General features: G+C 34.3%; 39 protein-coding genes and 2 tRNA genes (1 of these 41 only partly in view). 15 read left to right on the top strand and 26 right to left on the bottom strand.

All coding sequences use genetic code 11. The annotated features are described in order from the left end of the window. From B0A75_RS20785 to B0A75_RS02500, 12 genes are all read right to left on the bottom strand, one after another. Nucleotides 1-5,030, bottom strand: a 5,030-nt coding sequence (locus B0A75_RS20785; RefSeq protein WP_089052717.1) for a beta strand repeat-containing protein, incomplete at its 3' end; no start/stop codon positions are given. Between the two features lie 552 nt (nt 5,031-5,582). Beyond that, nucleotides 5,583-6,509, bottom strand: coding sequence for a tRNA epoxyqueuosine(34) reductase QueG (gene queG / locus B0A75_RS02550; RefSeq protein ID WP_165765075.1), 927 nt, complete (start codon nt 6,507-6,509; stop codon nt 5,583-5,585). Beyond that, a complete protein-coding gene (locus tag B0A75_RS02545; protein ID WP_089052716.1) occupies nt 6,503-7,852 on the bottom strand; it encodes a cytochrome P450 in 1,350 nt (449 codons plus the stop codon). Before B0A75_RS02545 ends, queG begins: the two co-directional genes overlap by 7 nt. A 5-nt stretch (nt 7,853-7,857) precedes the next feature. Beyond that, nucleotides 7,858-8,880, bottom strand: a complete 1,023-nt coding sequence (gene ruvB / locus B0A75_RS02540) for a Holliday junction branch migration DNA helicase RuvB (RefSeq protein WP_089052715.1) — start codon at nt 8,878-8,880, stop codon at nt 7,858-7,860. A gap of 106 nt (nt 8,881-8,986) precedes the next feature. After that, nucleotides 8,987-10,789: a cytochrome c oxidase subunit I gene (locus B0A75_RS02535; protein WP_089052714.1), complete on the bottom strand. Its 1,803-nt coding sequence runs from the start codon at nt 10,787-10,789 to the stop codon at nt 8,987-8,989. A gap of 30 nt (nt 10,790-10,819) precedes the next feature. Further along, complete coding sequence (locus B0A75_RS02530; protein WP_089052713.1) at nt 10,820-12,010, bottom strand: cytochrome c oxidase subunit II; 1,191 nt, start codon at nt 12,008-12,010, stop codon at nt 10,820-10,822. A 19-nt stretch (nt 12,011-12,029) separates the two neighbouring features. Then, nucleotides 12,030-13,424, bottom strand: coding sequence for a cation-translocating P-type ATPase (locus tag B0A75_RS02525; RefSeq protein ID WP_089052712.1), 1,395 nt, complete (start codon nt 13,422-13,424; stop codon nt 12,030-12,032). A gap of 27 nt (nt 13,425-13,451) precedes the next feature. Continuing rightward, on the bottom strand, nt 13,452-13,997 hold the full coding sequence (locus B0A75_RS02520) for a c-type cytochrome (protein WP_089052711.1): 546 nt from the start codon (nt 13,995-13,997) through the stop codon (nt 13,452-13,454). A gap of 8 nt (nt 13,998-14,005) precedes the next feature. Beyond that, nucleotides 14,006-14,530, bottom strand: a complete 525-nt coding sequence (locus B0A75_RS02515; protein WP_089052710.1) for a DUF3341 domain-containing protein — start codon at nt 14,528-14,530, stop codon at nt 14,006-14,008. After that, nucleotides 14,523-15,926 (bottom strand): NrfD/PsrC family molybdoenzyme membrane anchor subunit, encoded by a 1,404-nt coding sequence (nrfD, locus tag B0A75_RS02510; RefSeq protein ID WP_089052709.1) that lies wholly within the window; start codon nt 15,924-15,926, stop codon nt 14,523-14,525. The genes B0A75_RS02515 and nrfD overlap by 8 nt, the downstream gene beginning before the upstream one ends. Nucleotides 15,927-15,960: 34 nt before the next feature. Further along, the gene (locus B0A75_RS02505; protein WP_089052708.1) at nt 15,961-19,014 is read right to left on the bottom strand and encodes a TAT-variant-translocated molybdopterin oxidoreductase; all 3,054 of its coding nucleotides are present in this window, start codon (nt 19,012-19,014) and stop codon (nt 15,961-15,963) included. 32 nt (nt 19,015-19,046) lie between these two features. Further along, nucleotides 19,047-20,375, bottom strand: coding sequence for a c-type cytochrome (locus B0A75_RS02500; RefSeq protein WP_089052707.1), 1,329 nt, complete (start codon nt 20,373-20,375; stop codon nt 19,047-19,049). A 219-nt stretch (nt 20,376-20,594) separates the two neighbouring features. On the opposite strand from B0A75_RS02500, the gene B0A75_RS02495 reads away from it, so the two are divergent. Further along, nucleotides 20,595-20,984, top strand: a complete 390-nt coding sequence (locus tag B0A75_RS02495) for an SPOR domain-containing protein (protein ID WP_089052706.1) — start codon at nt 20,595-20,597, stop codon at nt 20,982-20,984. A 591-nt stretch (nt 20,985-21,575) separates the two neighbouring features. On the opposite strand, the gene infB is transcribed toward B0A75_RS02495, so the two are convergent. Genes infB through rimP form a run of 3 tightly spaced genes read right to left on the bottom strand, consistent with a single transcriptional unit; the run spans nt 21,576 to nt 26,246 of the window. Beyond that, nucleotides 21,576-24,455: a translation initiation factor IF-2 gene (gene infB / locus B0A75_RS02490; RefSeq protein WP_089052705.1), complete on the bottom strand. Its 2,880-nt coding sequence runs from the start codon at nt 24,453-24,455 to the stop codon at nt 21,576-21,578. Nucleotides 24,456-24,514: 59 nt separating this feature from the next. Then, nucleotides 24,515-25,768, bottom strand: coding sequence for a transcription termination factor NusA (gene nusA, locus B0A75_RS02485; RefSeq protein WP_089052704.1), 1,254 nt, complete (start codon nt 25,766-25,768; stop codon nt 24,515-24,517). A gap of 13 nt (nt 25,769-25,781) precedes the next feature. Continuing rightward, the gene (gene rimP / locus B0A75_RS02480; protein WP_164973666.1) at nt 25,782-26,246 is read right to left on the bottom strand and encodes a ribosome assembly cofactor RimP; all 465 of its coding nucleotides are present in this window, start codon (nt 26,244-26,246) and stop codon (nt 25,782-25,784) included. Nucleotides 26,247-26,420: 174 nt separating this feature from the next. On the opposite strand from rimP, the gene B0A75_RS02475 reads away from it, so the two are divergent. Continuing rightward, nucleotides 26,421-27,245, top strand: coding sequence for a universal stress protein (locus B0A75_RS02475; RefSeq protein WP_089052702.1), 825 nt, complete (start codon nt 26,421-26,423; stop codon nt 27,243-27,245). A 74-nt stretch (nt 27,246-27,319) separates the two neighbouring features. Here B0A75_RS02475 and B0A75_RS02470 read toward each other — a convergent pair. Together B0A75_RS02470 and B0A75_RS02465 are read right to left on the bottom strand one after the other, a co-directional pair. Beyond that, a tRNA-Gln gene (locus B0A75_RS02470) sits at nt 27,320-27,390 on the bottom strand. A gap of 109 nt (nt 27,391-27,499) precedes the next feature. After that, nucleotides 27,500-27,570: transfer RNA gene (locus B0A75_RS02465), tRNA-Gln, on the bottom strand. A gap of 245 nt (nt 27,571-27,815) precedes the next feature. On the opposite strand from B0A75_RS02465, the gene B0A75_RS02460 reads away from it, so the two are divergent. Together B0A75_RS02460 and B0A75_RS02455 are read left to right on the top strand one after the other, a co-directional pair. After that, on the top strand, nt 27,816-31,097 hold the full coding sequence (locus B0A75_RS02460; RefSeq protein ID WP_089052701.1) for a glycosyltransferase family 117 protein: 3,282 nt from the start codon (nt 27,816-27,818) through the stop codon (nt 31,095-31,097). A 93-nt stretch (nt 31,098-31,190) separates the two neighbouring features. Further along, entirely contained in the window at nt 31,191-31,826 is a 636-nt protein-coding gene (locus B0A75_RS02455) for a polysaccharide deacetylase family protein (RefSeq protein ID WP_089052700.1), read from the top strand. 22 nt (nt 31,827-31,848) lie between these two features. On the opposite strand, the gene B0A75_RS02450 is transcribed toward B0A75_RS02455, so the two are convergent. From B0A75_RS02450 to B0A75_RS02420, 7 genes are all read right to left on the bottom strand, one after another. Beyond that, entirely contained in the window at nt 31,849-32,151 is a 303-nt protein-coding gene (locus B0A75_RS02450; RefSeq protein WP_089052699.1) for a thioredoxin family protein, read from the bottom strand. Between the two features lie 71 nt (nt 32,152-32,222). Beyond that, a complete protein-coding gene (locus B0A75_RS02445; protein WP_089052698.1) occupies nt 32,223-33,458 on the bottom strand; it encodes a metallophosphoesterase in 1,236 nt (411 codons plus the stop codon). 167 nt (nt 33,459-33,625) lie between these two features. Continuing rightward, complete coding sequence (locus tag B0A75_RS02440; RefSeq protein WP_089052697.1) at nt 33,626-33,811, bottom strand: hypothetical protein; 186 nt, start codon at nt 33,809-33,811, stop codon at nt 33,626-33,628. Nucleotides 33,812-33,917: 106 nt separating this feature from the next. Next, on the bottom strand, nt 33,918-35,252 hold the full coding sequence (locus B0A75_RS02435; RefSeq protein ID WP_244284332.1) for a sensor histidine kinase: 1,335 nt from the start codon (nt 35,250-35,252) through the stop codon (nt 33,918-33,920). Nucleotides 35,253-35,261: 9 nt separating this feature from the next. Further along, a complete protein-coding gene (locus tag B0A75_RS02430) occupies nt 35,262-35,936 on the bottom strand; it encodes a response regulator transcription factor (RefSeq protein ID WP_089052695.1) in 675 nt (224 codons plus the stop codon). A gap of 185 nt (nt 35,937-36,121) precedes the next feature. Then, nucleotides 36,122-36,304 carry a hypothetical protein gene (locus tag B0A75_RS02425; RefSeq protein ID WP_089052694.1) on the bottom strand — a complete coding sequence of 61 codons (183 nt, stop codon included), beginning with the start codon at nt 36,302-36,304 and terminating at the stop codon, nt 36,122-36,124. Between the two features lie 59 nt (nt 36,305-36,363). Beyond that, nucleotides 36,364-36,579, bottom strand: a complete 216-nt coding sequence (locus B0A75_RS02420; protein WP_165765073.1) for a hypothetical protein — start codon at nt 36,577-36,579, stop codon at nt 36,364-36,366. 298 nt (nt 36,580-36,877) lie between these two features. Between B0A75_RS02420 and polA the strand changes: the two genes are divergently transcribed. Genes polA through B0A75_RS02405 form a run of 3 tightly spaced genes read left to right on the top strand, consistent with a single transcriptional unit; the run spans nt 36,878 to nt 41,999 of the window. Then, a complete protein-coding gene (gene polA / locus B0A75_RS02415; protein ID WP_089052693.1) occupies nt 36,878-39,718 on the top strand; it encodes a DNA polymerase I in 2,841 nt (946 codons plus the stop codon). Nucleotides 39,719-39,728: 10 nt separating this feature from the next. Next, nucleotides 39,729-40,856: a hypothetical protein gene (locus tag B0A75_RS02410; protein WP_089052692.1), complete on the top strand. Its 1,128-nt coding sequence runs from the start codon at nt 39,729-39,731 to the stop codon at nt 40,854-40,856. 24 nt (nt 40,857-40,880) lie between these two features. Then, nucleotides 40,881-41,999: a hypothetical protein gene (locus B0A75_RS02405; protein ID WP_089052691.1), complete on the top strand. Its 1,119-nt coding sequence runs from the start codon at nt 40,881-40,883 to the stop codon at nt 41,997-41,999. 34 nt (nt 42,000-42,033) lie between these two features. On the opposite strand, the gene B0A75_RS02400 is transcribed toward B0A75_RS02405, so the two are convergent. Further along, on the bottom strand, nt 42,034-43,059 hold the full coding sequence (locus B0A75_RS02400; RefSeq protein WP_089052690.1) for a LacI family DNA-binding transcriptional regulator: 1,026 nt from the start codon (nt 43,057-43,059) through the stop codon (nt 42,034-42,036). Nucleotides 43,060-43,253: 194 nt separating this feature from the next. Between B0A75_RS02400 and B0A75_RS02395 the strand changes: the two genes are divergently transcribed. The 6 genes from B0A75_RS02395 (at nt 43,254) to tsf (ending at nt 47,932) form a co-directional block, all read left to right on the top strand. After that, nucleotides 43,254-44,000 carry a ferritin-like domain-containing protein gene (locus B0A75_RS02395; RefSeq protein ID WP_089052689.1) on the top strand — a complete coding sequence of 249 codons (747 nt, stop codon included), beginning with the start codon at nt 43,254-43,256 and terminating at the stop codon, nt 43,998-44,000. Nucleotides 44,001-44,026: 26 nt separating this feature from the next. Beyond that, a complete protein-coding gene (locus B0A75_RS02390) occupies nt 44,027-44,839 on the top strand; it encodes a ferritin-like domain-containing protein (RefSeq protein WP_089052688.1) in 813 nt (270 codons plus the stop codon). 194 nt (nt 44,840-45,033) lie between these two features. Further along, the gene (rplM, locus tag B0A75_RS02385) at nt 45,034-45,489 is read left to right on the top strand and encodes a 50S ribosomal protein L13 (protein WP_026983738.1); all 456 of its coding nucleotides are present in this window, start codon (nt 45,034-45,036) and stop codon (nt 45,487-45,489) included. After that, a complete protein-coding gene (rpsI, locus tag B0A75_RS02380; protein ID WP_017497947.1) occupies nt 45,489-45,875 on the top strand; it encodes a 30S ribosomal protein S9 in 387 nt (128 codons plus the stop codon). The genes rplM and rpsI overlap by 1 nt, the downstream gene beginning before the upstream one ends. Nucleotides 45,876-46,051: 176 nt before the next feature. Beyond that, entirely contained in the window at nt 46,052-46,831 is a 780-nt protein-coding gene (gene rpsB, locus B0A75_RS02375) for a 30S ribosomal protein S2 (RefSeq protein WP_089052687.1), read from the top strand. Nucleotides 46,832-46,969: 138 nt separating this feature from the next. Next, nucleotides 46,970-47,932, top strand: a complete 963-nt coding sequence (tsf, locus tag B0A75_RS02370) for a translation elongation factor Ts (protein ID WP_089052686.1) — start codon at nt 46,970-46,972, stop codon at nt 47,930-47,932. A 108-nt stretch (nt 47,933-48,040) separates the two neighbouring features. On the opposite strand, the gene B0A75_RS02365 is transcribed toward tsf, so the two are convergent. After that, nucleotides 48,041-50,161: a M3 family metallopeptidase gene (locus tag B0A75_RS02365; protein ID WP_089052685.1), complete on the bottom strand. Its 2,121-nt coding sequence runs from the start codon at nt 50,159-50,161 to the stop codon at nt 48,041-48,043. A gap of 171 nt (nt 50,162-50,332) precedes the next feature. Between B0A75_RS02365 and B0A75_RS02360 the strand changes: the two genes are divergently transcribed. Both B0A75_RS02360 and B0A75_RS02355 read left to right on the top strand, forming a co-directional pair. After that, nucleotides 50,333-50,998 carry a queuosine precursor transporter gene (locus B0A75_RS02360; protein WP_089052684.1) on the top strand — a complete coding sequence of 222 codons (666 nt, stop codon included), beginning with the start codon at nt 50,333-50,335 and terminating at the stop codon, nt 50,996-50,998. Nucleotides 50,999-51,012: 14 nt separating this feature from the next. After that, nucleotides 51,013-51,309, top strand: the start of a protein-coding gene (locus B0A75_RS02355) for a hypothetical protein (protein ID WP_089052683.1). The gene runs 384 nt beyond the window's last position; the window shows 297 of its 681 coding nt (coding positions 1-297); it begins with the start codon at nt 51,013-51,015; its stop codon lies off the right edge, out of view.

Here is a 51,309-nt window from a genome sequence, read left to right as displayed (position 1 = left end):
AAGCCTGAAATAGTTGTAGAAGTTGTACTTCCTGTAATATTTCCTGGATTGATCGTCCAATTTCCTGATGGAAGACCATTCAATACAACACTTCCTGTAGCAACTGTACATGTCGGCTGTGTTGTGATTCCAACTGCTGGTGCAGCTGGTGTGGCTGGTTGTGCATTGAACACAACATTACCTGATGCAGGTGAAGTACAGCCTGCAGCGTTTGTTACTGTAAAGTTATAGGTAGTTCCTGCTGTTAAGCCTGAAATAGTTGTAGAAGTTGTACTTCCTGTAATATTTCCTGGATTGATCGTCCAATTTCCTGATGGAAGACCATTCAATACAACACTTCCTGTAGCAACTGTACATGTCGGCTGTGTTGTGATTCCAACCGTTGGTGCAGCTGGTGTCACAGGTTGTGCATTGAACACAACATTACCTGATGCAGGTGAAGTACAGCCCGCAGCGTTTGTTACTGTAAAGTTATAGGTAGTTCCTGCTGTTAAGCCTGAAATAGTTGTAGAAGTTGTACTTCCTGTAATATTTCCTGGGTTGATCGTCCAATTTCCTGATGGAAGACCATTCAATACAACACTTCCTGTAGCAACTGTACATGTCGGCTGTGTTGTGGTTCCAACTGCTGGTGCAGCTGGTGTGGCTGGTTGTGCATTGAACACAACATTACCTGATGCAGGTGAAGTACAGCCCGCAGCATTTGTTACTGTAAAGTTATAGGTAGTTCCTGCTGTTAATCCTGAAATAGTTCTAGAAGCAGTACTTCCTGTAATATTTCCTGGGTTGATCGTCCAATTTCCTGATGGAAGACCATTCAATACAACACTTCCTGTAGCAACTGTACATGTCGGCTGTGTTGTGATTCCAACTGTCGGCGCTGCTGGATTTGGGGTAGTCGCTACATTAACTGTATTACTATTTGTTGAACAGTTTGATGCATTAGTAGCCGTTACATAATATCCATTTCCTGCAATAAGATTTGACCATGTTAAACCTGATCCAGTTCCAGGTATTGATCCTTGAACTGGTGTATTGCTTGAATTATATAATTGATAATTTACTCCGCTTACTGAAGTTGAAGAGGTAATTGTACCGTTTCCTCCAGGTGAAACACAAATAGTACTTCCTGTTAATGTTAATGCAGCTGGAAAAGTACTTATAGTAATAACAGCATTTCCTGTCATTGTAGCAGTACAAGATGTTCCCGAATTAGTATTAGTCGCAACAACAGTATAAGTTCCTGCTGCTGTTTTTGTTCCAAAACTGATCGCAGTACCCGTTCCTATAACAGGAGTTCCATTATTCGCTCCTCCCAATTGTAATTGATAGCTTACTCCACTATCTGAATTGCTTAATCCAACTGCAAATCCTGTTCCTCCTGTACAATATGTTCCACCACCTGTAACCGCATATGCTGTTGGAAGCGGATATACTGTAGCTGCTACTGCAACTCTAGATCCGGTCGTACAATTATTACTAGTAGCATCTACATAATAAGTAGTAGTTGCAGATAAATTCGGTGTAGTAAAATTTGTACCTGTTCCTAACGAGATTCCGCCTGTCACGTTGCTATACCAGTTGATTGTCCCTGCCGAGGCTGATGCAGACAAAATAACTGTTTCTCCTGCACATCCTGACCTAGGAGTTGTACTAGTAATTGTTGGTGTCGTATTTACTGTTGCTGTCACTTTAGTTCTAGCTGCAGAAGTACATCCGTTAGCTGCAGCCTCTACATAATAATCTGTAGTTGCAGATAAACTTGGTGTTTTATAACTTGTTCCTGTCGCTACTATAGATCCTCCTGTCGATACAGTATACCAATTGATTGTTCCTGACGAGGCCGTTGCTCCCAAAGTTACTTCTCCTAAATCACATCGTGATCCACCAGCGACTGCTGTTATGGTAGGTTTTGCATTAATGACAAAATTCGTTGCTGTTCTACAACCCGGATTATTAGAACATTCCGCATAAAAAATAGTTGATATAGGTGTTGTTCTATTTGCTACACCTGAATTTGGAGCTCCTACAGGATCAAAAGAATTTCCAGAACCTATTGATGATCCTCCAGATGCTGCTTTGTACCAATTTATTGTTCCGGGAGTCTGCAACATGATCTCACCTCCGTTTGGTGGGGTTATTGTCCAAGAAAAATTCCCTGTATATGTATCTTCACTTCCATAAGTAGTAGATATTAATTTGTATGTGATTCCAGTATTTAGATACATAGCACCAGATCCTTCACTGCCTCCTAATCGAGGTTCCTTACCGTTACTACCAGCAGTCCCACTATCATCATCGCCTCTGACCCATCCAGCAGAACAAGTTCCTGGTACAAAATCTTCAGTAACAATATAGCCCATACCATCATAATTGTTACTATTATTCATTGCAAATATATAGTTCCCAGCAACGCTTACTTGAAAAGAAGTTGTAACATAGTTTCTTTTAATCGAACTAAAACTACCAACACAACTATTAGAATTAATTATGACATTAGTGCGATTAGCTTTTAGATCAGTAGCTCCATTCCATGCTCCTGATATTGTAGTTCCAGAATTTACAAAATTACTAGAACAAGAAGTAGCCGTTAATGATCCCGAGTCCCCAACACACATTGAAACTCCAGTGGTTGTAGGGGCTCCCGGAACAGTCGTAATCTGTATTCCTGTAGTTGGAAGCGAAGTACATCCCTGTGCATTGGTTGTGGTTACTTGATAAGTTCCTGATACCAAGCCAGGAAAAACACCAGTTGCATTACTTGTTGAAGCAGTTACTGGATTTGTTCCTGTTAAAGTATAGCTTACGTTCGGACCATTCGCAGGTGCTGTAACCGTTATAGTTCCAGTTGGAGTTGTACAATTTCCCTGAGTTCTGTTAACTGTTGGAGCTGCTGGCAGTGCCAAAATTGTAATATCATCATCTGTTATTGTTGGACCAGCGCCATTAAAATTTGCTCCTGGAACATCTGCTTGGTTCGCTCCTTCATATTTTTTATTTACTGTACCATATCCATTTAAAGCAGCAGTTATTTTTCTAGTGCCATCTAGCCTGCGAGTTGGATCTAAGTATTGAGCTTGCGCACTAGAACTATGTTTCCCTGCAGCAATTGTACCTGATATTCTTCCAACTAAAGTTATAGTGACAACTCCGTTTTGTGCAATATTAAAATTTCCAATTAAAGGATTATTAGCCGAACCTGTACTAGACAAAGCCCCAGAAGGACCTGAAGCCTCCGTTGAATAAGATGCTGTTGCAGCATCAAATTCAATATTTGTTGGAAAAGAGAAATCTAATAAAACTCCAGCTGCATTTCCTGCTCCAGTATTCTTTATTTGAATCTCATATGTAACTTTCTCACCAATCGAACCACATACGTCACTTGTTGTTAATGCCTTTACTGTTGTCTCTAAAATAGGAAAACAACTTGCATTTACTTGTAAATTAGGCGGTACATCAGAAGAAATAAATGATTTTACAAATCCAGCTTCACCTGGTTGCGCACCATGATCTACTCCATTAAGACTGCCGTTATCTGTTTTACCAAAGGCACCAGCAGTAACAGAAGGATTTATCGTTACTCCTGTTCCTGGAACATTATATCTAATAATTCCACCACCACCACCACCACCTGGTCCATGTGAATTTCCTAAATCATTAAGTGTATTACCTCCCTTTCCTCCATTCGCCTCAATAGTAACATTTGTAGCTATAGCATTAGTATTCGAAATATTTAAAAAAACACTCCCTCCAGCTCCACCACCACCAGCTCCATCCGGAGATCCTGCGAAAGAACCTGGGGCACCAGGCCCTCCATTTGCTTTAATAAATCCATTTCCTTGAATATTACCCGCATTAATAAGAATTATAGCTCCACCAACTCCTCCTTTAACTCCATCTACAGCGTTATTGGCATCACCGGCTCCACCACCACCTCCCATAATTAGTCGAGTCAGTTCTGGTTCTGGTGTCTTAAAAGAAGTAAAACCTGGTCTTCCTCCTCCCGTACTAGGACTTGTAGCACCGCTGCCGCCTTGCCAACCTTTACCTCCTAAACCTCCGTATCCACCATTTCCACCACCGCCACCGCCGGAATTATGATCATTTCCTCCACCACCTGCATTTGCAGGAGCTCCTCTACCTGAAGATCCTCCCGGTAATCCTTCATTAGCGGCCCCATTGTCAACTTGACTAAAACCATCCCACATGTATCTTGGTGTACCAGCAATTCCTTCTCCTTTTCCTGAAATTGCTGTATTACTTGAGGGACCGACATAAGTTGTAGCATTGTTTTCACCAGTATATGCTACTGGACTGTAGCCTCCTCTAAATCCTCTTGCAGACCCTTCAATTATATTGCCGTTAAAATTAAAAGTCCCAGAAACATTAAAAGCAATTACCCCTCCTGCAACACCATTAAAAGGCGGAGTTGTAATAATAGAATTTAAAGTTAGATTAGAATATTGTGGTACTCTAACGATTTGAAATGTTCTCTGTCCTCTAGTTGGCGTTGCTTTTGCATTAAAAAAACTATTTCGAACACCGCCATTAGAACCTGTTCCTTTAAAAGTCAGATTTCCTCCTCCCAGGGGAACATTATTTGTCGCAATAACGTACTCAAAAATCCCCGTATTATTAATATTTAGAAACCCAGTACCCCCTAAAACGTCTTTACCACTATTTGTTGTTCCAGATCCATACGCTGAATTGTTACTATAATCAATTGTTGCATCTTGCATCTGAATAATCAAAATCAGATCTCCTGCTGAAATCGGAATAGTACCAAAGTTGTTTCCTTTACCATCTGATCCCGGTGATGCCGCCAATAAAATTGCCTGTGCTCCAGCATTTAAATTAATATCACCGCTAATTGGGAAATAAGTATTTACAGAACCTGTTATCGCTATAGGGCCATCACCTCCTGGTGTTCCACAAACCTGAGCAACAGAACTTAATGATACTAATAGAAATAATAAAAGAAAAAAACTTGACCTAACAAAACTAGATACATTAAAAGTAAAGTTACGCATAGACAAACAGGGTACTAGTTGGGAGTATAGAAAATTTGGAAGCTGAAAACCAAAATTTGGCTTTCAGATTATAATATAAATACGAAAAAATAATGTAAACAGATTTTGGATAATTGAAAAAGGACTTTTCAAAATCGCACAAAAGATAGTTAAGCGTTTGGACCATAATGCATTTAGGTTCAAGACACAATGTCTTTGGGGGTTAGTTAAGTAAATTTGGTGCTGCGAAAGTATACAAAGACCTCAATACTAACTACATTAGTCGATAAACTACATGAAAAAACGTTGAAATGCACAATCCTTAAAAACAAATTAACCTTTAAACCTTAAAAACATAACAATCTGATAACAAAATAGCAGAAATTTCTTAAAATTTTACAGAAAAAACAGCATGACGAGATTTGAATGATTAATCCGTAAATTTATCCTACAAAACATATGGTACAAAAACAAACAAAACACACATAACTAATTAAAAATCAATATTGTGTGTTTTTATTTTATAAGAAGAAAAGTTTCTTTAAATATGAATGTAAAACAGAAAGAGTAAATTTATTCTAGGAAATTAATATTTCGCCTAAGTCCATCAAATTTGGTTCTTTTAATAGGCGAATTTTTGAAAACTAACCGAAAAGTTTCTTCGGTAATTTCGAGCCAATCTTTTTTAGAAAAAGAAAGTAATTCGGGGTTCGGATTAAACAATGGTTCTGAATGTGGTTTAGAAAATCGATTCCAAGGACAAACATCTTGGCAAGTGTCGCATCCAAACATCCATTCGTCAAACTTCCCCTTCATTTCATGTGGCAAATTTTCTTTCAATTCAATAGTATAATACGATATACATTTGCTGCCGTCGACCACATATGGCGCAACTATTGCTTGTGTAGGACAAGCATCAATACAAGCGGTGCAAGAACCGCAATGATCTGTTACCGCATGATCATATTCTAGCTCTAAATCTAAAATAAGTTCTGCTATAAAGTAGAAAGAGCCTACTTTTTGGGTAATTAAATTACTGTTTTTTCCAATCCATCCTAAACCACTTTTTGCTGCCCAGGCTTTATCCAAAACTGGCGCAGAATCAACAAAAGCGCGACCAGAAACTTCTCCAATATTCTCTTGAATCGAATGAAGAAATTCTTTTAGTTTTTCTTTTATAACAAAATGATAATCCTGACCGTATGCATATTTGGAAATCTTAAAACTTTCCTCATTTTGAACTTCCGAAGGATAATAATTAAGCAAAAGAGAAACAACGCTTTTTGCATCATCAACCAATAAAGTTGGGTCAAGTCTCTTATCAAAATGATTCTCCATATAGGTCATTTGACCATTGTAATTGTTTTTCAGATATTTCTCAAGCCGTGGAGCTTCTTGTTCTAAAAAACCAGCTTTCGATATTCCACACGAAATAAAGCCAAGTCGTTTGGCTTCTGATTTTATAAATTTTGAATATGTCTCTTTAGAATTAATCAGCATCTTTTAGAGAATGAAACTTTAACGTTAACAGGTTTTAAAGTAATTAATGGATTAAACAGAATTAAACTATCATTAGATTTAATCACATATTTTTTTACAATTTGAGATATTGTAAGACACATTTCATAAATCGCAAAGCCAGTTCCAATACACATCCTTGGTCCTGCACCAAAGGGATAAAAATATTGCATTGACTCTTTCTTTTGCTCGCCCAAAAATCGCTCAGGAATAAATTCATCTGGATTCTTCCAATACTTAGGATTACGGTGCAATTCATAAAAAGAAATACCGATAAGAGTATCTTTCTTTATTTTAAACTGCCCAAAAGAATCATCTTCAAGATTCTGCCTGTCTGTAATCCAAGCTGGTGGATACAAACGCATAGATTCGTTCAAAACGGCATTCAAATACGTCATTTTTTGAAGTTTTTCAATAACATTTTGAGTTTCCGACTCAATTTGACAAATTTCTTCAAAAACTTTTTCTTGTACTTCTGGATTACTGCCTAACAAATGAAGTGTAAATGTTAAAGCATTTGCAGTTGTTTCATGTCCTGCAATAAACAAAACTTTAATTTCATCAATCAATTGCTCTACCGACATGCTTTCACCAGTATCTTCGTATCTGGTTTCTAAAAGCATATTCAATAAATCATTTATTACTTCCTTTGAAGCTTTTCGTTCATTGATAATTTCACGAATAATACTATTATTCTCTTCTGCTAACTTAAGATGCTTTTTTACTTGACCACTTAATGAGAACCACCAAGCTTTATGCGGAAGCCGAATTTCTTTAATTAAAAAATGCTGCACTTCTTCAATAATAAATTTAATTCGTTCAAATTTATTTTCTGCAGTTTCAAGCTGAAACAAAGATTTTGCCACAACATTAAATGCCAGATTACTCATTATTGGAAAAAGATCTATCGGCTTTTCTTCACCGAGATTATCCAATTCTGCACTAATAGTTATATTCATATTATCAACCAACTGATTCATTTTTTGTTTATGAAATGCGGGTTGGATAAGGCGTCTCTGCTTTAACCAAAAATCACCATCGCTGGTTAAAAGACCTTTCCCTAAATACTTAGAAAGATATACAGATTGAAATTTAGATTTATGATAATTCTTTTGATTTTTAACTAAAATATATTGCGCAATTTCATTATCTCTCGACAAAATGATATGCTTTGAGAAACCAATTCTAATGGAGAAAGAATCTCCAAATTTCTCAAAATATCTATTATGAAAAGGAATCGGATTTTTTCTAACCCCTTCAGCATCTTTAAAAAATCGAACTATTGATAATTTATTTGGGTACTTATATTTTACATTATTAGACATAACTGCTAAAACAAACCTCCTTGAATATTTGTATTTAACTTACCTAAATGTTTATATGCTTTGTCTGTAACTTCACGACCACGAGGCGTACGCATAATAAATCCTTCTTGAATCAAGAAAGGTTCGTACACTTCCTCAATAGTTTCGCTGCTTTCAGATACGGCTGTAGCCAAAGTAGAAAGACCTACGGGCCCACCCTTAAACTTATTTATAATAGTTAATAGTATTTTATTATCCATTTCATCTAAGCCATGCGCATCAACATTTAAAGCTTTTAATGCGTAACGAGAAATCTCAATATCAATAGTACCATTACCTTTTATCTGTGCAAAATCACGAACTCGTCGCAGTAGTGCATTTGCTATACGAGGAGTTCCGCGGCTGCGGCCTGCAATTTCAATTGCAGCTTCAAGATCTATAGGCATTTTTAATATCCCTGCACTTCTTTCTACAATTGTTGTCAAAAGTTCAGTAGAATAATATTGTAATCGAGATGAGATACCAAAACGTGCTCTCATTGGAGCCGTTAATAATCCTGATCGAGTTGTTGCACCAATCAAAGTAAACGGATTCAAATTAATCTGCACTGTCCTAGCATTTGGGCCAGATTCAATCATAATATCAATTTTGAAATCTTCCATTGCCGAATATAAATACTCTTCAACAATTGGACTCAAACGATGAATTTCATCAATAAATAAAACATCTCTCTCATCAAGATTTGTTAACAAACCAGCTAAATCACCAGGTTTATCTAAAACTGGTCCAGAAGTAATTTTTATTCCAACCTCTAATTCATTTGCCAGAATATTAGCCAAAGTCGTTTTTCCAAGCCCTGGAGGTCCATGGAATAACGCATGATCAAGCGCCTCGCCACGTTGATTTGCAGCAGCAACAAAAACTTTTAAGTTTTCTAAAACCTGATCTTGTCCAGCAAAGTCATCAAATGACAATGGGCGTAATCTCTTTTCAAGATCTAATTCTTCTGGGTTATATCCTTTGGTTGTTGGATCTAAATTCTCATTCATTTTACAAAGATATACAAAGTAAATCAGTATGTAAACAGTAACAATTTAACTATTTAAAATAACACATAAAAAAAAGACTGTCATCTCTGACAGTCTTTCTATTATTTTAGTGGTGTAAAACTTCTTCACCTTCCTTCATTGGTACATTTTGAGGAACAAAATCTACATCATGATTTGGGTTACTGTAGTCATACGGCCAACGATATACGTGAGGAATTTCACCTGGCCAGTTTCCATGAATATGTTCAACTGGAGTTGTCCATTCTAATGTCGTAGATCTCCAAGGATTTTGAACCGCTTTCTTACCGTAGAAAATACTACTAAAGAAGTTGTACAAGAATACTAATTGGAAAGCTCCTCCTACAAGAGCAAATGTTGTAATTAAAACATTCACATTTTGTAAATCATCAAATAATGGGAAGTTAGTATTTGTATAATAACGTCTTGGTAAACCTGCTAATCCGATAAAGTGCATTGGGAAGAAAACACCATAAGCACAAACTGCTGTAATCCAGAAGTGAATATAACCTAAGTTTTTATTTAACATTCTTCCATACATTTTAGGAAACCAGTGGTAAATACCAGCAAACATTCCATAAAGTGCAGAGATACCCATTACTAAGTGAAAGTGAGCAATTACGAAGTAAGTATCGTGAACGTTAATGTCTAAAGTACTATCTCCTAAAATGATTCCAGTTAAACCTCCAGTGATGAAAGTAGAAACCATTCCAATAGAAAACAACATTGCAGGGTTAAATTGTAAGTTACCTTTCCATAAAGTTGTAATCCAGTTGAATGCTTTTACAGCAGATGGAATTGCAATTAATAAAGTTGTAAAAGTAAATACAGATCCTAAGAAAGGATTCATTCCAGAAATAAACATATGGTGACCCCATACGATAGTTGATAAAAATGCAATTGCAAGAACTGACATAATCATCGCTCTGTATCCAAAAATTGGTTTACGAGAGTTCGTAGCCATAATTTCAGAAACAAGACCCATTGCTGGTAAGATTACAATGTAAACCTCAGGGTGACCTAAGAACCAGAATAAGTGTTCAAACAATACTGGAGAACCACCTTGGTAATGTAAAACCTCTCCTGCAATATAGATATCAGATAAGAAGAATGAAGTACCAAAACTTCTATCGAAAATCAATAATAATGCTGCAGATAATAATACTGGGAAAGAGATAACACCAATAATAGCTGTTACGAAAAATGTCCAGATTGTAAGTGGAAGTCTAGTCATAGACATTCCTTTTGTTCTTAAGTTAATAACAGTTACGATGTAGTTTAATGATCCCATTAAAGAAGATGCAATAAAGATAGCCATCGAAACTAACCATAAAGTCATACCAGTTCCAGATCCAGGGATCGCTTGTGGTAAAGCACTTAATGGTGGATAAATTGTCCAACCTGCAGAAGCTGGTCCAGCTTCAACAAATAAAGAACATAACATAACTACAGCAGATAAAAAGAACAACCAGTATGAAATCATGTTCATAAATCCAGAAGCCATATCTCGCGCTCCAATTTGAAGCGGAATAAGTAAGTTACTAAAAGTTCCACTCAAACCAGCTGTCAGTACAAAGAATACCATAATGGTACCGTGAATTGTAACTAAAGCTAGATAAATATCATTTGCCATTACACCATCAGGTGCAAATTTGTCTCCTAATAAAACATTAAAGATTTTAAAAGACTCTTCTGGCCAAGCCAATTGCATTCTGAAAAGCAAAGACATAGCAATACCAATAATCCCCATGATAATACCTGTAATCAAGTATTGCTTAGCGATCATTTTGTGATCAATACTAAAAATATATTTAGTAATGAATGTGTCTTTATGATGATGTTCGTGCTCGTGATCGTGTCCGTGATCGTGACCGTGCGCTTCTGCTGACATATATGTGTACTTTAAATTTTCTTAATAATATTATTTCATCGCAACTTTAGCTACAGCTGCTTTAACTGTATCTACAACTGCTTTTACAGTATCGATAACTTTTGCAGTAGTATCACTTGGTGCAGCACCTTCTGCTTCAGGTTTTTTAGCAGCTGCTGCCGCTTTAATATCCTGAGCTAAAGTAGTTTTCTCGCTTAACCATTTTTTATATTCTTCTGGAGTATCCACAACAACTTTCATTTGCATGTTATAGTGTGAAGCTCCACAAATTTTATTACATAATAATAAATAATCAAATGTATAAGGATCTAAAGCTGTACCTCCTTTTGCAACTAACTCAATACTTTTTTCAGCTCTTAACTTGTTGATGTTTGCAACTTTCTCAACCATAAATGGTAACTCTCTGTATTCAGCAGTAGTATAAGTAGGTACAAAAGCAAATTCAGTTACCATACCTGGAACACAGTTCATCTGTGCTCTAAAGTGAGGAAAATAAGCTGAATGCAGTACGTCTTGAGAACGCATTTTGAAATGTACTTTTTTACCTTTAGGAATATGAAGTTCAGAAACTACAATATCATCTTGAGAATTAGGATCAGACATATCAACTCCTAATGTATTAATTCCTTCAATTAAACGAACGTTTGCTTTTCCTAAAACATTATCTTGACCTGCATATCTTGCAGTCCATTTAAACTGTTGAGCATATAATTCGATCTCTACAACATCCTCATCTTTGTCAACAAACATGATGTTATTCCAAGCATATAATCCATAAAGAATTAAACAAGCTAGAACTACAGATGGAATGATACTCCAAATTGCTTCTAATTTATTACTATCTGCAAAGAATAAAGCTTTTTTATCTTTATGTCCTCTATTTTTAAAAGAAAACCAGTGCAGTAAGCCTTGAGTAATAACTTGAACTGTAAAGATTAATACCCAGGTAATATTCATCAAACTATCTACTAAAAGCCCATGCTCTGAAGCTGGTGTATGAAGCACTAAATTACCCCATTTTAGTAAACCATAAATAGTAAATATATAAATGAAAGCTAAAAAGCCAAACATAATATATCCCTGAATATTATTATCATTATCTGATGCAACCTGAGAATCGTCCGAAGAAGATCCTACTTGAGTAAGATCAAATATCTTGGTCAATTGCCATAATGCAACTGCTAATAAAACTAAAACTACAATTACCAACAAACTTGTCATCTGTTTATTTCTTTAAATATTAATAATGAAAATGTTTACTTTCTTCTATGAAAGGATTTCTTTTTGCAAGCAAAGGAGATTTAGTTAATGCAGTAAACACTGTAAAAATAAACAATCCTAAAAAGAAAAGAATAGACGCAATTTCAGAAACTCCAATAAACCATTTATCTCCTACTGTACCAGGCATAATCATATTAAAGAAATCAATATAATGTCCTAATAAAATAACAATACCAGCCATTACTATAATCCAGCTTAGACGTTTGAAATCAGTATTGATTAAGATTAACAATGGGAAAACAAAATTCATAACCACAGCACCAAAGAATGGCAAGTTATACAATTGAATTCTTGTAATGAAATAAGTAACCTCCTCAGGAATATTTGCATACCAGATTAACATAAACTGAGAGAACCATAAGTATGTCCAGAAAATACTAATACCAAACATGAATTTAGCTAAATCATGAATGTGGCTTGTATTAACAAACTCTAAATATCCTTTAGATTTTAAATAAATAGTCACTAAAGCAATAGTAGTAATTCCGCTTACAAAGAAAGAGGCAAAAACATACCATCCGAATAATGTACTAAACCAGTGTGGGTCAAATGACATAATCCAATCCCAAGACATAATAGATTCAGATACAATAAAGAATACTAAAAATCCAGCTGATGCCTTAAAGTTCTTTTTATAGTACAAATCATCATTCGCTTCATCTTGAGCTAAACAATTTTTTCTAGAAAAATAATTATATAAATTCCATCCTAATAAAAAGATACCTGCTCTAACAATCCAAAATGGGAAGTTTAAATATCCTGATTTACCAGCGATAATTGCATCATAATTAGGGCTTTTTGGATCCGTAACACCTTCACCCAACCATACAAAAATATGATTAAAATGAAGTCCGCAAAGAACCAAAATAATAAAGAAAATTACAGAACCAACTGGCAAATAAGCCGTAATACCTTGCATTACTCTAAACAAAACTGGAGACCAACCTGCCTGAGCAACTTGTTGAATAGCATAAAATGCTAAAACTCCCATTGCAAGCAATAAAAAGAAAATACAAGCTACATATAATGCAGACCAAGGTTTGTTTTGTAATTGGTGCAGTACATGGTTTAAATGTTCTGTATGTTCATCAGCGGCATTAACTTTTGCATGTTCACCACCTTTATGTGAATCATGAGATGCCTCAGCAGTTTCGTGATGCCCAGCTTCTGTATGAGAAGCTTCTGCTGTTGCTTCATGTGCAGCACCATGAGAACCATGCGCATCTGCAGCAAGAATTTTTTCAACTTCTTGAATATCTTTAGGAGCAGTTAAAAAACCATATCCTATTCCTAATATACCAACGATCATTAGGATGAAAGAGAAAGTTTTTAATTTACTTGAAAATGTATACATATCTATTACGATCAGTTTGTTCAACAATTATAATTGGCTTTTTAGTTTTAGAACATAGTCAGCAACTAACCAACGTTCGTGGGCACTTAATTGATTTGCATGCGAACCCATTGCATTTAAACCATAAGTCTCAACATGAAAGATACTACCTTCAGTGATCTCTCTGTCTTTATAACTAGGTACTCCAAGAAATTTCTCTCTTTCAACTAATTTACCTTTACCATTTCCAGTTGCACCATGGCAGCTAATACAGTAAATATCGAAAAGTTCTTTTCCTTTTTCAGAACTTTTTTCTGCTTCAGTCAAAGGCGATTTTAAATTAGCTTTCGCCAATTCATAACCTGCAGTTGAATTTTCATACTCATAAGGCTCAAAACCTCTATTAATAGTTCCTTCTACAGGAAGCTGTCCTTCTTTACCACCCTTAAATACTTTTGCCTCCGCATATGGCTCATATGCCAAAGACTCATACATATTAGGGAAATACTGATAGTTTGGTGCCGAATTATTGTGGCAAGATGAAACTAAAATAGTTATACCAACTAAAAGTGTTATTTTATATATCCTTTTCATAGCTACAATTAATTCTTTTCAATTACTTTAACTTCAACAGCTCCAGTCCCTTCGAAAAAAGTAACTAGTTCTGCCTCATTATTATTCACAGCAACTTCCATTAAAAAATGGTCATCTGTTGTTCTTACATCTGGATTCTCAGCTTCTTTAAATGGCCACAATCTACTTCTCATATAAAAAGTAATAACCATTAAGTGGGCAGCAAAAAATACAGTCATCTCAAACATAATAGGCACAAAAGAAGGCATATTTTGAATGAAGCTGAAACTAGGCTTACCTCCAATATCTTGCGGCCAATCGTGAATCATGATATAACTCATCATAAATGTAGCAAATGAAATACCAACACATCCGTAAAGAAAAGAACAAATTGCTAATCTTGTTGGTGCTAAACCCATTGCTTTATCCAATCCGTGAACAGGAAATGGAGTAAAAACCTCTTCAATATGATGATGTGCAGCTCTAGTTTTCTTTACTGCATCCATCAAAATATCATCGTCATTATAAATGGCGTATATTACTTTATTACTCATGATGTGAATCTTTATTTTTTGCTCTTTCTCTAATGTAATTATCTCCTGTTCCTTTTAGAATTGTTTTAACCTCTGCCTGTGCAATTACAGGGAATGTTCTAGAGTATAATAAAAACAATACAAAGAAGAAACCAATTGTTCCGATGAAAATTCCAATATCAACAAATGTTGGTGAGAACATTGTCCAAGAAGATGGAAGATAATCTCTATGTAAAGAAGTAACAATAATTACGAATCTTTCAAACCACATTCCGATGTTTACCACAATCGAAATAATAAATGAGAACATGATACTTGTTCTTAGTTTCTTGAACCACATAAACTGTGGAGAGAAAACATTACAAGTCATCATTGACCAATATGCCCACCAGTAAGGTCCAGTAGCTCTGTTTAAGAATGCATATTGCTCGTATTCTACTCCAGAATACCAAGCTACGAATAACTCAGTGATATAAGCAACACCTACAATCGAACCTGTAATCATAATAATGATATTCATCAATTCGATATGTTGTAATGTGATATACGCTTCAAGATTAGAAACTTTTCTCATAACGATCAACAATGTATTTACCATCGCAAATCCTGAGAATACCGCTCCAGCAACGAAGTATGGAGGGAAAATAGTTGTATGCCATCCTGGAATTACAGAAGTAGCAAAGTCCATAGATACAATTGTGTGTACAGAAAGTACAAGAGGAGTTGCTAAACCAGCTAATACCAATGATACCTCTTCAAAACGCTGCCAATCTTTAGCTCTACCACTCCATCCAAAACTTAAGATAGAATAAACTCTTTTATTAAACGGAGTTATAGCTCTATCACGAAGCATTGCAAAATCAGGTAATAAACCAGTCCACCAGAAAACTAATGATACTGAAAGATAAGTAGAAATCGCAAATACGTCCCAAAGTAATGGTGAGTTAAAGTTTACCCATAAAGATCCAAACTGGTTTGGAATAGGTAAAACCCAGTATGCTAACCATGGACGTCCCATGTGAATAATTGGAAATAAACCTGCTTGAACTACTGAGAAAATAGTCATTGCTTCTGCAGAACGGTTAATAGCCATTCTCCAACGTTGACGGAAAAGTAATAGTACTGCAGAAATCAAAGTTCCAGCGTGACCAATACCAACCCACCAAACGAAGTTAGTAATATCCCAAGCCCAACCAACTGTTTTATTTAATCCCCATGTTCCAATACCGGTAGATACGGTGTAAATTATACAACCTAACCCCCAAAGGAAGGCTATTAATGCGATTGAAAATACAATCCACCATTGTTTATTTGCAGGACCTTCAACAGGTGCTGCCACATCTACAGTTACATCGTGATATGATTTATCACCTATAACTAAAGGTTTTCTAATGGGTGCTTCGTAGTGAGACGACATAATCCTTTATATTGTTTCTTATTAATAATTTATTCTAAGTATTTCTAACTTTAACATGGTAAACCACATTAGGTTTTGTTCCTACATGCTCTAATAAATGATATGATCTATCATCAGCTGCTAATTTAGCAACTTTACTTTCGGCATCATTAACATCACCAAATATCATTGCTCCAGAAGAACAAGCACTTGAACAAGCTGTTTGGAATTCTCCATCAACAATTGAACGGCCTTCTTTTTTAGCATTTAATATAGTAGCTTGTGTCATTTGAATACACATAGAACATTTTTCCATAACACCACGTGAACGTACATTTACGTCTGGATTCAATACCATACGACCTAAATCATCATTCATATGATAATCGAATTCACTGTTTTTATTGTATAAGAACCAGTTAAAACGACGAACTTTATAAGGACAGTTATTAGCACAGTAACGAGTACCAACACATCTGTTGTATGCCATGTGGTTTTGACCTTGACGACCATGAGAAGTCGCAGCAACCGGGCAAACTGTTTCACAAGGTGCGTGATTACAGTGCTGACACATTACAGGTTGGAATGCTACCTGTGGATTATCTCCAGGTTTTTCCATTTCATTGAATGTAGACAATGAGCTAGATAAGCCAGCAATACCTTCTTTTCTTTCGTTATCTCCAGCAAAAGTACTTTCAGAAGAATAATATCTATCAATACGCAGCCAGTGCATATCACGACTTCTTCTAACCTCAGATTTACCTACTACAGGAACGTTATTTTCTGCATGACAAGCAATAACACATGCTCCACATCCAGTACAAGCATTCAAGTCGATTGATAAGTTAAAGTGATGTCCAGTAGAACGATCAAATGATTCCCATAAATCAACAGTAGTAGCTTCAACTTCTTGGTGATCTAAAGATACCATTGGTTGTTCGTTCCAATGTTTAGCATCTTCAGTATTAAATATTTTCAAAGTTGTTTCTTTGATAATATCCCCTCTGCCCATTAATGTTTTTTGCCCTTGAACACAAGCAAACTCATGCTCTCCATTAGCTTTTACAATAGAAACGGCTTGAACATTATTGAAGTTTTTATATAAAGCGTAAGCATTAATACCTACTTGCATTTCTTCTTTTAAAGCCGCTTTACGACCATAACCTACAGCTAAACCAACTGTACCAACTGCTTGTCCAGGCTGAACAATTACCGGTACATTTTCTAATTTAGTTCCATCTGCAGTAGTAATAGTAGCATAACTACCATTTAAACCACCGTTTGCAACAATTTCATTTGATAAATTAAATTTCTTTGCATCAGCATTAGAAACTGTAATATAGTTATCCCATGAAACTCTTGTGATTGGATCTGGAAACTCTTGCAACCAAGGATTGTTTGCATGTTGTCCGTCTCCCATTCCAGTTTTAGTATATAAAACTAATTCAAGCTCTCCAGCAGCTTTTGATTTTGAAAGTGCACTTGCAGCACCTGCATAATCAAAAGAACCACCATTTAAAGCACTTGATCCGTATACAAAAACACCATCGTGTAAAACTTTATTCCAAGAAGATCCTGCAATAATTGACCCTGAATTAGCTTTAAGGTAATCGTAGAAATTTCCTGCAACACCATTCAATGACAATAAAACGTCTTGAAGTTGTTTTGTATCAAAAATTGGACGAATTGTAGGTTGTGTTAAACTATAAGTTCCTTTTGTAATCACTAAATCTCCCCAAGACTCTAAATAATGAGGAACCGGTGCAGCAATTGTTGATATAGCAGCAGTTTCATCTTCTTTCAAAGATAAAGCAACTGAAGTTTTAACTTTTTTCAATCCAGAAACAAAAGAAGCAGAATCAGCTAAAGTATAAACAGGATTAACTCCACTCATAATTAAAGTATGAACACTTCCTGCATTCATATCTTTTAACAACTGAGCAACTACAGCATTAGAACCTTTTCTAATTTGTCTTGTTTCAGCTGTATTAAATGCTTCACTAGACAATGCTTGATTAATAGCCAAAACTAATAATTGTGCATTCTTATCTTCTAAGCCAGACACTAAAATTCCTTTAGAACCAGCTGCTTTTAATTGTTGTGCTGCTTTTTCAACTTCCGCTTTAAACTTAGCATCTAAAGAAACTGGAACTGAACCTCCAACAACAACATTATAAATTTGAACTAAAGCTTGTTTTTGATCAGCTGTCGTCATTGGAACACGCTTATCAGCTGCAGCTCCAGATAATGTCATATTTGATTCAAACTGAAAATGACGAGACATTTTTCCGTTTTGAGGAATACGTCCTTTTGCATATCCAGCATCATATCCACCACCTTGCCAATCTCCTAAGAAATCAGCACCAACAGATACAATTAATGAAGCTTTTGAAAAATCATAATCTACTAAAGCTCTTTCACCATAAACAGTTTCAAAAGCATCTAACGCGTCAGATGAAGAAACCGCATCGTAAACTACATGTTTAGCATTTGGATTTTTAGCAATAAACTCACCTATTAATTTCTCAGTAGATGGACTTGCTAATGTATTTGTTAATAATACTACTTGACCTCCTTTTGCTTTTGCATCAGCCAAACTTGATTTAATTTTTAAATCAACTGCTGACCAGCTGCTATTTTTTCCATCTAATTTAGGCTCTTTCAAACGCATACTATCGTATAATCCTAAGATAGACGCATGAATTCTAGCATTAGCAGAAAATTTAGCTCCAGAAATAGTATTGTTCTCAATTTTAATTGGACGACCCTCACGAGTTTTTACCAAAAGATTTGCAAAATCAAAACCATCAAAAACAGTAGTTGCATAAAAATCTGCAACACCAGGAATGATTTGCTCTGGTTGTAATACATAAGGGATAGACTTGTGCACAGGACCTTCACAAGCAGCAAGTGTAACTGCCGCAGTACTAAATCCTACGTACTTTAAAAAGTCACGACGTGAAGTTCCAGATGTAGCTAAAGCATCTGCATTTCCTAAGAATTCATCAGTAGGAATTTCTTCAACAAATTCGTTATTTCTAAGCGCCTCAACAATAGAACTATTTTCTAGCTCTTCAACACTTTTCCAGTATTTTTTGTTTGATGACATTGTATATAAATATTAAAATCTTAATAATTCGATTAATAGTGGCATTTACCGCATTCTAAACCTCCCATTTGCGCTGCAGTTAATTTCTCTACACCGTATTTTTTAGAAAGTTCAGCATGAATTTTATCATAATATGCATTTCCTTCCATCTTAACATCAGTTTTTCTATGGCAATCAACACACCATCCCATTGTTAATTTAGAGTATTGCTTCATGATTTCAAATTCTTGTACCGGACCGTGACAAGTTTGACATTCAACTCCTGCAACAGAAACGTGTTGAGAGTGATTGAAATAAACAAAATCAGGAAGATTATGAATACGAACCCATTTTACAGGCTTAGTTTTTCCAGTATAAGCTTGTTTAGTCTTATCCCATCCAACAGCATCATATAATTTTTGAATTTCTCCATCATAGAATGCTTTACTATACTCTGCAGTAGCAGTAGTCTCAGCAACTTCAGAAATATTTTTATGACAGTTCATACAAACATTCAACGAAGGAATACCAGCAGTTTTACTTACACGTGCAGCAGAGTGACAATATTTACAATTGATCTCATTATCTCCAGCGTGAATTTTGTGAGAATAGTGAATTGGCTGAATTGGCTCATAATTTTGATCAACACCTACCTGCATCAAGTAACCATATACAAAATAACCACTAGCTAAAAGTAAAAATATAGAAGTAACTAAAACTAAAAATTGATTTTTAGCAAAAGCTTTCCAAATTGGAGTTCTGCCTTCTTTTGGCGCAACTTCAATTCCGTTATTACTTGCAACTTTAGTTAACACTTTGTTCACCATGAACAACATAACAACTAAAATAGCCATTACAAGAGCAAGAGCCCCTAAAATAATATTATTAGAAATACCGCCGCCTTCAACTTTTTGCCCAGGAGGAACAGTTCCTGGCGCACCAGCAGCAGGCTCAGCTTTTTTCTCAGAAGTAAAAGCAATAATATTATCAATATCGCCTTCAGATAATTGAGGAAAAGAAGTCATTACTGCTTTATTGTTTTCCTCAAAAAGTTTAACCGCAACAGGATCACCTGACTTAATCATGTCAGAACTGTTATGCACCCATTTATAAAGCCAAGCTTTATCGTGCTTATCCGCAATTCCTCTCAAAGCAGGACCTGTTGATTTAGCATCTAATTTGTGACATGCAGCGCAATTTGCATTAAAAAGTTCTTTCCCTTTTACTGGATCACCACCTGTAGTTGCAGCCGGAGCAGCAGCTTCAGGAGCCGCAGGAGCAGCAGGATCTTGAGCAAATGAAGTTAGGGAGAAAATTAACGTTAGCGATAAACTAAGTAATAATTTTCTGGAGATCGAATTATGGTTACCCACCTTTTTCATATAGTATAATAATTATCTACTAATTTTTGGTATGATTTTTTCTGTAGTAAATCAGACTAAAATTAATACCTTCTTTTAAAACTTGCACAAAAATACGACTTATGAACTATTCTCAAAACCTTAAAATACTCTTAAATATCAATTTATATCAATTCTAAATAATATTAAAATTTTCCATACAAACTTTAAATATTATTTTTGCACAAAAACCATCACATTATGAGAATTTTAACCCCTTCAAAAAACGTTTTCTTAACATTAGTAATCTTTGCTTTAGCAAACAATATTCATGCTCAAGATCAAAATTTAACAGTAAATCAAGATCCCAAATTTGAGCAATTAATGAACGAGAAACGTAAATTTAACACATCAATAAGTACAAATGATTCCTATAGAATTCAAATTTTTAGCGGAAAAAGCGAAGAAGCAAAAAAAACACTAGCCGACTTTAAAAGAGAATACTCAAACATTGATGGCACTATAATTTTCAATACCCCAAACTACAAAGTAATTGTAGGCAGTTTTAAATCAAGAATCGAAGCAGAAAGAAATTTAGCAGACATCAAGAAAAAATACAAAAATGTATTCTTGCTAAAGCCGAATAAATAAAACAAGAAAACAAAACGACAAGAAATAAAGAACCACAAAAGCAACTCTCTACTGAGTTTCTTTTGTGGTTTTTTATTATAACAAGGCATTAAATACCAAACAAAAACTAACATCTAAACACAAAGCCCAAATTCAAAATTTACTTTTTCATTATCGGCAATAACTACTTCACTACATTACACACAAACACTACAACTCAATCACCACTCCTAAAAAAAAAAATATTTCCGACAACTTGTTACTAGAGCGAAACAGCGCTTTTTACCCGAAAAACCACCTTATAAATCAAATTTCTACACTACCCTTACCACTACTCTTTTTCAGCCTTTAAAACACAATCTGTTTTCTTTATTACGAACACATCAACACCCCCTGCTAGTCAAAAACCCTACAACACGTAACAAAACATCCTACAAAGAAAACTTCAAAACAGATTACCTCGCAAAAAAAATATCAAAAGAAAACACTAACCACAAAAAAAACTCAATCTTAAAAAAAAAAAAAAAAAACTCATTCTCTTATCAAAACCAAACAGTTCTAAACAAAAAAAATCCCGAAAAAATCGGGATTTATATTTTAAAAGAAATTCTCTTATTTAAGTTTCTTTTTAATTGCAACTTCGTGATAAGCTTCAATAACATCATTCATTTCGATATCATTAAATCCTTTTATTTGTATACCACAGTCATAACCTTTAGAAACCTCTTTAACATCATCTTTGAAACGTTTTAAAGCAACTAATTCTCCTGTATGTACTACAACTCCATCTCTAATAACTCTAATTTTAGAGCTTCTCAAAATCTTACCATCAGTTACCATACATCCCGCAATTGAGCCAACTTTAGAAATTTTGAAAATCTCACGAATCTCAGCTGTTCCTAAAATTTCCTCTTTCATTTCAGGAGCTAACATTCCCTCCATCGCATCTTTCAAGTCATCGATCGCTGCATAAATAATAGAATAGTAACGGATGTCAATTTCTTCTTTATCTGCAAGCTGTCTAGCATTTCCAGCAGGACGAACGTTAAATCCGATAATGATCGCATCAGAAGCAGAAGCCAACATAACGTCAGTTTCAGTAATTGCTCCAACACCTTTATGAATAATATTAATTTGAATTTCTTCTGTAGAAAGTTTAGAGAACGAATCTGATAATGCCTCAACAGATCCATCAACATCTCCTTTAAGGATTACGTTCAATTCTTTAAACTGACCAAGAGCGATACGACGTCCAATTTCATCAAGTGTAATATGACGCTGAGTACGTACTGATTGTTCACGCATTAACTGAGAACGTTTAGATGCAATTTGCTTAGCCTCTTTTTCGTCTTCGAATACATTAAACTTATCACCTGCTGTTGCTGCTCCATCTAAACCTAAAACAGATACCGGAGTCGAAGGACCAGCTTCTAAAACTGTATGCCCACGCTCATCATGCATTGCTTTAACTTTTCCATGGTGTTTTCCAGCAAGCATATAATCTCCAATTTTTAACGTACCTTGTTGTACTAAAACTGTTGACACATATCCTTTTCCTTTATCCAAGAAAGCCTCTACAACACTTCCTTGCGCTGCTTTATTTGGATTTGCTCTTAAATCTAAGATTTCAGCTTCTAATAAAACTTTCTCTAATAATTCTTTTACTCCTGTTCCAACTTTCGCAGAAATATCATGTGACTGAATTTTCCCACCCCAATCTTCAACAAGTAAATTCATACTAGCCAAACGCTCTTTGATTTTCTCAACATTAGCATTTGGTTTATCAATTTTATTGATCGCAAATATAATTGGCACTCCCGCAGCTTGTGCGTGAGAAATCGCTTCTTTTGTTTGCGGCATGATGTCATCATCCGCAGCTACTACAATAATAGCGATATCCGTAACTTGAGCTCCACGTGCACGCATCGCGGTAAACGCCTCGTGACCTGGCGTATCTAAGAATGCGATTTTCTGACCATTATCAAGAGTAACCCCATAAGCTCCAATGTGCTGTGTAATACCACCCGACTCTCCAGCGATAACATTTTCTTTACGGATATAATCCAGTAAAGATGTTTTACCGTGGTCAACGTGACCCATTACAGTAACAATAGGCGCTCTAGTTACTAAATCTTCTTCTTTATCTTCAACTACTTCGATAGCTTCCTCGATATCAACAGTAATAAACTCAACTTCGTAACCAAATTCATCAGCTACAATTGTTAATGTTTCAGCATCTAAACGCTGATTCATTGTAACCATAATACCTAGAGACATACAAGTTCCAATTACTTTTGTAATCGGCACATCCATCATGATTGCAATTTCACCTACAGTAACAAATTCAGTAACTTTAATCGTTTTACTTCCTTCGTCAAGTGCTCTTTGCTCATCATCAGATTTCTGACGGTGCGTTTCTCTTTTATCTCTTCTATATTTAGCCGCTTTAGATTTCCCTCCTTTACCTTGAAGTTTTTCAAGAGTCTCTCTAATTTGGTTTTTCACTTCTTCTTCAGTAGGCTCAACTTTAGCTACAATAGCCGGACGGTTTCCTTTTACAAAACCAGGTCTCGCACTTCTGTTTGCATTAAATCCGCCTCCGCCGTTGTTTGGCGTTATCTTATTAGGATTTGGAGTTCCCGGTGCATTCCCAGCTCCTTGAGGTTTTGGCGCCCCCGGAGTTCCTGGCTTAGGCGCAATTCTTTTACGCTTATTTTTATTAGCATTATTACCAACACCTGGAGCACCAGGTTTATTAGGCGTAATTTTAGGATCTTCTTTCTTTTTCTTAGGTTTATTAAATTGAGATAAATCAATTGTCTGCCCCGTAAGAGTTGTTCCAGATAATTTCTGGTATTGAGTAGTGATCGTTTCTTCGGCAGTTGCAGGATCTGTTGAAACAATAGGCTCTTGGGCTGTTTTTGTAACTTCAGTTTTAACTTCTTTTTTCTCTGTAATAATAGGTTTCTCTACCTTTTTCTCTTCAAAAACTACAGGAGCAACTGGCTCAGGCTGTACAACTTCTTTCTGAACTGGTTTTTCTGGTTGAGTTGGAGTAATAACTGCTTTTGGCTCTTCAGCTTTAACTGGCTCCTCAGTTGGAGTAGAAACAACTGCAGGTTTCTTCGGATTTAAATCTATTTTACCTACTTGCACAGGTCCAGTTACAACCGCTCTCGCTTTTATAATCTCCTGTTGCTTTTGGCGCTCCTCGTCTTGTCTGCGTTTGTCTTCAATTTCTTTCTCACGCTCTACACGTAATGCTTCTTTTTCTTTTCTTTTCTCTTCTCCAACCTCTTTAGAAGCTTCCTTATTCCCCTTATCGCCCGCAAATTGGCTTTGCAGGATATTAAACTCACTATCAGAAATTTTCGCGTTTGGATTTGCATCAATAGCAATACCCTTATCTTTTAGATAATCAACAGCTCTTTCTAACGAGATATTTAATTCCCTTAAAACCTTATTTATTCTTATTACTCTCTCTTCAGACATATAACCTTTTTATTATTACCTTTTTCGTTGTGTTGTTAGAGCCAGACTTCAGCCATTAACTAGCTGTCAAACTCTTCTTTTAGTATCTTCATAACATCCAGAATCGTTTCCTCTTCTAAATCTGTTCTTCTTACTAAATCTTCTACTTCTTGTTTTAAAATACTTTTTGCAGTATCTAAACCTATCTTAGCAAATTCTTCGATTACCCATTCTTCAATTTCATCTGAAAACTCTGTTAATTCAACATCGTCTTCATCTGCAACTGTTCCAGCAACATCACCTTCACGAATAACATCTAATTCATAACCCGTTAATTGACCTGCCAATTTAATATTGTGACCACCTCTACCAATTGCTTTAGAAACTTCTTCTAATTTCAAGAATACTTCAGCTCTTTTGTTTTCCTCATCAATTTTGATTGAAGAAACTTTCGCAGGGCTTAATGCTCTTGTAATAAACAATTGAATGTTATTTGTATAGTTGATTACGTCAATATTTTCGTTTCCTAACTCACGAACAATTCCGTGAATACGAGATCCTTTCATACCCACACAAGCTCCAACTGGATCAATTCTATCATCATAAGAATCTACCGCTACTTTTGCTTTTTCACCAGGAATACGCACTACATTTTTAACTGTAATCAAACCGTCGAACACTTCAGGAATTTCTTGTTCAAATAATTTCTCTAAGAACTTCTCAGAAGTTCTAGACATAATAATTTGAGGTTTGTTTCCTTTTAATTCAACGCTTTCAATGATTCCACGAACATTATCTCCTTTACGGAAAAAGTCAGATGGAATTTGTTTTTCTTTCGGAAGTACAATTTCATTCCCCTCATCATCAACTAAGATAACTACTCTTGGACGTACGTGGTGTACTTCTGCAGTATAAATATCACCAATAATATCTTTAAATTGCTTATAAAGATTTGTATTATCGTGTTCGTGAATTTTAGATATTAAGTTTTGACGCAAAGCCAAAATAGCTCTTCTTCCTAAGTCAATCAATTTAACCTCTTCAGAAACTTCTTCGCCAATTTCAAAATCCGCTTCGATCATTCTTGCTTCAGTCAAAGTAATCTCTTCGTTTTCAAAATCAAGATCTTCGTCAGCAACAATTACTCTTCTTCTCCAAATCTCCATATCTCCTTTATCAGGATTTATAATGATATCGAAGTTATCGTCAGAACCGTATTTTTTCTTTAATGCATTTCTAAACACGTCCTCTAAAATTGCCATAAGCGTTACACGATCAATAAGTTTATTGTCTTTAAACTCTGAGAATGAATCGATTAATGCTAAATTTTCCATGCGAATTCTTTAATTAAAATGTTACTGTAACAATTGCCTCTTTAATTTCTGTATAAGGTATTTGCTGCTCTTTTTGAACTGTTTCTTTTCCTTTTCCTATTTTTTTCGGTTCTCTTGCTTCCCAAGACAAAATTATAAAAACATCGTTAGCTTCTACTAATTCTGCTTCAATTTTTTCAGTATTTGTAGTAACAATCAATGTTCTACCAATATTTTTCTTGTATTGTCTTACCAATTTCAAAGGAGACCCTACTCCAACTGATGCTACTTCAAGAGAAAAATCTTGCTCTTCACGATCCAAGTTATTCTCAATTGCTCGACTAATATCGATGCAATCCTGCAGTGCCACTCCTGTATCACCATCTAAACCTACACTAATTTTAAAAGCATCAGAAACAGCCAGATCAATCAAAAAGATTGACGGCTTTTCTAAAAGAGCCTCCGCAATTAATCCGTTTACTTTTTCTTTAAATGTCATAATTTTATAAAAAGAGGGGACACTTAGTCCCCTCATTATTTAGATTTTAATAAATAACGGTGCAAATATAGTGATTTTTTTATAAATCAAAATAAATAGATCGCTCTAAAAATATTTCTTATCTTTATAGAAGCATTAATTTAACAGAATTTCTCATTATTTAACCCAAAAACCATGAAACAAATTCTAGTACCTACTGATTTCTCTGAACACGCAGAAGACGCCTTAAAAGTCGCCGTACAAATTGCCAAAAAAAACAACTCCGAAATCATCATCCTTCACATGCTTGAACTTCCAAGCCAAATGAACGACGCCGTTTTAGGCGGCACCAGCATTCCCGAAACCATGCTTTTTATGAAAAAAGCAAACGAAATGCTGGATGAAATTTCATCAAAACCATACCTAGACGGCATTCAAGTGACTGAAATCGTAAAAATGGATAGACCGATTCACGGAATCACTCAAGTAAGCAAAGATCACAATATAGATTTAATTGTAATGGGATCTCACGGCTCTTCTGGCGTTGAAGAATTACTAATAGGCTCTAACACTGAAAAAGTAGTACGCAATTCTGACATTCCTGTTTTGGTAATCAAAAAAGACATCAAAAATTTTAATGCATCTAATATCGTATTTGCTTCTGATTTTTCAGAAGAAGCAAAAAAACCATTCAAAAAACTCCTTGACTTTGCCAAAACATTCCAATCAAAATTGCATTTGGTTACAATTTGCACGCCAAACAGCTTTAAAACTACACACGCAGCAGAAAAAGCCATAACCGATTTCATCATGGAATTTAACCTCTCAGATTACACTACAAACATTTACAATGATACTAATATCGAAAAAGGAATCATAAACTTTTCCAACAAGATAAACGCAGATATCATTGGAATGTGCACACACGGAAGAACTGGTTTTGCACACTTTTTTAATGGAAGTATCAGCGAAGGCTTAGTAAATCACGCTATTAAACCTATTATTACTTTTAAAATATAAAAAACAACCAAACAAAATCAACTCACTTAAATTTATGGCATAAAAAAAGCCTCTCAAATGAGAGGCTTTTTATGTTGGTCTACTAGGACTCGAACCTAGAAAGACTGCACCAAAAACAGTTGTGTTACCATTACACCATAGACCAATAGTGCTGTTAAGCGGGTGCAAAATTATAACTTTATTTAGTTTATGCAAATTTTTACAGATATTTTTTTTTGCATAAAAAAAGCCTCTCAAATGAGAGGCTTTTTATGTTGGTCTACTAGGACTCGAACCTAGAAAGACTGCACCAAAAACAGTTGTGTTACCATTACACCATAGACCAGCAGTGCTGTTAAGCGAGTGCAAATTTAAGCCTTTATTTAATTTGCACAAGCTTTTTTATCAAAAAAAATCATTTTTTTTTCATTTTTTAACTTCATACTTATTCAAAACATCAGAAGACACTCATAAACAACAAATTACTCTTCACTCATACTTTTATAGAATTTTTTGTTAATGCTCGTTTCTTTACACAAAAAAACATTTTCTTTGTAGGATTAAAAACATACAAAATTTTAACACCTAAATATGGCACAATTCAATTTCAATAAATGGAATACAATTATTGGTTGGTTTGCATTTGCAATCGCTTTAATCACCTATACATTAACAGTTGAACCTACCATGAGTTTTTGGGATTGCGGGGAATACATAGCCACAGCGGCAAAATTAGAAGTGGGTCATCCGCCAGGAGCACCTTTATTTCAAATGATGGGTGCCTTTTTTGCAATGTTCGCCATAGACGCACAACATGTAGCCTTAATGGTAAATATGATGTCTGTTTTTTCAAGCGCCTTTACAATATTATTCATGTTCTGGTCATCGTCTATGATTTTAAAGAAAATTGTAGCTCGTTTTGCCGAAATTGACCAAAATAATTCTATCGTAATTCTAGGAAGTTCTTTTGTTGGAGCATTAGCTTACACTTTCTCAGACAGCTTTTGGTTTAATGCCGTTGAAGCCGAAGTATATGCAATGGCTTCATTACTTATCGCATTACTTTTCTGGCTGGGATTACGCTGGGAACAAGATATGGACAAACCAAAAGGAAACAAATGGCTATTAATCATATCTTTAGTTGTTGGACTTTCGTTTGGGGTGCACTTTATGGCACTATTAACGATTCCATCAATTGGGTTTCTTTACTATTTTAAACATTACGAAAAAGTTACCATTAAAAACTTTCTTATTGCAAATGTTGTTGTAATCGGGATTTTGTTGTTTATCTTTAAATTACTCTTGCCTTTAACAATGGCATTCTTTGGTAAAACTGAAATTTTCATGGTAAACAGCATGGGATTACCATTTAATTCAGGAACTATTTTTGTTGTTTTACTTCTAGTTGCATTCTTCTATTTTGGATTAAAATTTACCAAGCAAAAAGGTTTAATTTTTTACAACACTATTATACTTTGCATCCTATTCATATTTATTGGCTTTTCGACTTGGATGATGCTTCCTGTGCGTGCTAACGCAAATACAGTTATCAATGAAAACAAACCATCAGATGCTGCCGAAGTTCTAGCTTACTATAATCGTGAGCAATATGGCGTAAATCCATTGTTCTACGGCCCGCAATACACTGAAGTTTTCGCAGGTCTGGATGCTAAAAATCCATACTTAGACAAAAAACCCAACTACGAGAGAGACGATAAAACTGGTAAATACATCATTACCAACAATTATAAAAATGCAGATCAAAATTCAGATGACAATCAAAAAACGATTCTGCCAAGAATGTGGAGTACCGAAACTGGACATATTCAGAACTACATCAGCTTTACAAACCCGCCTAAATTCAGAATTAACCCAAATTATAATTATGAGGATGATTTAGCAAAATACGGAATTGACGCAAGCCAATTGAGCGAAGACGAATACAACAAAGCAACTGCTCAATTAAGAAATGAAGTGGAAAAAACTATTTCTGAATTTAAACATGCTTTTGCTCAAAAACAAATTGACAACGAAGGTTATGTAAAATTTCTAAACAGCTATAAAGATTATTTAATAATCGAAAAACCTTCAACTGTTGATAATTTCAGTTTTATGTTCGAATATCAATTTGGATATATGTACTGGAGATATTTAATGTGGAATTTTGTTGGACGCCAAAGCGATGTTCAAGGAAAATACGACAATTTAGATGGAAACTGGATCAGCGGAATCAAAGCTCTTGACTCTGTACATTTAGGATCTCAAGACAATTTACCTTCTGATGTTTTAAATAACAAAGGAAGAAATGTTTACTTTTTCCTTCCGTTTATCTTAGGTCTAATTGGACTAATGTACCACGCGAACAAAGATCTTAAAAGTTTTTATGTGCTTTTAGCCTTATTCTTATTTACCGGAATTGCATTAAAAATTTACCTAAACGAAAGACCTTTTGAACCACGAGAAAGAGATTATGCTTTGGTAGGATCATTCTACGTCTTTGCTATTTGGATTGGCTTTGGAGTTTATTCTTTATATGAGAGCATTCAAAAATATATTGCTCCAAAAATTGCAGGACCAATTATTATTGCTGGAAGTTTATTAGCCGCACCTGTTTTAATGGCTTCACAAAACTGGGATGATCACGACAGATCAAACAGATATACAGCCGTTGCAATGGCTAAAGCGTATTTAAGTTCGTGCGATAAAGATGCCATTTTATTTACTATTGGAGACAACGACACCTTCCCTCTCTGGTATGCCCAAGAAATTGAGCACTTTAGAACAGATGTAAAAATTGTAAACACGAGTCTTTTCATGACAGATTGGTATATTGACCAAATGAAAATGAAATCATACGAATCTGACCCTCTGCCTATTTCATTCACACATGAACAATATGTTGGAGATAAGTTAGACTACGTGGCTCATATTCCAAAAATAGAAACACGCTGGAACATCACTGATTTTATCGATTTTATCAAAAACCCTAAATCAACTGTAGGATTACAGAATGGACAAACAATCCATTTTTACCCGACAAATAAGATTAGAGTAAACATTGATAAAAATGCTATTATCAAAAACAAAGTTGTTAATCCTAAATACAACGACTCTATTGTTCCTTATATGGACATAGACATTAAAGGAAGCGCGATCTACAAAAATAGATTAATGATGCTTGACATCTTAGCTAATAACAATTGGAAACGACCAATTTATTTTAGTGGAGGTGCTTTTGATGACGAAGATTATTTATGGCTGAAAAACTATTTACAGTTAGATGGAATGGTATACAAATTAGTTCCTATTAAAAATGTTCCTTCCAAAGATGGTGGACCAATGGACATGGGACAAATTGACGCTGATAAAATGTATGACATTGTAATGAAATGGGACTGGGGCAACAGCGAAAGTGAAAAAATCTATCACGATCCAGAAACCAGAAGAAACAGTATTACATATAGAACAAATTTATCTCGCTTAATGAATGAACTTATTGCTGAAGGTAAAATTGACAAAGCTAAAAATATTATCAATTTAGCGATTACAAAAATGCCGCTAGATAAGTTTGGCTACTACTCTTTAGTTGAACCGTTTGCCGGTGGATATTACAAAGTAGGAGAAACAGCTAAAGCGCACGATTTATTAGAAAAATTAGTTAATAAGTACAGAGAAAATCTAGACTATTACAAAACTTTGAGCGGTTCAGATCAAACAGATTTAGCTATTGACATTATCACTGATATTGAACGATACAGAAGTTTATTGCAAGTAATGAAAGAAAACAACGACAAAGCTTTTTACGAAAAACATAAAACAACGTTTAATACATATGTAAATATTTTTGAACGCTTTGGACGTGAAAAAGAATAATATACGAAAAATATATTAATTAAAAAAATGCAGGACTGCTTGATAAACAGTCCTGCATTTTTTATATTTACTTATCTCTAAAATAAGTTAATAATGAGCTTTTATTGGGTAAAAACTAATTCATTCATAAAAACGGTGTTTTCTAAATATTGTTGGGACATTCCAAACAACGAAAAGAAAATATACCTAACCTTTGATGATGGCCCAACTCCAGAAATTACAGACTGGGTATTAGCTGAATTGAGAAAATTTGATGCAAAAGCTACCTTTTTTTGTATTGGAAAAAACATTAAAGCCAACTTATCCTTATTTGAAAAGCTTATAACTGACGGACACAGCATAGGAAATCACACCATGAACCATGTTAATGGCTGGAAAAGTAACAATGATGATTATATTGAAAATGTAAAAAATTGTGCTGCTATTTTAGAAGAAGAAAAAACATGCAATTTATTATTTCGTCCTCCTTATGGAAAAATAAAAAAAGCACAATCTAAAATTTTACGCAAGTTAGGCTATAAAATAATTATGTGGGATGTTTTGAGCGCTGACTTTGACCAAAGTATTACTCCAGAAAAATGCCTTGAAAACGTTACAAAAAATGTAAAATCAGGAAGTGTAATTGTATTTCATGACAGCATAAAAGCCTCACCAAATTTAAAATTTGCTCTTCCAAAAACATTACATTTCTTAAAAGAAAACGGCTATAAGTTTGATATTATTCACTAAATAATATCGCTATCGCAACCTTTTAAAAATCAAATTGATCTTGAACAATACCGATAAGAGTATTAGCATCAAGTTCTCCAGACTGCCTCCAGATCATTTGCCCCTCTTTATAAATCATTAACGTAGGCAATCCTTTAATTCGCAATGCTTCAGCTAATTCTTGATTTTTATCCACATCAATTTTAATTACCTTAGCTTTATCGCCTAGCGCAGCCGCAACATCCTTAATAACAGGATGCATTGATACTGATGATTCGTTCCAATCTGTGTAAAAGTCAATTAACACTGGAACCTGAGCATTTATAAGTTCTCCAAATTTTGACATAAAACCAAAAATTTAATTCTTTTAATCTAGTTAAAAAAGATAATTAATACAAATGTAGCATTTTTAACGAATTAAGCCACATTGTTCCCCTTTTTTAGTTCAATGACCGTTATTTCAGGCATAATTCCAACTCTTCCAGGATAGGCATGAAAACCAAACCCGCGGTTAACATAAACGTATCTTTTAGACTCTTCGTATAATCCTGCCCATTGTTTATAAATATATTGTGCGAGACTCCATTTAAAATATCCCGGAATCTCAATTCCAAACTGCATGCCATGAGTATGACCAGACAAGGTTAAATGAAAGTTTTTAGGATGTTTTTTTACTTCATGTTCCCAATGACTAGGATCATGGCTCATTAAAATTTTAAAATCCTCTTGATTCACCTGCTCCGAAGCTTTATTCAAATCCCCTGCTTTCTTAAAATTTGCCCCCCAGTTTTCTACTCCAATTAAAGCAATTTTATCATCACCTTTCTCAATATATCTATGCTCATTAAGCATTAATTCAAACCCAATTTGACCATAAAGGTTTTTTATGCCCTCAAAGTTCTCCCTTTTTTCTTTCTCAGAAGACCAAGTAACATACTCGCCATAATCATGATTTCCCAAAACAGAAAACTTACCGTACTTATAATCTTTAATACGATTGAATGTTTCCAACCAAGGATGCATTTCTTTAGCGTGAGTATTTACAATATCTCCCGTAAACAAAATCATGTCAGATTCCTGCTCATTTATTAAATCAATTGCATAATTTATCTTCTCAGGATTATCAAAACTTCCGCTGTGAACATCTGAAATTTGAGTGATTTTAAAACCGTCAAATGCATCTGGCAAATCCGGAAAAAAAATTGTTTGCTTGATTACCTTAAAATTATATTTTCCTTCAAATATTCCATAAATCAACGATAAAAAAGGCACTGCAGCCAACCCTAATGCTATCTGACTTACAAACTTTCGTCTCTCCGGCATCATTTCCTTGCGAGGCGCATTATAAATAAAATAATTCAAGATGCTGGCACCAATTCTAAAAATGTCTTCACTAAATAAAACTAACGTAATTACAATTTTCGGTACGTAAACAAGCAACATCAAACCTGTTGTAAACATAAATTGTTTGGTCTGCCCAACAGATCGATCTACCTGAGAAAAAGAATAAATTATAAATACAAGAAGCAGTGCACTAATAATTTGATAAGCTGTTAAAACCCATCTTAATTTAATTAAAGTTCGGAAAGCTTGATAGGAATAGAACTCAATAAGCAAAAATAGAGCACATAAAATTACAAAACGAAGGATCATTTATTTACAGTTTTAAGCAAAGTAACAAAGAATGAAAATTTTATCGCTTTTTATTATCAAAAATTTAACTCACACAAAAGCAAAAGCTGATAGATTACTCTATCAGCTTTTTAATTACAATTTTTCTCTAAAACCTTGTACAGGTTACTTCAGCAAACTAATGCCTTTTATTTTTTTGCTTTTGCTGCTTCCGGCTTAGCTGCTTCTGGTTTTGCCTCTTTTTTATCCATTTTTTTGTCTTTTTTAGGAGCTTTAGCCTCTTTTACTGGTGCAGCTTTTGCTGGAGTCGTTTGAGCATTTATCATAGCAGTTGTTCCTAGAACAGCAATTGCTAACATTACTAATTTTTTCATGATTGTTTTTTTTTGTGATTATTATCTCTTATTTATAACCCAAAGGTAAAACCGTAAAATGAAGACAACATGAAGTTTTATAAGTAAGAAAAATTTTAACAAATAATTAAGCTTTAGCCGCCTCAGGAAAACATAAAGTAAAAATTGTTCCTTCATTCATACTAGAAACAACTTTGATTTCAATATGATGAAAAACAGCGATACTTTTTACTATAGCAAGCCCTAACCCCTGCCCTTCCTGATCAGAACTAACCCTAGCAAACCTATTAAAGATATTTTCAATTTGAGAATCACTCATACCTATCCCAGAATCTGCAATTGAAATAAAGTATTCATTCAGTATAAAACCATCGCTGACTATAATACTTCCGTCTGGTTTATTATACTTAATTGCATTTGTTACTAAATTATAAATAAGAATATGGAGTAAGGTTTTATTTCCTCTAAAAATCAAATCATTCTTCATTTCATTTACGAATTGAATTCCTTTATCTTCAATTCGATCTTGCAGATCCTCCTCTACATCATTTATAATTTCATGAAAATTAATTTCCTCATTAGCTTCATATTGATTGTTTTCTATTCTAGAAATCAACAAAAGATTATTGATGATTTTTTTCAGCATATCCAATGTCCTTAGCGAACCAGCTATTTTATCAAAAGCATTCTCATCTAAAGATTCATTCTGTAATAAATTCTCAAACTTGCTTTTGAGTAAAGCAATTGGTGTAAGAAGTTCATGAGAAACATTCGAAATAAACTGCTTTTCTTTTTTAAAAAGTTCCGCAATACGATCCATCATTTGGTTCAAAACCAAATCCAGCTCTCTAAAATCACGTGATTTTGCATTTATGGGCGTGTGATCAAAAACCTCAGGTTCATTGACGCGCCTTATTTTTGTATCAATAATTTTATAAAATGGCTTTAATAAATACTCGATATAAACGGTATCAGCTAAAAAAGTCACCAAAAGAATGACAAACAAAACTATTATAATAAAAAACCTAATTATGAAAGTAAGATCATTTACCTCGCCAAGACTGCTGCCAATTTCGAGTTGATAACCTTCATTTCCAAAACTAAAATGATGTGTCAGAATCCTATATTCGTTTTCTTCGCCTTCAATAATGCGAAATTCATTTGTAAAGGATGTTTTCTTTTGATTAGGCCTGATCGGAGCTTTCGAAAGAACTAAAAACTCACTGTGAAGCGTAGAAAACTGTGAATATGTTTCAGTCGAGTCGCCTTCATTTTCGATAAAATCATTAATTTCCTGTTGATTTAAATGCTCTATAAACTTTTCTTTTTTCTCAATAAGACCATTATTGATATGTCTATAAACCACCTTTTCGACTAAAATAGGAAGCATCAACCATAAAATTAAAATCACCAACAATCTTGTCAGTGCATTAAAAATCGCTAATTGATGTTTTATCTTCACAGTATTTCTTTATTCATTAATACGATAACCCACATTTCTAACGGTTTCAAACCAATCTATCGGGGCGTGTTTATCTAATTTTTTTCGAAGATTTCTAACATGAACATCAATAAAATTAGAATCTGAATTTATCTCGAGAATATCTCCCCAAATATGTTCTGTTAACTGCAATCTTGTAATTACACGGTTTTTATTTAGAACTAAATATTGAAAAATATCAAATTCTTTTTTAGTCAAACTTAAAGGCACTTCGTTATAACTCACTTTATAATCCTGAAGCTGAAGCAAAAATCCGTGAATACTTAAATTATTCAAAGTAAAACCATGAATTCTACGAATTACAGCAAATAATCTGGCCGCTAATTCCGTCAAAGCAAAAGGTTTGGTTAAATAATCATCAGCCCCCAAATGAAGCCCATTTATTCTATCATCTAATTCTCCACGCGCTGTAAGCACAATTACCGCAATTTTTGATTTTGTTTTTCGAATAGTCTGTAAAACCTCAAAACCATCTCCATCAGGCAAACCAAGATCGAGCAGCATGGCATCATAATCATTACTTGCAAATTCTTCAAGAGCATCAGCACAATTATTTGCTATTTTACAGATATAACCTGCTTTACACAGAAAGTCGTAAACTTCAACTGCAAGCTCCTTATTATCTTCAACAATCAAAACATTCATAAAACATCTTTTAAGTGCAACTAAAATTAATCAATTATCAAAAATCAAATGACACGTTATTAAAAAATTAACGAACAAAAAAAGCTGACAAATTTCTTCATCAGCTTTCTTCAACCGCATTCTCCACAATCATTAATCCTACTTTGTCTCCTTACAATCTTTTGAAGACAAAACAATAGCAATGTTTATTTTTTCACGGTGGCAGTTTCTTCTTTTGGAGTTTCAGCTTTTGCTTTTTTGTTTGATTTATGATGGTGTTTCGTAGCTTTCACCTCTTTTGCAGGAGCTGCCTGAGTTGGAGTTGTTTGAGCACTAACCATTACACTTGTTCCTAAAACTGCTGCTAATACAATAAATAAATTTTTCATGATTTCTAAATTTTTAAATTAATTACACTTGTTTTATTAATAACCTTAACCTTATATATTTATTTTTTTACTTTGTACTGTCTCTTCGTTTGAAGCTGTATTTTTTTGTGTTTTGTTGCTTTTATTTCTTTTGCAGGAACCGTTTTACCTTCTTTTGCAGGAAATGCATGAACCATTGCACTTGTCCCTAAAACTGCGACTAATAACATTAATAAATTTCTACTCAAGCTTAGCTGTTTGCTTTTTTTGTTTTCGTGAATCTTCGATTTCATCATTTCTAAAATTTAGTATTCAATTCCTTTTATTTTACAGATCAAAAGTACCCTCATAAAATGAAGAGAAAATGAAGAAATCTCCGAATAAAAAATTTTAACTCGACATTAACTTTTGCGTTTTTTACCATATAAGGTATATATGTTCATTTTAAATATTCTAATTCAATAAATATTAGACATCTCTACAGTATACAGGATGCTAAATTGAACTTATATAACTTATATGGTGGAAAAAAAATCTTGTTAGTTTAATTTTTGAGACCTCAATTGTTTATTTTTACAGACTAATATTTTTTATATGTCAACTCAAAAACGCCTTTTTCTTCTAGATGCTTACGCATTAATTTTTCGTGGTTATTATGCCTTTATAAAAAACCCTAGAATTAACTCAAAAGGAATGGATACATCTGCAATTATGGGTTTTATGAACTCACTTTTAGATGTTATTAAAAGAGAAAAACCAGACCATTTGGCCGTAGCATTTGACAAAGGCGGAAGCCAATTACGAAATGAATTATTTCCAGAATACAAGGCAAACAGAGACGTTACTCCTGAAGCTATTAAAATAGCGGTACCTTATATATGCGAATTATTAAAAGCAATGCACATTCCTATTATCGAAGTTGCCGGTTTTGAAGCTGATGATTTAATTGGAACAATTGCCAAACAAGCCGAAAAAGAGAACTACAAAGTTTTTATGGTAACTCCCGATAAGGATTTTGCTCAATTGGTTTCTGAAAACATCTTCATGTACAAACCTGCTCGTATGGGTAATGGAATTGAAATTTGGGGTGTTCCTGAAGTATTAGAAAAATTTGAAATCGAACGTCCTGAACAAGTAATCGATTTTCTTGGAATGATGGGCGATGCAGCCGATAACATTCCTGGACTTCCCGGCGTTGGTGAAGTTACAGCCAAAAAGCTTTTGAAAGAGTTTGGAACAATGGAAAATCTTTTGGCTAATACCGATAAGCTGAAAGGAAAAATGAAGGAGAATATTGAGGCTAATAAAGAGAAAGGCTTATTATCTAAAAAACTGGCAACAATTTTACTAGACTGTCCAGTAACTTTTGATGAAAATGATTATGAGCTAACGCGCCCTGATATTGAAAAAACAGATGCTATTTTCCAGGAATTAGAGTTTAGAAGAATGGCCGAACAATTTGATAATTTGTTTAAAACTGATGGAACACAAACTGCTCCAGCAGCAGCTCCAGATGCCAAATTATACAAAAAACCACAGCCAAAAAACGAAGAACAATTTGATTTATTTGGAAGTGCTGCCGCAGATGAAGATACAGAAACTACAAGAGCCTCTTTTTACAGCACATTAGAAAACACACCTCACTCCTATCAAACTATTCAAGGAGATTTAGGAATAAAACTGCTTTTACAGAATTTACAAAACCAAACTTCGGTTTGTTTTGATACCGAAACTACAGGAATTGATGCTTTGCATGCAGAACTTGTTGGAATGTCTTTCTCTTATGAAAAAGGAAAAGCATTTTATGTTCCGTTTCCAGAAAATCAAGAAGAAGCAAAAATACTAGTAGACAAATTTGTTCCGTTTTTTGAAAATGAAAACATCGAAAAAATTGGACAAAACCTTAAATACGATTTAAAAATCCTTTCCAATTATGGCGTTACCGTAAAAGGAAAACTTTTTGATACCATGATTGCGCATTATTTGATTAATCCAGATATGCGCCATAATATGGATATTTTGGCAGAAACCTATTTAAAATATTCTCCAAAATCAATTGAAACTTTAATAGGCAAAAAGGGAAAAAATCAGCTTTCGATGCGCGACGTTCCTCTTGAAGACATTAAAGAATATGCTGCCGAAGATGCTGATATTACTTTACAATTAAAAGAAATCTTCACCGTAGAATTAGACAAAACCGAAACTAAAAAATTATTTGATGAAATCGAAATTCCATTAGTAAGCGTTTTAGCTGCAATGGAAACCGAAGGAATTCGATTAGATGTTGATTTTTTAAATGCAATGTCTAAAGAAATGGATGTTGAAATCAAATCTTTAGAACAAAAAATATACGAAACCGCAGGAGAAAAATTTAATCTTGCCTCTCCAAAACAATTAGGAGATATCTTATTTGATAAACTTAAAATTGGCGGAGCAAAACAAAAGAAAACCAAAACTGGTCAATATGCAACCGGCGAAGAAGTATTAACTTATTTAGCAAACGACAATCCAATTGTAAAACAAATTTTAGATTGGCGTCAGATGGTAAAACTGCAAAGCACTTACATCTTAGCTTTACCGGAACAAGTTGACAAAAAGACTTTACGTGTTCATACTGATTATATGCAGACAGTTGCAGCAACAGGACGTTTAAGTTCTAATAATCCAAACCTGCAAAATATTCCAATTCGTACCGAAAGAGGGCGTCAGATTCGTAAAGCCTTTGTAGCACGTGATGAAAATCATACTTTAATTTCTGCCGATTACTCGCAAATCGAATTGAGAATTATTGCGGCTTTAAGTGGTGAAGAAAACATGATTAAAGCATTTCAAAACGGAGAAGATATTCACAAAGCAACCGCTGCAAAAGTTTTTGATGTAGAGCTGGAAGAAGTTTCCCGCGAGCAAAGAAGCCATGCTAAAACTGTAAACTTCGGAATTATATATGGTGTTTCTGCTTTCGGATTAAGCAATCAAACTTCGTTATCAAGAAGCGAAAGTGCTGCTTTGATTGATGCTTACTACAAAACTTACCCAAGATTAAAATCATATATCCAAGAGCAGATAGATTCTGCCAGAGAAAAAGGTTATGTACAAACCATTCTAGGTCGTCGTCGTTATCTAAAAGACATTAACTCCGCAAATGCAGTTGTAAGAAGTGCAGCCGAACGAAATGCTGTAAACGCACCAATTCAAGGAAGCGCTGCCGATGTAATTAAAATTGCAATGATTAACATTCACAAAAAATTACAAGACGAAAACTGGAAATCTAAAATGCTGCTTCAAGTACATGATGAACTTGTGTTTGATGTACATAATGACGAGTTAGAAAAAATCCAACCCATGATCAAACATGAAATGGAAAATGCGTTTAAACTTTCTGTTCCTTTAGAAGTTGAACTTGGCTTAGGTAAAGACTGGCTGGAAGCACATTAGAAAGACCGAAATGAAACAAAAAACGATAACGTATTCTCTTGTAACAATAGTTGTCTTATTTATAATCTATCAAATCAATGTTAGCTTAGCTTTAGGCTTGGATACTTTTGTAATAAATCTTTTTCCTCGCAAAAAGCTTCCGACTGAATTTGTGACTTATAAAAATTTATCTGAAGTTAAAAAATTTGGCAATCATGATATATCAATATTTCAAAAAGGAGCTGAATATTGTTATACGTTTCAGATACTCGAGATTTCAAGTGATAAAATCATCGTTAAAGTAATTACCAAATCTGAACCTTATGATCACGGAGGAGGAAATACTGGCAGTAATTACAACAACACATTATTTAAAATAGATTCCTTTGGAAAAGTTTTAGATACAATAGGCTTTAAAACTTCCTCGTCTGATCAATCTGAATTTGGCGAGATTGTTTTGCTTAACAAACAAATAGTAAACAAAGCCCTGCTTTACTACCAAACTTGGCCTGCAGATGGAAACAAAACAAAAAAAGCATTTGTTCCTATAAACAAAGATTTAACTTGGTCTGCTGAAAAATTATCTAAATATTATTATGATACTATTGTACCCAATTGTATTTACTTAGAATCTTTTTATAGCTGGAGAGATCACTCTATCCCTTCTGACAAAAGAGAATCTATAATATATTACGCAAATAATCAATGGTATGTAGTTTATGGCGCAAGTGAAGATATATATAATAATGCCCGAGACCTAAGCTCGAAGCAGCATAAAAAGATTGATAATGAAAATGTATTTTATGATATCCCAAATGATAAAATAAAGGTTCGATATTATCAAAAATTAGAATATAATTCAAATATGGCAGGACAAACCCAGTCCAACAGCCCTTATACTTATTATTACTGGGATGGAATTGCTTATGTCAATATACCTTTTGCAAAAGACACCTTAAAATTTAAAAAAGAGGATATTTTTTTGGATGATTACAGCAACAAGGAAAAATCAATATACAGCACTACAAAAGACAACTGGACAGAAATGGAAAACGCTGTGAAAAAAAAATACAATTATTATTCTAATCCAAATTTGAAGTTTACCTTAATTTCTGACGATGAAAGTAAAAACTTGTACATTGTCAAAAAAACAAAATAATATTGCATTTTAAAATTGGCTATCATGAAAAAAGCTTTTTTGTTTCTATTTATAATGTATTCAACGATTTCATTTTGTCAGGACAAAATTTATTATCTAGAAGGAACTTTAGGTAAAAGTACAATCTATATCACTCTTCAGGTTTATAAATCGGATAACGAGACTAATTTAAACGCCGTATATTTCTATAAAAACTCATTAAAAGACATTAAACTTGAAGCAAAATTAAAAGACAACAACAACTATACTTTCTATTTTAAGCCCGGCGATATTGTTACTGAAAAATTCTACCTGAAAAAATCAGGCAATAATTTCGATGGTTTTTGGTATGATGCTAAAGACAAACAACTAGCTGTTCATCTTGAACCTGTTAATTTTGACAATTACAAATCAAACCTCTCAATTAGGTTTGACGACGAACGTTTGAATCTGGTGAAATATAAATTCTTGGAATTCAAAAAACAAAAAACCACTATTTATAATAACAAGGAATTTGTCTGGTATTCTGAAAAACATTGTGATTCGGATTTCTTTAGATTAGGAAATAATTTTTCAGAGAAAAACAAGGCTGTTATAAATCCAATTTTAGAAAATATACACATTCAAACTACATTAGCGCAGCTCAACTGCTCGTCAAGTTTTGAATACAGTGAAGGAAAAGGAATTGAAGGAAGAACCACCATAAATTTCCTCAATACAAACTTATTAGGCTTTGAAATGTTTTCATCTTATTACTGTGGCGGTGCTCATCCTAATTTTGGAGGAAGCGGTTATTTGATTGATCTAAACAATGGAAAAGACTATGAAATAGACGATATTATTGCTTTTGACAAGAGTGTTACCACCGAAGAACAAAGTAATTTTGACAACTATTCAAAATACAGAAGCACTTATTTCGCTCCTAAATTGCTAGCTGTACTTAACTCTGAATTTCATTTCGAAAAACCAAAAAATGACGATGATGATCCTTGCGATTATACTAATGAAGAATATTGGGATTTTCCGTCTTGGAGTTACACCGAAAAAGGTATAGAATTCACACCGATCTTTTACAGAGCAGCAAGATCTTGTGAAGAATCTTTTTTAGTTCCTTTCGAAAAATTAAAGAAGTATAAAAATCCTAAATTCCCGTATTCCTTATAAAAAAATATCCGTCTTTAAGACGGATATTTTTTATTTATGCTTTTCTAGTTGATTCTCGCTCTTTCAATTTTGTTTTGATAACGATAGTTTCATAGTCTGAAGTTTCACCTTCCGGCTCTTCTAATCTTTGAATTAATCTTTTTGCAGCTACTTCACCAATTTCGATTCCGTGCTGACTTACTGTAGTTAAACTTGGAGACAAACGTCTTGAAGCCAAAATTCCATCAGCAAAACCAATTATCGAAATATCTTCAGGAACTTTATATCCTTTTTTCAAACTAACTCTTAAAGCCGCAACAGAATCATTTTCATCTAAAGCGAAAATCGCATCAATTTTATTTTCAAAAATAGCATCAATTTTAGCTTTCATATCTTCCTCTGAATCGGTACGAAGAATGATTTTTTCGTTTATTGGAATATTATTGTCTTTTAACGCTTTTAAATATCCGTCAGCTCTTAATTTTCCAACACTTAAATTATCGACAGAAGAAATTAAAGCAATGTTTTTACATCCCAAATTAATTAAATGCTGAGTTGAGTTTAAAGCAGAATCAAAATCATCTACAACAACTTTATCACATTCTACTTCATCAGCAATACGATCAAACATTACAATTGGAGTTCCGTCATTTATGATAGCCGAAAAGTGATTGTAATCTTGAAGTTTTTGCGCTTCTTCAGAAACCGAAAGAATGAAACCATCAATTGTTCCGTTGCTTAACATTTCAAGTGTATGAACTTCTTTCTCTAAAGATTCATTAGAAATACAAGTAATTACGTTATATCCTTTTTTATCTGCCACTTTTTCGATTCCGCTAAAAACTTTTGCGAAAAAAGAGTTTAATATATTAGGTATAATTACACCAATCGTTTTAGTCTTACGATTCTTTAAATTCAGACCAATAACATTTGGTTTATAATTTTTGAGTTTGGCATACTCCTTAATCTTCACCTTCGTCTGCTCACTTATTTCCGGACTGTCATTTAGCGCCTTAGACACCGTAGATACAGAAACACCAAGTTCTTTCGCAATTTGTTTTAGAGTTGCTTTAGCTTTCATCTATTAATATTTTATGTAATTAATACAAATATAGTAGAATTACCGAAAATAAAACAAAAAACTGCTGCTACTATTTGAAATCACAAGGTCTTTTCGAAATAATATTCAAAAACATTGATTATTTAAAACCACTAGTGCTAAAATTTCGTTAATAACTTAATAGCATGTTATTAACCTTAATAAAAACCTAGATTATGAAAAACGAAGTTAAAATTCATGAAGTTGATCCTTCACTGAATAACAGAAGGAGCTTCCTTAAGCTCAGTGGACTAACATTAGTTACCGCAGGTTTGGTTTTAGCTGGTTGCAGCGACAATGACAACGATAATAATATGGAGGACAACTCCTTACCCGGAATAAAAAATGGCGTTTTTGATTTAGGTTCTGGAGATTTTGGCGTACTTACATATGCTTACGCCTTAGAACAGTTAGAAGCTGATTTTTATACTAAAGTTGTAAATTCAACAAATTTCAATACCGTATTTAATGATATTGAACGTCAAGTCTTAACAGATTTATACCATCATGAAGTAGTTCATAGAGATTTTTTTAAAGCTGCCTTGACTGGTGCGCTTCCAGATCCAAGCTCTCAATTACTTCCTTCCTTAGCTTTCAACTATGGTTCTTTAAATTTTAACAGCCATAATGAAGTTTTAGCCACCGCAAAAGCACTAGAAGATACAGGCGTTGCTGCTTATAACGGTGCAGGCAGATTAATTAAAAGCCCAGATTATTTATTACTGGCAGGAAAAATTGTTTCGGTTGAAGCCAGACACGCTTCTGCAATAAGAAGCTTGATCAATCCAAACTCTAAAGATTTTGCAGGCGACGATATTGTAAACCCTTCAAATGGTTTAGATGTCGCAAAAGATCCTTCTAAAATCCTACCAATTGCCGGCGGATTTATTACTACAAAATTTACTGCCAAATATTTACCTTAATCTTAACGAGCTAAAACTTAGAAATTATGAATATTTTAAAATTTATAGAAACCTTTACTGATGACAGTATAATGAATAGTACAGGTTCACGAAGAGACAGTTTTTCACAATTTGGAAATATCAGTAAAAATCTGGCGCTGGCATCAATTCCTTTTGGATTATCAGCATTGGCAAATAAAGCAATAGCAAAAGATATCACCCCAACACCCGCCACCCCAATAGGGGCTTTACAATTTGCCTTAACACTAGAATATCTAGAAAATGAGTTTTATGCCATGGCGCTGGATTCTGGTGTCATTCCGGCTTTAGAAAATGGCGGACGAGATTTAAAAGTCTTTCAACAAATAGCAGCTCACGAGTCAAGTCACGTTAAATTTTTAATCGCAGGGTTAGGCGGTTCAGCAAGTGCAAACTTCGTTCCTAAACCTACTTTTGACTTTACAGTGGGCGGTACATTTGATCCTTTTCATGATTACCCAACCTTTCTTGCTTTAGCACAAGCTTTTGAAGATACTGGCGTGAGAGCCTACAAAGGGCAAGCCGCTAACTTAATAACTACACCAGATTTATTAACTGCAGCTCTGCAAATACATTCTGTCGAAGCACGTCACGCATCTGAAGTGCGAAGGCTCCGCAAATTAAAAGGCTGGATTTCGAATGCTGATCGAGGAGCAGGAATGCCGCCGGCAACTCAAGCGGTTTACGATGGCGAAGGAGTTACCACTCAAGCAGGATTCAATACTGCTGCAGCCTTTGGAGCTTCCGCAGGATCAGAAGCTTACGACGAACCTTTAACAACGCAGCAAGTTGTAGATATTGCCAATATTTTTATTGTATAATAACAAAAATGCACTACAAATTGAACCAGCTTCGCCTTAATGTGAAGCTGGTTTTTTTTTAGTTTTAAAAATAAAAACTGAAAGCCTGATTTTCAGGATATAAAATATTCTTTTAAGGTATTTGGTTTTAAAATAATTAATTGTACTTTTGCATCCCCTTTATTGGGGATGGAATGTTTAATTAAAATAATATTATGGACGCATTAAGCTACAAGACAATTTCAGCTAGCAAAGCCACTGTAACTAAAGAGTGGATTGTTGTTGATGCAGAAGGTCACAACTTAGGACGTCTTGCTTCAAAGGTTGCGATGATCTTAAGAGGTAAGTACAAGCCAAGTTACACACCGCACGTTGACTGTGGAGATAACGTAATTGTTATCAACTCAGAAAAAATTAACCTTACAGGTACAAAAATGAATGACAAAATTTACATGCGTCATACAGGTTACCCAGGAGGACAAAGAACTTTAACTGCTAAAGTATTGCAATCTAAAAACCCTGCATTATTAGTAGAAAAAGCTGTAAAAGGAATGTTACCTAAAAACAAATTAGGAGCTGAACTTTTTAGAAATCTAAATGTTGTTGTAGGTGCTGAGCATACTCACGGAGCTCAAAAACCTAGAACTGTTAACCTAAACGATCTTAAGTAATGGGAGTTATTCACAAAATCGGTAGAAGAAAAACCGCTGTTGCACGTGTATATGTTTCTGAAGGAACAGGTAAAATCACTGTAAACAAAAAAGAATTCGCAACTTACTTTCCAACTGCAACTTTACAATACAAAGTTTTACAACCATTATCTATGACAGAAAATGCAAGTAACTTTGATGTAAAAGTAAACGTTTACGGAGGTGGTTCAACTGGTCAAGCAGAAGCTGTAAGAATGGCATTAGCACGTGTAATGTGTGAAGTGAACATCGAAAACAGAGCTATCTTGAAACCAGAAGGTTTATTAACAAGAGATCCAAGAATGGTTGAACGTAAGAAATTCGGTCAGAAGAAAGCTCGTAAGAGATTCCAATTCTCTAAACGTTAATATTACCTGTCTTGTTCAAATAGGACAAGACATTATCAATTATTTATTGAAATTAAAAAACACAGTTATTGTTGCTCTCCTACCGAGGTAGGAAATAGTTTAGCATCTAAATGTATAAAGCCAGAGAAATCGCCATTTATACATTGCTAATCAACAGAACGTAAACTAGTACAAAAATGGCAAACAAAATAGAAGTAAAAGAATTACTAGAAGCAGGTGTTCACTTTGGACACATGACTAGAAAATGGGATCCAAATATGGCTCCTTACATTTATATGGAGCGTAATGGTATTCACATTATCAATCTATATAAAACTGCAGCTAAAATTGAAGAAGCTAACGAAGCTTTGAAAAAAATCGCTGCATCAGGTAGAAAAATTTTATTCGTAGCTACCAAAAAACAAGCAAAAGACATCGTTGCTGATAAAGCAAAAGCTGCAAACATGCCTTACATCACTGAAAGATGGCCTGGTGGAATGCTAACTAACTTTGTAACTATCAGAAAGGCAGTTAAAAAAATGTCTTCTATTGATAAAATGAAGAAAGATGGTACTTTCATGACGTTATCTAAAAAAGAGCGTTTGCAAGTTGATCGTTTACGTGCTAAATTAGAGAAAAACTTAGGTTCAATCGCTGACATGTCTAGACTACCAGCTGCATTGTTCGTAGTAGATATCAAAGCTGAACACATCGCAATAAAAGAAGCACAAAAATTAAACATTCCAGTTTTCGCAATGGTTGATACGAATTCTGACCCAAGAGAGGTTGATTACGTAATTCCAGCAAATGATGATGCTTCTAAATCAATTGACAAAATTTTATCTTTAGTAACTACTGCAGTTATCGAAGGTCTTTCTGACAGAGGTTCTGAAAAAGAAACTGAAGCTACTGAAGAAGCTCCTGCTGCTGTTGAAGCTGCACCAGCTGCTGAAGCTGCTCCTGCAACTGAAGAATAAATCAAATTTTAAATTCCAAATTTTAAATTCCAAACTCCAAATACAAAATTAAAAACGTTATGTTGATAATTTAATAAAATTGGAGTTTGGGATTTAGAAGATGGAATTTTTACTTTTAACATTAAAATTCAAAATATTATGGCAACAATTACTGCTGCAGACGTAAATAAATTAAGACAATCTACAGGTGCCGGAATGATGGACTGTAAAAAAGCTTTAGTTGAAGCTGAAGGAGATTTCGATAAAGCTATACAAATCCTTAGAGAAAAAGGACAAAAAGTTGCTGCTAACCGTTCTGACCGTGAGTCTTCTGAAGGAGCTGCTGTTTCTTTCATCAATGCAGACCACACTAAAGGAGCTATCATCACTTTAAACTGTGAAACTGACTTCGTAGGTAAAAATGAAGCTTTCGTAACTTTAGCTAAAGATTTAGTTGAAAGAGCTATCAACTTCTCTTCTAAAGAAGAATTTTTAGCTTCAGATTTCAACGGAATTACTGTAGCTGAAAAATTAATCGAGCAAACTGGAGTTATCGGAGAAAAAATCGAAATCGGTGGTTTTGAAATTTTAGAAGGTGCTTTCGTTGGATCTTATGTTCACGTTAATAAAATTGCTGCATTAACTGCAATTTCTGCTGCAATTCCTAACGCTGACGTTTTAACTAAAGATGTTTCTATGCAAGTTGCTTCTATGGGAGCTGATACATTATCTTACAAAGATTTTGATCCAGCTTTCGTTGAATCTGAACTTGCTGCTCGTATTGCTGTAATCGAAAAAGACAATGAAGAAGCAAAACGTTTAGGAAAAACTTTAAAAAATGTTCCTAAATATATCTCTTTCTCTCAATTAACTGAAGAAGTTTTAAAACAAGCTGAAGAAGATGCTAAAGCTGAATTAAAAGCTGAAGGTAAACCAGAGCAAATCTGGGATAAAATTATTCCAGGAAAAGTACAACGTTTCATTTCTGACAACACTACTTTAGATCAAGAAAAAGCTTTATTAGATCAAAACTTCATCAAAGATGACAGTAAAAAAGTTGGTGATTACGTTAAAGGATTCAACGTTGAAATTACAGGTTTCAAAAGAGTTACTTTAGGTTAATATATTATTTCAATAGAAAAAGCCCGAATATTAATTTATTCGGGCTTTTTTATGTTTGTCAAATTATAAAGACGCACCGCAGTGCGCCTATTATAATTACAAAGTTTTCTATTTTTTCTTTTCTACAATTGGAAAATTTCTAGCACGCATTAACGCATCAGATTTTGGAGCTCTGCCTCTAAAATTCTCATATGCTTTCTCCTGATCTATAGTATTTCCTACACTAAAAACATTATCATAAAGGCGCTTAGCTACTTCTTTATCATATGGACCTTTTCCTTCTGTAAAAGCCTCCCAAGCATCAGCATTAATCACGTCTGCCCATAAATAACTGTAATATCCAGCCGCATAACCGTCACCTGAGAAAATGTGTCCAAATTGAGGGATTCTATGTCTCATAACAATTTCTGACGGCATATGAAGCGCATCTAAAGTTTCTTTCTCAAATTTATGAGGATCAATAGTTGTAGTTGCGAGGTGCAGTTTCATATCTATTAAAGAACTAGAAATTGTTTCTACAGTAGCAAAACCTTCATTAAAATTAGCCGCTTTTTCAATTCTATCTACTAATGATTGAGGTAATGGCTGATTTGTTTTATAATGTAATGCAAATTTATTCAACACTTCTGGTGTAGCCAGCCAGTGCTCCAATAATTGCGACGGGAACTCTACATAATCTCTAGCCACAGATGTTCCTGCCAAACTAGGATAAGTTACATTAGAACATAATCCGTGAAGCGCATGTCCAAACTCATGAAACAATGTAGTTGCATCTTCCCAAGAAATCAAAACAGGTTCGTTTGCTGCACCTTTAATAAAATTACAGTTATTAGATACAATTGTAAGTACTTCACCATCCATTTTTTGCTGATCACGATATGCATTCATCCAAGCACCAGAACGTTTTCCTGTACGTGCATAAGGATCAAAATACCACAACCCGACTGTTTTACCCGTTAATTTATTGCTTACTTCCCAAACACGAACATCTGGATGATAAACAGGAACATTTGTAACTTGTTTGAAGCTTAAATTAAATAACTCCCCAGCAACCCAAAACATTCCTTCGCGCAAATTCTCTAATTGCAAATAAGGCTTAACCTCATTTTGATCTAAATCATATTTTGCTTTTCTAACTTTTTCAGCATAATAGCGATAATCCCACGGCTGAATCTTAAATTTCCCACCTTCGGCATCTACAATTTTCTGCATTTCGGCAACATCTTGATGTACTTTCTCAACTGCAGGTTCCCAAACTGACATCATCAAATCCAATGTTTTCTTAGGATCTTTTGCCATTTTATTAGACAAACTCCAATCTGCAAAAGTTGGGAATCCTAATAATTTCGCTTTTTGAGTACGCAATTGCAAAATAGAAACCAAAGTCGCGTTATTATCATTTGCATTTCCATTATCACCGCGTTTCACAAAAATATCGAAAGCTTTTTCTCTTAATTCTCTACGATTCGAGAAAGTTAAAAATGGTTCAATTGAAGAACGTGTATTGGCAATACAGCCCAAAACATCAAGTTTTCTCTCCTTTGCTTCAGCAATAGCAGCATTTTTTACTTCTAATGGTAAACCATCAAAATCACTTTCAGTCTTTAAAGCTACATATTGATTATTTTCCTCGGCCAATAAATTTTGACTGAATTTAGTAAAAAGGCTCGCCAGTTTTTTATTAATATCAGCTACTTTTTCTTTGTCTGCCGCATTCAATTTAGCTCCTTCACGTACAAAATCAGTATAATACAACCAGATTAAACGTTGCTGTTCACTGGTCAATTTTTTACTTTCTTTAGAATTGTACAAAGCCTCAACTCTAGTAAAAAGTTTTTTATTCTGATTGATCTTATCAGAGAATTCAGAAAACTTAGGAGACATCTCGCGATCTACAGCACTAAACTCAGGTGTACTCAAATTCGATCTGTAAATTCCGTATACCGTCAAAATCCTAGTAATTGTTTTTCCAGAACGTTCCAGCTCAGCAATTGTATTTTCAAAAGTCGGTGCCTTCGGATTATTCGCAATAGCATCAATCTCGTTCAATTTTTCTTGAATTGCAAACTGAATTGCCGGTTTAAAATCCGCAACCTTATACTCATTAAACGCAGGAACTCCGCCATATGGCCCTGTCCAGTTTTTGAGCAATGGGTTATCTGAATTTGATTGTGCGGTGGCCGCAAAAAAAGTTGTTCCCATGAGAAAAATTGTCATTAATTTTTTCATTATCATTATTTTTTAACTAATATATTATTGTTCCAAATGTAACTAAAATCAGCGTTCAAAATAGAATTTTAACTTTCCGATTCTCTTAAATGCAACAGCTTAATTTAAAATCAATCCTTTTTAAGTTATAAAGAAATAGTTTAAATTTGAAACATCATTTACCAAATTAAGATGTTTAAAACCCGAAAAGAAATTGTTTTTGTTGTCCTTGCCGGAATATTTATAACGAATGCAGTTGTTGCAGAACTTATTGGTGGAAAGCTAATTCAAATTGGCCCTTTTGTAATGAGCATTGGAATTTTACCATGGCCTGTTGTTTTTCTAACGACCGATTTGATTAATGAATATTTTGGAGAAAAAGGAGTGAAAAAACTCTCTTTTATAACTGCTTGTTTGATCGCTTATGCTTTTCTAATTCTGTTTATGGCAATAGTAATTCCTGCTGCAAAAGGAATAAGTCCTGTAAACGATGAGCAGTTTCAAGCTGTTTTTGGACAAAGTATGTGGATTATTGTTGGAAGTTTAATCGCTTTTATGGCATCGCAATTAATTGATGTATGGATTTTTTGGTTTTTTAAAAGACGTACAGGCGAGCGAAAAATTTGGCTTAGAACAACCGGTTCAACCGTAGTTTCACAATTATTTGACTCATTTATTGTTCTTGGAATTGCTTTTTGGCTGCCTGGAAAAATTGATTTTGATACTTTTCTTTCTTCCGCTTTAATTGGATATACCTTTAAGTTATCAATTGCAATTTTACTAACCCCATTAATCTATGCGGGACATCATTTGATAAAAAAATATTTGGACGAGGAAGGCTCATCTCACAAAGGATAAACCAAAATAAAGCCATGAAAAAAAACTATACGATATTAGTACTCCTTATCGCTTTCCTTTTTTTCGGCTGCGGAAATGATGAGAAAAAACAGCCTAAGAAAAAAGTATACCCTGTTAATTCTTTGAAAGCGGCCCCGCTAAAAGAAATTTCCTCTGCTTCTTCAAAAACCATTGTACAAAAAGAAATTCTTACTGATTCCCTTTCTGATAGAAAAAATATTTTTGCTGTAAAAAAGCCAATCAAAATTAACAAGCACACTCAAGAATCAAAAACACTAATTAGCACCGCCGCTTCTGAACCAAAAAAAGAC

The sequence above is a fragment of the Flavobacterium oncorhynchi genome, assembly GCF_002217355.1.
Classification (GTDB): domain Bacteria; phylum Bacteroidota; class Bacteroidia; order Flavobacteriales; family Flavobacteriaceae; genus Flavobacterium; species Flavobacterium oncorhynchi.
Note: the sequence above shows the minus strand (reverse complement) of the source record. Positions and strands in the feature narration are given on the sequence as shown.

Excerpts from the sequence above, each read along its gene's own strand:
- queG (WP_165765075.1), bottom strand. The coding sequence starts at position 6,509 with ATGCTGATTAATTCTAAAGAGACATATTCAAAATTTATAAAATCAGAA.
- B0A75_RS02545 (WP_089052716.1), bottom strand. The coding sequence starts at position 7,852 with ATGTCTAATAATGTAAAATATAAGTACCCAAATAAATTATCAATAGTT.
- ruvB (WP_089052715.1), bottom strand. The coding sequence starts at position 8,880 with ATGAATGAGAATTTAGATCCAACAACCAAAGGATATAACCCAGAAGAA.
- B0A75_RS02535 (WP_089052714.1), bottom strand. The coding sequence starts at position 10,789 with ATGTCAGCAGAAGCGCACGGTCACGATCACGGACACGATCACGAGCAC.
- B0A75_RS02530 (WP_089052713.1), bottom strand. The coding sequence starts at position 12,010 with ATGACAAGTTTGTTGGTAATTGTAGTTTTAGTTTTATTAGCAGTTGCA.
- B0A75_RS02525 (WP_089052712.1), bottom strand. The coding sequence starts at position 13,424 with ATGTATACATTTTCAAGTAAATTAAAAACTTTCTCTTTCATCCTAATG.
- B0A75_RS02520 (WP_089052711.1), bottom strand. The coding sequence starts at position 13,997 with ATGAAAAGGATATATAAAATAACACTTTTAGTTGGTATAACTATTTTA.
- B0A75_RS02515 (WP_089052710.1), bottom strand. The coding sequence starts at position 14,530 with ATGAGTAATAAAGTAATATACGCCATTTATAATGACGATGATATTTTG.
- nrfD (WP_089052709.1), bottom strand. The coding sequence starts at position 15,926 with ATGTCGTCTCACTACGAAGCACCCATTAGAAAACCTTTAGTTATAGGT.
- B0A75_RS02505 (WP_089052708.1), bottom strand. The coding sequence starts at position 19,014 with ATGTCATCAAACAAAAAATACTGGAAAAGTGTTGAAGAGCTAGAAAAT.
- B0A75_RS02500 (WP_089052707.1), bottom strand. The coding sequence starts at position 20,375 with ATGAAAAAGGTGGGTAACCATAATTCGATCTCCAGAAAATTATTACTT.
- B0A75_RS02495 (WP_089052706.1), top strand. The coding sequence starts at position 20,595 with ATGAGAATTTTAACCCCTTCAAAAAACGTTTTCTTAACATTAGTAATC.
- infB (WP_089052705.1), bottom strand. The coding sequence starts at position 24,455 with ATGTCTGAAGAGAGAGTAATAAGAATAAATAAGGTTTTAAGGGAATTA.
- nusA (WP_089052704.1), bottom strand. The coding sequence starts at position 25,768 with ATGGAAAATTTAGCATTAATCGATTCATTCTCAGAGTTTAAAGACAAT.
- rimP (WP_164973666.1), bottom strand. The coding sequence starts at position 26,246 with ATGACATTTAAAGAAAAAGTAAACGGATTAATTGCGGAGGCTCTTTTA.
- B0A75_RS02475 (WP_089052702.1), top strand. The coding sequence starts at position 26,421 with ATGAAACAAATTCTAGTACCTACTGATTTCTCTGAACACGCAGAAGAC.
- B0A75_RS02460 (WP_089052701.1), top strand. The coding sequence starts at position 27,816 with ATGGCACAATTCAATTTCAATAAATGGAATACAATTATTGGTTGGTTT.
- B0A75_RS02455 (WP_089052700.1), top strand. The coding sequence starts at position 31,191 with ATGAGCTTTTATTGGGTAAAAACTAATTCATTCATAAAAACGGTGTTT.
- B0A75_RS02450 (WP_089052699.1), bottom strand. The coding sequence starts at position 32,151 with ATGTCAAAATTTGGAGAACTTATAAATGCTCAGGTTCCAGTGTTAATT.
- B0A75_RS02445 (WP_089052698.1), bottom strand. The coding sequence starts at position 33,458 with ATGATCCTTCGTTTTGTAATTTTATGTGCTCTATTTTTGCTTATTGAG.
- B0A75_RS02440 (WP_089052697.1), bottom strand. The coding sequence starts at position 33,811 with ATGAAAAAATTAGTAATGTTAGCAATTGCTGTTCTAGGAACAACTGCT.
- B0A75_RS02430 (WP_089052695.1), bottom strand. The coding sequence starts at position 35,936 with ATGAATGTTTTGATTGTTGAAGATAATAAGGAGCTTGCAGTTGAAGTT.
- B0A75_RS02425 (WP_089052694.1), bottom strand. The coding sequence starts at position 36,304 with ATGAAAAATTTATTTATTGTATTAGCAGCAGTTTTAGGAACAAGTGTA.
- B0A75_RS02420 (WP_165765073.1), bottom strand. The coding sequence starts at position 36,579 with ATGATGAAATCGAAGATTCACGAAAACAAAAAAAGCAAACAGCTAAGC.
- polA (WP_089052693.1), top strand. The coding sequence starts at position 36,878 with ATGTCAACTCAAAAACGCCTTTTTCTTCTAGATGCTTACGCATTAATT.
- B0A75_RS02410 (WP_089052692.1), top strand. The coding sequence starts at position 39,729 with ATGAAACAAAAAACGATAACGTATTCTCTTGTAACAATAGTTGTCTTA.
- B0A75_RS02405 (WP_089052691.1), top strand. The coding sequence starts at position 40,881 with ATGAAAAAAGCTTTTTTGTTTCTATTTATAATGTATTCAACGATTTCA.
- B0A75_RS02400 (WP_089052690.1), bottom strand. The coding sequence starts at position 43,059 with ATGAAAGCTAAAGCAACTCTAAAACAAATTGCGAAAGAACTTGGTGTT.
- B0A75_RS02395 (WP_089052689.1), top strand. The coding sequence starts at position 43,254 with ATGAAAAACGAAGTTAAAATTCATGAAGTTGATCCTTCACTGAATAAC.
- B0A75_RS02390 (WP_089052688.1), top strand. The coding sequence starts at position 44,027 with ATGAATATTTTAAAATTTATAGAAACCTTTACTGATGACAGTATAATG.
- rplM (WP_026983738.1), top strand. The coding sequence starts at position 45,034 with ATGGACGCATTAAGCTACAAGACAATTTCAGCTAGCAAAGCCACTGTA.
- rpsI (WP_017497947.1), top strand. The coding sequence starts at position 45,489 with ATGGGAGTTATTCACAAAATCGGTAGAAGAAAAACCGCTGTTGCACGT.
- rpsB (WP_089052687.1), top strand. The coding sequence starts at position 46,052 with ATGGCAAACAAAATAGAAGTAAAAGAATTACTAGAAGCAGGTGTTCAC.
- tsf (WP_089052686.1), top strand. The coding sequence starts at position 46,970 with ATGGCAACAATTACTGCTGCAGACGTAAATAAATTAAGACAATCTACA.
- B0A75_RS02365 (WP_089052685.1), bottom strand. The coding sequence starts at position 50,161 with ATGAAAAAATTAATGACAATTTTTCTCATGGGAACAACTTTTTTTGCG.
- B0A75_RS02360 (WP_089052684.1), top strand. The coding sequence starts at position 50,333 with ATGTTTAAAACCCGAAAAGAAATTGTTTTTGTTGTCCTTGCCGGAATA.